General features: G+C 60.6%; 46 protein-coding genes and 4 pseudogenes (1 of these 50 running past the window's edge). 26 read left to right on the forward strand and 24 right to left on the reverse strand.

Annotated elements, in window-relative coordinates; all coding sequences use genetic code 11:
- Positions 1-93 precede the first annotated feature (93 nt).
- Positions 94-390: pseudogene (locus tag P3T43_RS13305) on the reverse strand (transposase); the annotation flags it as partial.
- A gap of 84 nt (positions 391-474) precedes the next feature.
- On the opposite strand from P3T43_RS13305, the pseudogene P3T43_RS13310 reads away from it, so the two are divergent.
- Positions 475-852 (forward strand): annotated as a pseudogene (locus P3T43_RS13310) (acetyl-CoA hydrolase/transferase C-terminal domain-containing protein); the annotation flags it as partial.
- A gap of 27 nt (positions 853-879) precedes the next feature.
- Here P3T43_RS13310 and P3T43_RS13315 read toward each other — a convergent pair.
- The 5 genes and pseudogenes from P3T43_RS13315 to P3T43_RS13335 all read right to left on the reverse strand — a co-directional run bounded on the left by P3T43_RS13315 (position 880) and on the right by P3T43_RS13335 (position 5,760).
- Positions 880-1,425 (reverse strand): hypothetical protein, encoded by a 546-nt coding sequence (locus P3T43_RS13315; protein ID WP_429281516.1) that lies wholly within the window; start codon positions 1,423-1,425, stop codon positions 880-882.
- An 816-nt stretch (positions 1,426-2,241) separates the two neighbouring features.
- Positions 2,242-2,436 (reverse strand): annotated as a pseudogene (locus P3T43_RS13320) (DDE-type integrase/transposase/recombinase); the annotation flags it as partial.
- 168 nt (positions 2,437-2,604) lie between these two features.
- On the reverse strand, positions 2,605-3,306 hold the full coding sequence (locus tag P3T43_RS13325; RefSeq protein ID WP_429281517.1) for an IS6 family transposase: 702 nt from the start codon (positions 3,304-3,306) through the stop codon (positions 2,605-2,607).
- Positions 3,307-3,368: 62 nt separating this feature from the next.
- Positions 3,369-3,734, reverse strand: a pseudogene (locus tag P3T43_RS13330) (helix-turn-helix domain-containing protein); the annotation flags it as partial.
- An 832-nt stretch (positions 3,735-4,566) separates the two neighbouring features.
- A complete protein-coding gene (locus P3T43_RS13335) occupies positions 4,567-5,760 on the reverse strand; it encodes a tyrosine-type recombinase/integrase (protein ID WP_429281518.1) in 1,194 nt (397 codons plus the stop codon).
- A gap of 143 nt (positions 5,761-5,903) precedes the next feature.
- Here P3T43_RS13335 and P3T43_RS13340 point away from each other — a divergent pair, with 143 nt between their 5' ends.
- From P3T43_RS13340 to P3T43_RS13350, 3 genes are all read left to right on the forward strand, one after another.
- A complete protein-coding gene (locus P3T43_RS13340; protein ID WP_429281519.1) occupies positions 5,904-6,926 on the forward strand; it encodes a DNA-binding protein in 1,023 nt (340 codons plus the stop codon).
- 314 nt (positions 6,927-7,240) lie between these two features.
- Positions 7,241-8,119, forward strand: a complete 879-nt coding sequence (locus P3T43_RS13345) for a tyrosine-type recombinase/integrase (RefSeq protein ID WP_429281520.1) — start codon at positions 7,241-7,243, stop codon at positions 8,117-8,119.
- 8 nt (positions 8,120-8,127) lie between these two features.
- Complete coding sequence (locus tag P3T43_RS13350; RefSeq protein ID WP_429281521.1) at positions 8,128-9,336, forward strand: IS91 family transposase; 1,209 nt, start codon at positions 8,128-8,130, stop codon at positions 9,334-9,336.
- 954 nt (positions 9,337-10,290) lie between these two features.
- Here the strand turns inward: P3T43_RS13350 and P3T43_RS13355 are convergent.
- Positions 10,291-10,890 (reverse strand): helix-turn-helix domain-containing protein, encoded by a 600-nt coding sequence (locus P3T43_RS13355; protein WP_429281522.1) that lies wholly within the window; start codon positions 10,888-10,890, stop codon positions 10,291-10,293.
- 958 nt (positions 10,891-11,848) lie between these two features.
- On the opposite strand from P3T43_RS13355, the gene P3T43_RS13360 reads away from it, so the two are divergent.
- Both P3T43_RS13360 and P3T43_RS13365 read left to right on the forward strand, forming a co-directional pair.
- On the forward strand, positions 11,849-12,481 hold the full coding sequence (locus tag P3T43_RS13360; RefSeq protein ID WP_429281523.1) for an AbiEi antitoxin N-terminal domain-containing protein: 633 nt from the start codon (positions 11,849-11,851) through the stop codon (positions 12,479-12,481).
- 215 nt (positions 12,482-12,696) lie between these two features.
- Complete coding sequence (locus P3T43_RS13365) at positions 12,697-12,996, forward strand: H-NS histone family protein (protein ID WP_429281524.1); 300 nt, start codon at positions 12,697-12,699, stop codon at positions 12,994-12,996.
- Positions 12,997-13,276: 280 nt separating this feature from the next.
- Here the strand turns inward: P3T43_RS13365 and P3T43_RS13370 are convergent, their stop codons facing one another.
- The 5 genes from P3T43_RS13370 to P3T43_RS13390 all read right to left on the reverse strand — a co-directional run bounded on the left by P3T43_RS13370 (position 13,277) and on the right by P3T43_RS13390 (position 20,397).
- Positions 13,277-14,728: a PIN domain-containing protein gene (locus P3T43_RS13370; RefSeq protein ID WP_429281525.1), complete on the reverse strand. Its 1,452-nt coding sequence runs from the start codon at positions 14,726-14,728 to the stop codon at positions 13,277-13,279.
- A 118-nt stretch (positions 14,729-14,846) separates the two neighbouring features.
- Positions 14,847-15,620: a hypothetical protein gene (locus tag P3T43_RS13375; RefSeq protein ID WP_429281526.1), complete on the reverse strand. Its 774-nt coding sequence runs from the start codon at positions 15,618-15,620 to the stop codon at positions 14,847-14,849.
- A gap of 54 nt (positions 15,621-15,674) precedes the next feature.
- Positions 15,675-16,070: a hypothetical protein gene (locus tag P3T43_RS13380; protein ID WP_429281527.1), complete on the reverse strand. Its 396-nt coding sequence runs from the start codon at positions 16,068-16,070 to the stop codon at positions 15,675-15,677.
- Between the two features lie 528 nt (positions 16,071-16,598).
- Entirely contained in the window at positions 16,599-19,145 is a 2,547-nt protein-coding gene (locus P3T43_RS13385) for an adenosylcobalamin-dependent ribonucleoside-diphosphate reductase (protein WP_429281528.1), read from the reverse strand.
- A 232-nt stretch (positions 19,146-19,377) separates the two neighbouring features.
- Positions 19,378-20,397: a GlxA family transcriptional regulator gene (locus P3T43_RS13390; protein WP_429281529.1), complete on the reverse strand. Its 1,020-nt coding sequence runs from the start codon at positions 20,395-20,397 to the stop codon at positions 19,378-19,380.
- A 414-nt stretch (positions 20,398-20,811) separates the two neighbouring features.
- Here P3T43_RS13390 and P3T43_RS13395 point away from each other — a divergent pair, with 414 nt between their 5' ends.
- From P3T43_RS13395 to P3T43_RS13440, 10 genes are all read left to right on the forward strand, one after another.
- Complete coding sequence (locus tag P3T43_RS13395; protein ID WP_429281530.1) at positions 20,812-22,086, forward strand: serine hydroxymethyltransferase; 1,275 nt, start codon at positions 20,812-20,814, stop codon at positions 22,084-22,086.
- Positions 22,087-22,156: 70 nt separating this feature from the next.
- Entirely contained in the window at positions 22,157-23,128 is a 972-nt protein-coding gene (locus P3T43_RS13400; protein ID WP_429281531.1) for a dipeptidase, read from the forward strand.
- 115 nt (positions 23,129-23,243) lie between these two features.
- Positions 23,244-23,777, forward strand: a complete 534-nt coding sequence (locus P3T43_RS13405) for a DUF5943 domain-containing protein (protein WP_429281532.1) — start codon at positions 23,244-23,246, stop codon at positions 23,775-23,777.
- A gap of 40 nt (positions 23,778-23,817) precedes the next feature.
- Positions 23,818-25,881: an FAD-dependent oxidoreductase gene (locus P3T43_RS13410; protein ID WP_429281533.1), complete on the forward strand. Its 2,064-nt coding sequence runs from the start codon at positions 23,818-23,820 to the stop codon at positions 25,879-25,881.
- Between the two features lie 2 nt (positions 25,882-25,883).
- Complete coding sequence (locus tag P3T43_RS13415; RefSeq protein ID WP_429281534.1) at positions 25,884-27,803, forward strand: (Fe-S)-binding protein; 1,920 nt, start codon at positions 25,884-25,886, stop codon at positions 27,801-27,803.
- 4 nt (positions 27,804-27,807) lie between these two features.
- Positions 27,808-29,004 carry an electron transfer flavoprotein subunit alpha/FixB family protein gene (locus P3T43_RS13420; RefSeq protein ID WP_429281535.1) on the forward strand — a complete coding sequence of 399 codons (1,197 nt, stop codon included), beginning with the start codon at positions 27,808-27,810 and terminating at the stop codon, positions 29,002-29,004.
- The gene (locus tag P3T43_RS13425) at positions 29,001-29,780 is read left to right on the forward strand and encodes an electron transfer flavoprotein subunit beta/FixA family protein (RefSeq protein WP_429281536.1); all 780 of its coding nucleotides are present in this window, start codon (positions 29,001-29,003) and stop codon (positions 29,778-29,780) included. The genes P3T43_RS13420 and P3T43_RS13425 overlap by 4 nt, the downstream gene beginning before the upstream one ends.
- A 41-nt stretch (positions 29,781-29,821) precedes the next feature.
- Entirely contained in the window at positions 29,822-31,063 is a 1,242-nt protein-coding gene (locus P3T43_RS13430) for an aromatic ring-hydroxylating oxygenase subunit alpha (RefSeq protein WP_429281537.1), read from the forward strand.
- 46 nt (positions 31,064-31,109) lie between these two features.
- Positions 31,110-32,249: an FAD-binding oxidoreductase gene (locus P3T43_RS13435; protein WP_429281538.1), complete on the forward strand. Its 1,140-nt coding sequence runs from the start codon at positions 31,110-31,112 to the stop codon at positions 32,247-32,249.
- Between the two features lie 184 nt (positions 32,250-32,433).
- The gene (locus P3T43_RS13440; protein ID WP_429281710.1) at positions 32,434-33,252 is read left to right on the forward strand and encodes a glycine betaine ABC transporter substrate-binding protein; all 819 of its coding nucleotides are present in this window, start codon (positions 32,434-32,436) and stop codon (positions 33,250-33,252) included.
- A 76-nt stretch (positions 33,253-33,328) separates the two neighbouring features.
- On the opposite strand, the gene P3T43_RS13445 is transcribed toward P3T43_RS13440, so the two are convergent.
- The 6 genes from P3T43_RS13445 to P3T43_RS13470 all read right to left on the reverse strand — a co-directional run bounded on the left by P3T43_RS13445 (position 33,329) and on the right by P3T43_RS13470 (position 39,246).
- Complete coding sequence (locus P3T43_RS13445) at positions 33,329-33,991, reverse strand: hypothetical protein (protein WP_429281539.1); 663 nt, start codon at positions 33,989-33,991, stop codon at positions 33,329-33,331.
- A gap of 236 nt (positions 33,992-34,227) precedes the next feature.
- Positions 34,228-35,337 (reverse strand): DUF1254 domain-containing protein, encoded by a 1,110-nt coding sequence (locus P3T43_RS13450; RefSeq protein WP_429281540.1) that lies wholly within the window; start codon positions 35,335-35,337, stop codon positions 34,228-34,230.
- Positions 35,338-35,421: 84 nt separating this feature from the next.
- Positions 35,422-35,787: a BON domain-containing protein gene (locus P3T43_RS13455; RefSeq protein WP_429281541.1), complete on the reverse strand. Its 366-nt coding sequence runs from the start codon at positions 35,785-35,787 to the stop codon at positions 35,422-35,424.
- A gap of 89 nt (positions 35,788-35,876) precedes the next feature.
- Positions 35,877-36,977: a porin gene (locus tag P3T43_RS13460; protein WP_429281542.1), complete on the reverse strand. Its 1,101-nt coding sequence runs from the start codon at positions 36,975-36,977 to the stop codon at positions 35,877-35,879.
- 68 nt (positions 36,978-37,045) lie between these two features.
- A complete protein-coding gene (locus P3T43_RS13465) occupies positions 37,046-37,807 on the reverse strand; it encodes an alpha/beta hydrolase (RefSeq protein WP_429281543.1) in 762 nt (253 codons plus the stop codon).
- A gap of 410 nt (positions 37,808-38,217) precedes the next feature.
- The gene (locus P3T43_RS13470; protein WP_429281544.1) at positions 38,218-39,246 is read right to left on the reverse strand and encodes an AraC family transcriptional regulator ligand-binding domain-containing protein; all 1,029 of its coding nucleotides are present in this window, start codon (positions 39,244-39,246) and stop codon (positions 38,218-38,220) included.
- A 97-nt stretch (positions 39,247-39,343) separates the two neighbouring features.
- Here P3T43_RS13470 and P3T43_RS13475 point away from each other — a divergent pair, with 97 nt between their 5' ends.
- Positions 39,344-40,831 (forward strand): flavin-containing monooxygenase, encoded by a 1,488-nt coding sequence (locus P3T43_RS13475; RefSeq protein WP_429281711.1) that lies wholly within the window; start codon positions 39,344-39,346, stop codon positions 40,829-40,831.
- Positions 40,832-40,853: 22 nt separating this feature from the next.
- On the opposite strand, the gene P3T43_RS13480 is transcribed toward P3T43_RS13475, so the two are convergent.
- Together P3T43_RS13480 and purU are read right to left on the reverse strand one after the other, a co-directional pair.
- Positions 40,854-41,477, reverse strand: a complete 624-nt coding sequence (locus P3T43_RS13480) for a TetR/AcrR family transcriptional regulator (RefSeq protein WP_429281545.1) — start codon at positions 41,475-41,477, stop codon at positions 40,854-40,856.
- Between the two features lie 176 nt (positions 41,478-41,653).
- Positions 41,654-42,526, reverse strand: coding sequence for a formyltetrahydrofolate deformylase (purU, locus tag P3T43_RS13485; protein ID WP_429281546.1), 873 nt, complete (start codon positions 42,524-42,526; stop codon positions 41,654-41,656).
- A 273-nt stretch (positions 42,527-42,799) separates the two neighbouring features.
- Here purU and P3T43_RS13490 point away from each other — a divergent pair, with 273 nt between their 5' ends.
- A complete protein-coding gene (locus P3T43_RS13490; protein ID WP_429281547.1) occupies positions 42,800-43,291 on the forward strand; it encodes a thioesterase family protein in 492 nt (163 codons plus the stop codon).
- Positions 43,292-43,316: 25 nt separating this feature from the next.
- On the opposite strand, the gene P3T43_RS13495 is transcribed toward P3T43_RS13490, so the two are convergent.
- Positions 43,317-43,619 (reverse strand): DUF3331 domain-containing protein, encoded by a 303-nt coding sequence (locus P3T43_RS13495; protein ID WP_429281548.1) that lies wholly within the window; start codon positions 43,617-43,619, stop codon positions 43,317-43,319.
- 348 nt (positions 43,620-43,967) lie between these two features.
- Between P3T43_RS13495 and P3T43_RS13500 the strand changes: the two genes are divergently transcribed.
- Complete coding sequence (locus tag P3T43_RS13500; protein ID WP_429281549.1) at positions 43,968-45,047, forward strand: AI-2E family transporter; 1,080 nt, start codon at positions 43,968-43,970, stop codon at positions 45,045-45,047.
- A 37-nt stretch (positions 45,048-45,084) separates the two neighbouring features.
- Here the strand turns inward: P3T43_RS13500 and P3T43_RS13505 are convergent, their stop codons facing one another.
- Positions 45,085-45,930 carry an alpha/beta hydrolase gene (locus P3T43_RS13505; RefSeq protein WP_429281712.1) on the reverse strand — a complete coding sequence of 282 codons (846 nt, stop codon included), beginning with the start codon at positions 45,928-45,930 and terminating at the stop codon, positions 45,085-45,087.
- 95 nt (positions 45,931-46,025) lie between these two features.
- Positions 46,026-47,120 carry an OpgC domain-containing protein gene (locus P3T43_RS13510; RefSeq protein ID WP_429281550.1) on the reverse strand — a complete coding sequence of 365 codons (1,095 nt, stop codon included), beginning with the start codon at positions 47,118-47,120 and terminating at the stop codon, positions 46,026-46,028.
- 338 nt (positions 47,121-47,458) lie between these two features.
- Here P3T43_RS13510 and P3T43_RS13515 point away from each other — a divergent pair, with 338 nt between their 5' ends.
- The 7 genes from P3T43_RS13515 to P3T43_RS13545 all read left to right on the forward strand — a co-directional run bounded on the left by P3T43_RS13515 (position 47,459) and on the right by P3T43_RS13545 (position 57,421).
- Positions 47,459-48,613 carry a porin gene (locus P3T43_RS13515; RefSeq protein ID WP_429281551.1) on the forward strand — a complete coding sequence of 385 codons (1,155 nt, stop codon included), beginning with the start codon at positions 47,459-47,461 and terminating at the stop codon, positions 48,611-48,613.
- Positions 48,614-48,734: 121 nt separating this feature from the next.
- Positions 48,735-49,127 (forward strand): type II toxin-antitoxin system VapC family toxin, encoded by a 393-nt coding sequence (locus tag P3T43_RS13520; protein WP_429281552.1) that lies wholly within the window; start codon positions 48,735-48,737, stop codon positions 49,125-49,127.
- A 446-nt stretch (positions 49,128-49,573) separates the two neighbouring features.
- Positions 49,574-52,402, forward strand: coding sequence for a xanthine dehydrogenase family protein molybdopterin-binding subunit (locus tag P3T43_RS13525; protein WP_429281553.1), 2,829 nt, complete (start codon positions 49,574-49,576; stop codon positions 52,400-52,402).
- Entirely contained in the window at positions 52,399-53,049 is a 651-nt protein-coding gene (locus P3T43_RS13530; protein ID WP_429281554.1) for a (2Fe-2S)-binding protein, read from the forward strand. The genes P3T43_RS13525 and P3T43_RS13530 overlap by 4 nt, the downstream gene beginning before the upstream one ends.
- Positions 53,046-54,329, forward strand: a complete 1,284-nt coding sequence (locus tag P3T43_RS13535) for a c-type cytochrome (RefSeq protein ID WP_429281555.1) — start codon at positions 53,046-53,048, stop codon at positions 54,327-54,329. Before P3T43_RS13530 ends, P3T43_RS13535 begins: the two co-directional genes overlap by 4 nt.
- A 354-nt stretch (positions 54,330-54,683) precedes the next feature.
- Entirely contained in the window at positions 54,684-55,913 is a 1,230-nt protein-coding gene (locus P3T43_RS13540; protein ID WP_429281556.1) for a GNAT family N-acetyltransferase, read from the forward strand.
- A gap of 464 nt (positions 55,914-56,377) precedes the next feature.
- Positions 56,378-57,421 (forward strand): peptidoglycan DD-metalloendopeptidase family protein, encoded by a 1,044-nt coding sequence (locus tag P3T43_RS13545; RefSeq protein ID WP_429281557.1) that lies wholly within the window; start codon positions 56,378-56,380, stop codon positions 57,419-57,421.
- Between the two features lie 142 nt (positions 57,422-57,563).
- Here P3T43_RS13545 and prpF read toward each other — a convergent pair whose 3' ends face one another.
- Positions 57,564-57,671, reverse strand: partial view of a 2-methylaconitate cis-trans isomerase PrpF gene (prpF, locus tag P3T43_RS13550; RefSeq protein WP_429281558.1) — the 3' end only. The gene runs 1,083 nt beyond the window's last position; only the last 108 of its 1,191 coding nucleotides appear in the window; its start codon lies off the right edge, out of view; it ends in the stop codon at positions 57,564-57,566.

Raw genomic sequence — 57,671 nt, forward strand, 5'->3', positions numbered from 1 at the left:
TGCGGGACGGGGCAGCGCCGTGCAGCTGCGGAATCGGACGCGATCGCAGCTTAAATCGACCAGAAAAGTGTCTTGACTGATGGGTCCACTTTACTCATCAGGCAGACGCGTCATACCCTCGTCCAGCCCCGCAAACTTACGAAACAGCGGCACGTCATACAGGGCCTCTTCCATCGCCGGGTCTGACAGACCAAACCACTGCTGCATGAAGTGAATCTGCAGCATCGTCGCAATCGGAAACGGCGGCCTTCCAGTCCTACCCTTTGAATAGTGCGGTTCGATCAACGCCATCAACCTCGACCATGGCACCACGCGCCTCATCTCATCAAGATATTCCCGCTTACGCGTGCGTTTCATTGACAGATCAAGACCAAGACCAAGTTGCGTCATCGAACCTCTCCCTGATTAACTATGCTTCTTCCAAGATAGTCCACTTACACTTCAACACTAGGAGTTTTGCAGACCTTCCCTAGCAGTTCGATGATCAATGGTTTTGGCGGTTCAGGAGATTTCGCCCGGAACGGCTTTCTCTCACGTTTCGTTACACCAGGTACAGCCAAGAACGGTACGCTCTCCTGCATCGTACCGATGGTGAGTCATATTGATCACACCGAGCATGACGTAGCCGTTGTCGTCACGGAGCAGGGACTTGCAGATTTACGCGGCTTATCACCCAAGCAACGGGCGCGTGCCGTGATCAATGATTGCGCGCATCCGGACTATAGTCCGCATCTGCAGGAGCACTTTGAACGGGCGTTGCATGCGAATGCCGGCAAGCACACGCCTCACCTGCTCGGCGAGGCCCTGTCCTTGCATGATCGGGTTGTCGCATCCGGCCACATGAAACGCTGATTGCGTGGCCTCGCGCACGACATGAGGTTAGTGCTCCTTGCAGACAATGGCAGTAGCGACGAGAGGGACGACCTCTCGCACGACAGCATTGCTGCCCCCCTCACGTACGCGGGCTTCAACCTGATCTGTGGGGCCGGCGACTACCACGCCATATAACGACCCTGCCTGCGTGTCGTCGATTCCCTGTTTGAACATGGCATCGTTGAGTTCATATCCGACGACGGCGTGGACGGGAAAGCCGAATGCAGTGAGCTCGCTGCCTTGCGCCGGCCGGAACGCGTTGACGGAGTTCGCTGCAATATGCGTTGGCTCCGGGGTGATGTCGTTGTCGTTGATGAGACCGGCGATGAATGCATGCGCGTTCGAATTACATGCAAACAGCGGATCCAGCGGATGCGCGTACGACGGCATCGGATGGAGCGCCATACTCAGTCCATAGAGCGTGGCTATCATAGTGAGAAGGCGTTTGTTCATGGCAGTGTCGCGTTGACCTTTTTCGATCGATATCTGAAGAATATCGACGGATTTCGCGCATGAAAAGAGCGCGAAATCGCAAGATTTTGTCGTCAGCATTGCAACAATGCATCTGGGGCAGCGTCTGCCGCTCAACGTATGCGCCGCGGCTCGCCTAGGTTGCCGTGGCGAAGAAGGTGCTCTGGATCTAATCCAATGCGTGGCATCCAAACCCCAGAAAACAGCCCCGGCCGATACGACCGGGTACATACCGTCTGCTGAAAGGCCGCGCCGTTACGGGCAGCCCCGCCACCACGGAGTTCTGCTGAACTGTCAATTCAGGTCAGAGCGACACGATCTGTTGTAATAGTTCCAGCGCTTTCATCTCATCCAGGCGCCCGGTCCGAGCTTTTCCTGCGAGCGTCTTGATCAGCGCTTCGGCTATAGGTGCGATGCCTATCAGATCGTCCAGGCTCGTCACGGGAGCAGAACGGCGCGGCTCCACAATGACCTCTGTGACAGAGGCCGGCGCAGGCTGCGGGTGAGAGGCGGACGCCGGGACATCGTTATCAACAGTTTCCCGGATCGCCAGATCGGGGGGGCGGCGGGCGTACTGGTTCCACTTGCTTCACGACTGCCTTCGTCACGGCGGCGTCGCTGGCGTGATGCGGCTCGGACGGTTGGGCGTATCGCTCGCTCGCTCGCGGTTTTCGCCTTCTTACCCGCGGACTTTCCTGCCACCGCCGCTTGCGGCCTTATCGCAGCCGATAGCTCCTGTCGATCAGATGCAGGTCGACCCGACTGCGGATCAAGCAGAGCCGACACCGACTGCGGAATGTCCGTGACTGCACGCGGAATTTCCAGCCAGGCAGTTGGTAACGGTTGTGTCGCGATAACGGCGGCAAGGCAAGAAAATTCCGCGAAGATAAGGAGTCCTTATACCACCAACGAATAGAACTGATCGGGAGCGGTTCGGGTGACGCCGCTGTCCTTCATCTGGCCTTTCCTGATCATATGCATCGTCTCAATGCCTGACAGGATGATCCGGGCACACCGGAAATCCTTGAAGCCCATCATAGGCCTGGTTCGGCGTTTGATCGGCCGATGATCCTGCTCTACGATGTTGTTCAGATTTGTGATCGTATGTGCCGGCGCCGCCGCAGCGCCGGCCACCGAGGGTGGCAACTTCATGGCGGTATTGACCAGTCACGGCAGCGTGCTGTCCGCTATCGCGCTGATTTTCGGGCTTTGTCGCGGTAAGGTTAGAGGGGCGACCGAGATCGGTATGCGAAGTACTGCTTATATTGCGAGATCGTAGAATTGATCAGCGGCGGACGGATGGGTTCCGCGAGCGCACGTCATCTGTCCTTTGGTGATCATATGCATCAGTTCGATGCCGGCCAGAAGGATCCGGGCACAGCGAAAAGTCTTGAACCCCAGCATGGGTCGCGTGCGGCGCTTGATCGCCCGATGGTCCTGCTCGATCAGGTTATTGAGATATTTGGACTGGCGGATCCTGATGGGCGCTTCACTATCGGCATTGATCGCTTCGAGCGCGGCGAGATTGGCGCTGCTTTTGTCGATGGTCACCGTCTCGGGCACGCCATTCCGGGCGATCGATTTCTCAAGGTAACGTCGGGCTGCGGTCTTGTCCCGATGTGCGCGGAGCAGAAAGTCAATGGTGTTGCCGTCCTTGTCGACGGCCCGGTAAAGACACCGCCATTCGCCCTTGACGCGGATGTACGTCTCGTCCATCCGCCAGCTCTTGCCAACCGGCCGCTTGCGGAGGCGAAACGCTTTCTCCAGCACCGGCAACAGCTTGATGGCCCAGCGGTGCACAGTCGAATGATCGAGCGAGACGCCGCGCTCAGCCATCATGTCTTCAAGGTTCCGCAGGCTCAGCGGATAAGCCACGTACCAGCGCACGCAAGTCAGGATCACCTCGAGCGGATAATGCAGGCGTTTGAGCACTCGGGCCACCGCCGGATTCAACGTCTTCATCGAGCTTTCAGTCGTTCGTGTCGTTCCGCACATCATAGCGGACCGCCTTACTGCAACAGAACCGCCTGCTGACCCGCCGGCGTCTCGAAACGCACTTCAAAGCCGCGCTGGCGCGGCGGCCGTACCTCGCGCACCAGATCCCCCAACGCGGTGCGACTGCCCAGATATCCCATCGTCCGGATCTCCCTTAGCACGCGCTCGATACTCAGTTCAGGGAAGGCACGCACCCGCCCGGTCACATAGCTGACGAATGGGTCGACTACACACGGTCGCGCTGCTCGTGGGCCGTATCGCGGCACCTGAACGCCTTTCCTGATGTACTTGCGAACGGTCTTGCGATCCATGCCAAGCCGGGCGGCAATGGCCCAGACGCTTAGTCCCTGCCGATGCAGTTCAAAAATTGTCATCACATCTCCCAGATCGATCATCGACGTCCCCGTCAGCGTGGGCTTGAACGGGACTATCGTCGGCGATCAGACGCTGAGATGCGCGACTACGCCGCGCACCTCATCCTTCGACCAACTGGGGATTTTTACTTCGACGAATGGGATTATTCATCCGACAGCGACAGCATCGCTACGTCTTTACTGTCTTTGCAGTAGAGAAAGATGTGCTGCCGGTCGGTCCCGATACTTCTGCGGCGGTCGTTGGCTTCAATCTCAACTTCAGCACGCTCGCTAAGGCTACACGGGTGGGGCTGTTCAAGCTGTAAGGCCGTGCCCCGCGCCCTCTAGTCGGTTGATAGCAAGCCTTCCCGTTCCGGCCCATTAGGCGCAAAAAGGAAGACATGGATCGTCGATGCGATACGCCGTGCACCGTGGAGCACAACTCACTGGCCGGTGCCTCGTCGCAAGGTGCCAGTAGATTGAAGCTATGGAAGTGCGACTCGCGAAGAGCAATACGTATCTTAAGCGTCGATCGACGACATTTAGACCGGGTTGACGATATCGACTGCGCGGCGGACATGCAACGAATGCAGTCTTCAAAAACAGCAAGTAGCCGGACCAATGTCAATGTGGGAACGGTGGCAAAGTCCGAATCGCTGTGCATGAGATGCCGGCTTGGATGACCGGCCACCAGCCTTGCACGATCCTGCGATTCGCTTCATTCCTTAGTGGAGAGTGCGCTATCCGAGTACCGCCGTTTCTGGACCTCGGGTGCCGAGGAATCGGTCCTTCGGAACAAGGAGTTGTGGGAAGGTACTGAGCACAAGACGCAAAGACCTTGCCTTCAAGGAGGATGTTCTCTGCGTTGGTCCATTCACCATTTGATTTGGTGCTTTTCCTCAGTTTCGCGATGTCGTCGATCATCGTCAATGTGGAGGTACTGACTCGTCGTCGTGAGCGAGGCGTGACCCAGATTGTCGCGGATTAACCGAATGTCCACCTGCTGATCGGCCATGTGTGAACCCGCACTATGCCGGAGCCAGTGGGCTGACGCCTTTTCGAGGCGGTTCGCGCGCTTATCATTCGAAGCAGCGCCTGCCCGTAATGTATTCGCCGCACCCGCGAAAACCTCCTTCACAATCTTGTGGAGCGCAGCGCGGGTCAGGGGCTTGCGCGCCTCGCCGACTGGCAGTACCAGGGGCGTGTCCTCACCGGGTAAGGGGAGGGCGGACAGATCGTGTGCGCAGCGGTAGCGCGTGAGCTCCGTCATCATCTCGGCTGTCGCCGGCACCAGTCGCTCACGGTCACCCTTGCCGGTCACCTCGAGCCACCAGCGATCGCGCCCGGCGGCATCGCGCCGGCTGAAGAACCGTCCCATGGTGTTGGCACTGACCTCCGTGATACGCAATCCGCCCAGATAGAGAAGGGTAAAGAGCCAGCGCACACGGTCGTAGTGAAAGCGCTCACGCGCCGTCTCGCGCGGCATCGATTCGATGTAGTTCTTGACCTCCTGCCACAGTTCCGGCTCAAGGTACCGGGTGATCCGCGGCGGGGCCTTGCGCGCCCGCTGGCGCGACAGGGATAGCGGATTACCGGCGAGATAGCCGGCCTGGACGAGCCACGCGAACATCACATTGAGGATCACCATCGCCTGCCGCTGGCTGGCGGGGGAGAGGGACCCGTAGAAAGGGCGCCAGCGGCCGTCGCTTCGCGGATGTTTCCGGCCGCCCCCTGCGACCCAGACGCCTGACGGCTGTGGATCGGCGAGGAAGTGCTGGTAGGCCAGCAGGTCTTCGTGGGTGAGCGAGGAGAGCGGTTTGCGCAGCTGGACGATCGACCAGAGCAACAGGCGCTCGGCTTCCTTGCGGTAGTTTTCGAAAGTGGTTTTCGTGTCGGTGAATCGCGCGAGCCACGCGCGGAGCGCGTCAAGGTCGTTCGTCGCCGCGATCTGGGCCTGCTGCCCGGTGGCCCGGTTTCTGCCATCCCGTCCGTCCAGCCCGGCAGGGATCGCCAGCGCGTCGAGCGGCGCGGGCACGATCGAGACAGAAGGAGCGACGGATTCGGGCATGGCAAAGGTGAGGCTTAACGGGAGAGAACCTCTGGCTTTAAATTTTCAACATTATAGCCATAATGTCAAAATTTCAAGCCTTGTGAATTAGATAATTGGCGGTTTACGTTGTATTATTTATTAAATCTCAGCAAAACCGCCCCATGTCCGACGTTCAGCCCGATGAAGTCCGCCTTGCCGCTGAAATCGACCGCCTGAAGGTCGATTTCCCCAAGACCCGTGAGCTGTACCGCGAGGTCTGCGCGCTGCTGTTCTTCCGCTTTGGTATCACGCCGACCGCCAACCGGCTGTACCAGCTGGTGAAGCGCGGCAGCATGAGCACACCAACTCAGGTCCTCGGCGAGTTCTGGGTTGAATTGCGCGAGAAGAGCCGGGTGCGGATCGAGCGCCCGGACCTGCCGGCGGACTTGCAGGCGGCCGCCGGCGAACTGGTCGCGGCGCTGTGGACGAAGTCCACCACATCAGCCCAGGCGGCGCTCGACACACTGCGGGTCGAGGTGGAAGCGGAGAGGGCCGCTGCGCAGGACGCGGTTTCATCGCTAAAGGCCGAACTCGCGCGGACCGAAACCGCGCTCGAGCAGCGCACCGCCGCCCTGCTCGCCGCGCAGGTGCGCATTCAGGAACTGGAACAGGTGCAGGCCTCGGCTGAGGCCACACGTCACGCGCTGGAAGCGGAGCGCGTCCGGATACAGGATGAAATCGGCGTCCGCGACCGCGCACTGGTGCAGGCGAGGGCGGATTTCTCGGGTGAACTCGGCAAACTGCGGAGTGGCACTGAACTCGCGGAAGAGCGGTTGCGGGCGGCCGAGAAGCGGGCGCTGCTTGAAATCGAGCGTGAACGGGTCAGCAGCGCCCGAACCCAGAAGGAGCTCGACACGGCGACGCGCCGCGCGGAGCAGGGGGAGGCGCGTCACCGCAGCGAGTTGCTAGCCATGCAGGCGCAGCTCGCCGATGCGCGGCACCAGACCGGTCTCCTCGAGGGCAACCTCGTGGCCGTGCGTGAGCAGAGTGCCGGCTACGCGCGTGAGCTCGGGCTGCTGCGACAGCGGATGACCGCGACGACTGCACCGCGCAGTCCAGGTCGCAAGGGTACACCGGTCACGGTGCCTGCCCGGAAAGCGCCGCGCGCGGCCCGCAAGGCGGCGTCGGCGAAGAAGGCGGGATAAGCGGATGCCCGCTCGCGAGCGGGCATGGACTGCGGACCTCGCATCTGCCCAAACTTTTATGTACAGCCGCCTGCGGCCCCAAGCCTTTGCTATCGCGAGCGAGATTGGAGACTGCGCATAACAACTTTCGGCCGATAATAAATCTTGTACTAAACCGCTGAAGCGGTAGTGGGAGGGTAGCGAAGGCGAGTGGCTGACGTTGCATGAGGACGGTTGTCTGGAGCTGGAACGTACCGAGCCGGCGAGCGGGCCACGAGGAGCAGCATGGAGGTGCCCGACCGGGCATGCCATCCACTGTTTCCTGGAGGTCCGCCATGACACCGCTCCGCCAACGCATGCTGCACGACATGCAGATCCGCAACCTCGCAGACAACACCCAAACCTCGTATCTGCTGCAGGTTTCGAGTTTCGCCCGGCACTTCCGCCGTTCGCCTGAGCTACTCGGCCCCGAAGAGATCAGGGCCTGGCTCGTCCATCTTCGTGAGGAACGCAAGCTGGCCCCCGGCAGCCTTGGTCCAACGATCGGCGCACTGCGCTTCCTCTACCGCGTGACGCTCAAGCGACCCTGGAGCGACGAGGATTTTCCGTTGCCGAAGAAGCCGTTCAGACTACCGGTCGTCCTGAGCCTGGAGGAAATCACCATCTTCTTCGAGTCGATCACCAGTCTCAAGCAGCGCACCATCCTGATGACCGCGTACGCGGCCGGGCTGCGCGTGTCGGAAGCCGTGCACCTTAAGGTCACCGATATCGATAGCCAGCGCATGGTGATCCGCGTGAACCAGGGTAAGAATCGTAAGGATCGCTACGTGATGCTGTCGCCGCGGCTGCTCGAGATCCTGCGACTCTACTGGCACGACGCTCATCCCAGGGAGTGGCTATTTCCGGGCGACATCCCCGGGCACCCCATCACCCGGTCCGCAGTAGCGCTGGCTTGCCGCATCGCGCGCCAGCGCAGCGGCATCCAGAAACCCATCACGCCGCATTCGCTGCGGCACGCCTTCGCCACGCATCTGCTTGAGACCGGCACCGATGTACGCAGGATCCAGCTGCTGATGGGGCATCGCAGCCTTTCGACCACGGCCAAGCACTTAAAAGTGGCAACCAGCATCATCTGTGCAACCTCCAGCCCCTTTGATCTGCTGCCGCACCTCGAGCCGGTGCAGCCTCCGCCCAGTCCGCCCGACTATTTCTGAACACGGTCATGCGTGGGGCACTCGAGGTGGCGGACATCTTCCACCGCTGCGGCTCGCAGTACCGGCTAACGCATGCCGGTGTGCTCAGTCGCGCCCAACGGCGCGTGATGAGCGCGATCGAACTGTGCCGCACCGCTGCACTCGGCGGCCATGTCGAACAGTGCGATGCCTGCGGCCATCAGCGCATCGCCTTCAACTCGTGTCGCAATCGCCATTGTCCCAGGTGCCAGTCGCTTGCCCGCGCCCAATGGCTTGAACACCGCCAGGCCGAACTGCTTCCCGAGGTCGAGTACTTCCATGTGGTCTTTACTCTCCCCGAGCCAATCGCGACGATCGCCTACCAGAACAAGAAAGTGCTTTACGATATCCTGTTTCGCACCAGTGCCGACACCCTGCGCACGATCGCCGCCGATCCGAAACACCTCGGTGCCGAGATCGGCTTCATCACGGTTCTGCACACCTGGGGGCAGAACCTGCTGCATCATCCTCATGTGCACTGCGTGGTGCCCGGTGGCGGCATCGCCCCGGACGGCGAGCACTGGATCGCCTGTCGCCCCGGCTTCTTCCTGCCCGTGCGGGTGCTCTCACGGCTGTTCCGGCGTTTGTTTCTCCAACAGCTGCGCCGTGCCTTCGACACCGGTGCACTGCATTTTTACGGCAAGCTTGAACCGCTTGCCCAACCACAGGCGTTCTCCGCCTTTCTCGCGCCGGCCGCACAGACGGAGTGGGTGGTCTATGCGAAGCCTCCCTTCGGCGACGCCCGGCACGTACTCGACTATCTGGGCCGCTACACCCATCGCGTCGCTATCTCCAACAACCGGCTGATGCGCTTCGACGGCAACGATGTCACGTTTCGATGGAAAGACTATAAACACGGCGCCGCGTACAAGACCATGACGCTCAGAGCCGATGAATTCATCCGTCGTTTCCTGCTGCATGTGCTGCCTGACGGGTTCAAGCACATTCGCAGTTACGGCCTGCTCGCCAATCGCCACCGCGCAGCCAGGCTTGCCACCTGCCGCCGGCTACTCGGTGGCGTCGCCCCCGCGCAAGAAACATCCAGCTTAACGGAAGACTACCGTGACCGTTACCAGCGACTCACCGGCCGGTCATTACGCGATTGCCCCGCGTGCGGCAAGGGCCACATGGTGTGCATCGAAACCTTTCTGCCCGGCGCACTGCCGCGCGCACCGCCACACATTCACCATGCTCACTGATCCGCTTTGGCACGACTACCGATCACGTTTCCATTCATTCCCGGTGGCGACGCGCCCGGGCTTGCGTCATCGAGTCTTCGCCGTATACCAACGACCCGGAATTTGCGTCATTCATCTCGCCAGGACCACGTCTGCACCACCGTCGCGCGACCGTCGACTTCGCCTCATCGTAGCCCGGTGCCCCGTCAACGCGTGTGGAGCGTGCTGGATGACCGCATCGACGATTCAATGCCCATAGCACGACCGCCTGCGGAGCGGTTCAGCACAAACGGTTTTTTGGTTACCGATTGCGGTCCAACCTGTACGGACTCGCTTATACGTCTGTAGCCGCAATCGCTAACCAAAAAACCCTCTGCCAAATGTGTTGCAGCACATTTCACCTATCTGCATAGCGACGAAGTGCAGAGAGCCCGGCAGTTCGATCAGGCGTTTGGTACGGGTGATTTCAAGCGGTAGCCTCCCGGCATCTCCCGATGTTGGTCCGCAGGAAGGGTATCGTCGAATCTTCGGTCAAACTATGAACCGGACAGGCGGGTCGTAGAGTCCGTGCACTCGGCTAGTTCTGGATTCGCGTTGTCCTGTAAGTCCCTGCACGCGAGGCCGTATATCTCAACGGGAAAGGCCACAGGAAAGTCTGCCCCTATGGGGGAGCGCGCTTTTCGCGTAGCTTCTTGAAAATGTTGGTGAGCACATCCGGTTTAGCCAGAACTTCGAGGCGATGACTACCCTTTTCGGCGCCTTGGCAGACGTCGGCGCGGGCCGTTGCAAGGGGCAGCGGCCTATACCCGGATTCGCCCTCGGTGGAACTGAAAATACCCGTGCGCATAGCAGTCGAGGCTGCTGCGGATCGGCATTTCCGCAGTCGATACGATGCTCTGGCAACCACACGTCGAGAACTATGCGGGACAGCGCGGCGAGGGTCCGGGACTGAGTGTGGCGGTACGCGAGAAGCCGCTACTGCGCATTCAGGTCGTAACGTACGATTTCTTCGATCTCACGTTGAATCCGAGACTGGATGCGTTGTATCTCCACATCCGTTGAGCCTGCAGTGTAGGCGTAGATGAACAAAGTCAACGGATGTATGCCGATGTCGTTGGCGATACTTTCCAGCTTGTCGAGCGTCGGACTTTGCAATCCTCTTTCCAGCGCACTCAAATAAGTTCGGCTGGTTGCGCCCATCGATTCCTGAGATACGTTCTTGTATCGCCGGGCAGCCCTGAGTGCTCGCCCCAAACCGGCTCGAAGTGATTGATTGCTCACGAGGTTCAAATATGAGCAATGTCTTAGTATGCACTCGATAAGGCTACAATCTATAATGTGCAAAATGTAACGTGAGCTTGGTCTTGCTTGGAGCGTTTGTCGGAGATACCGACGCGTGCTCTCCCATCTGATTGCTGTGCGTGGTTCCAGCCAAGGTTTGGCGACGACTGTGCGGGTAGTCGGTGGGCGATGACTCGCGGAGGTGAGGAAGTGCGAACCTGCCAAAGCGACCCTGCAGTGGCGCCCGTTTGGAAGCTCCCTCTCGTAGGGTCCCTCGAAGAGGGACATACGCATGGCGAGCAGTTCCCTAGTTTTAAAAGCGTTGAGGTGGCTGTCGGTATGTTTTTGGCAAGTGAAAGTAACCGTGTGCCTGGGTGGTTAGTGCCGTTTGGCGCTCCGCCGGGCGCAAACGTGTGTTCGGCGATCGAGCAACTGCTTCCGCGGGACGTGCTGATTCTCCGGGTGTCGCGGGCGCGCTCCCGGGCGATCCCGACGATTGTGATGCTGGACCTGACCGCAACCGCTCCGTCACTTGAGCAGTTTGTCGGGGGCGATGTCGTTTTGCGCGACGCCGCTGTGTTGAGTACGCAGCAGGCACGGGAGATCGACCAGTGGACGCTTGATCCACTCAGCGAGATCCGGGTGGGCGCGACCGAGTACGAAGACAGCAGGCAGGGCGAGAGGCTCGTTATGGTTACCCGGTTTACGACAGCTGCGGGGCGTACGTTCTCAGTGCCGTACGCTCTGGCGATGCGTCCAGCGCGTGGTAGGCGGCTCTGGGCTGCGAAAACGCGGGTCGAGCCTGGCGCTTGCTGAGCGACGCTTGGATGGAAATGCAATTACGGCTCCTGCACGTGCCGTTAGCCGCACAGGCAACGGGCGGCGGCCAGTATGCAGCGCGGCTCAGCCGGACCGCGTCTCGAATTCGAGAGGCTCCTCCAAAGGCTTGGCGAGGTACATCAATCGCTTCCGGAAGAGCGGCTGCGAAGCCGTATCAGATTCGAGCAATCAGCCTCGCAAGAGCGTGCGACCTGGCTGACCAGGAGGGCGGATGGCCATGTCTGGTCAGCTAAGCGATGCCGCGCAGCGCTAGAGTACGGGTACAGGACGTGCACGTTCTTGCCACCAATCGTATTTGCCGAACGTCGCACTGATCAAGCTTGCGTTCGTACCGGGTGTGTGGGAGGGGGCTGTAGTGATGTCTGTTCGCAGGAACCGTTCGCGAAACTCGATCCAACTTGTCCAACTTCTCATGGACTTTGCGCCCCGCGGCGAGCCGATGGACCTAACATTACTCGCGCAGTTCGGGGTGGGAGCGGACGATGCGTCGTCTCTGGTCGCAGCAGGCTGGCTACGACAACTTGCTGGGGGCGCATTCCTTCTTCGAGGTGACACCCCGACTACGGACGGCACGGTCGCCTTTCTGGCCCGGAAAGTTCCTGGGCTACACGTGGGCGGGAAAGCCGCGTTGGACATGCAGGGCGTGCGATATCACCTGTATGCCCGGCCGCGGGTGAATCTGTGGGGCGATGTGCCCCAGGATTTTCCGGGATGGGTGAGGGAACTGCTCCTGCCGACTTACGAGCATGAGCGTCTCTTCAATGAAGGACTAAAGCCGGGCTACGCGGTTTCCCCGTTACCGACGCGCAATCCCGGAATGCCCGTATCAGCTCCCGAGCGCACCATCCTCGAGCATTTGGCCGTTTCGGTGCGGTCCGAAATGCTGCGTGATGGCAATGCCAGTCTCGTCGCAATGTTGCGCAATTTCCGCCTGAACGTTCTACAGGAACTCGCTGGCCATTGCGTGCGCAGGGACGTCGTTTGGGCACTCAAGTTCCTTGGCGAGGACGAGAACTTTGCGTGGGCGAAGGAGTTGGAGTGCTGAGCCACTTTTCACGGTGAAAACACGCGAAAGCCTTCACGCAAGGCGCGCATGCAGACACGCAGTCAACAAAGGGACTACAGCACCTATCTCCGGTTCACCTCGCAATCGGTCACTATTGCGTTTTGTCTCGCTTTACCACGGCTGGCAGCCAGCAGTCACTCCGAATCGAAGAAGACTATGATTGCTGTGAGTGCATGCGGGGAAGGAGGCGAATCTTGGCGACGTACAAGGAACTCAAGGCACAGATGGCCGTACTCGAGGAGCAGGCCGCAATGGCACGTGCGGCAGAATTTGATGAGGTCCTCGCGGACATTAGGCTCAAGATTGCAGAATACGGATTTACTGCGCGTGACATTTTTGGACGCGCTCGGGGCGCGCGCACCACTTCAGTCGGGGGTGTCGTGCCCGCCAAATATCGCGACCCCAAATCGGGCGCGACATGGTCCGGCAGGGGGCGTGCGCCCAGTTGGATCAAGGACGTGAAAAACCGCAACAGGTATCTGACCAGCGACTAAGCTTAAGCGTCGAATTGCGAACCGTAAGCGGGCCTCGAAGCATACTTCTCGCTGCCTAGCACACTACCGTCCGGGTATTACCACGCTGAATAAAAATCACCATCAATTGCGTGCCTCGGCTACAGGGAGGAGTCGTCAGGATCTTGTCGGCACGCTGGTCTGTTTTTCCACTGGTCGACTCCCGCCCAGATCCATGAGCCGGCTGGCAACGATCTATCGATACTAGCTTTCGTGCGCGGTCGATCCAGACCTTCGCGCGATGATAGCGCTGCCGTACCTGTCAGCGCATGCTGTACAACTCGTTGCGGGCTACGTTGAGTGTATCACCGTGCTCGACGACTATCCGAACCGGGATCACCAGTTCGACGACGTTCGGCAGATTGGATGCATGGACCTTGAGGCGAATGACGCCAGATGCCTCCCCCACGGATGCAGGGTCCGGCCGAAATGCTATTTCCAGCTGATAGGGTTCATGCTGGTGCCGGAACTCTTCGCATTCCAGCGTCCATTCCTTTGCCTCGGTAGTCGGGCGATTCGGCTTCCAGTAGAAACTGCCGGGGTCGTAGCGCCGCTCGCCGAGGATGGCGGAGATGTCAGCAGCAATACCGCGCCCTTCACGCGGAGCAAAAAAGTCGGGAACGGCCGTCATCCGCATGAAGCGATCTGCGACGTTCACGTACGCGCCAGACGGTGGCGCGGGTGGTGCGGTGAGCAGTGGCATTGCATTTTCGTTGTCGTCATCGCGCTCTTTCGCGAGTGCACCGAAGATTAGTGAGCCTTGCGCCTCAACGGCTAGCAGCAAGTTCTTCGCCGGCTGTTGTCCCCTGTTTTCAAGCATAACCTTAATTCTTGAATTCAGACCAACGTTTAGTCGGTGATGGATGTTTGCCAGCTCGGATCTAATCTGTTGTAGCCACTCTGGGTAGGCCTTCTTCTGGTAATGATCAACTGCCTGTGCGCTGGCAGGCTCCCATTGATCGAATTGGCGACCCAGTGTGGCAGCTAGCGCGAATATTCCGGCATCCTCTCGAGCGGGAGGCTCCTTGGGAAAGCTTGTTTCCATCGGAACTTGCGTCCGGATCACGTCCATAAGAGCGTCAATCTCGATGTCGCTTAGTTCCGGAAACAGCAGAACCGTTGCGGAAACCCGATTGTCTGGTGTGTCGGGAAGGACGAAGACGGGCTCTGGTTGCTGACTCCGCAAAGCTTGAACCTGGTTGCGCAATTCGTCGATCGTCTTGTCCCGATCGTCCTTTTCAGGGGGGAGCATCCATTCTTGTGGCGGTCGCCGGAAAGGCAGGCGCTGCGATTTTGCTGTTGTAAGCGCAGCTGTGTCGTTCGACAAAAACGTTACCGTCGTGCCGGTGTGCTGTCGCTGCACCTTCAGCGCTTCCGCGACGATCCGGTCATCGGAATTCTCAAGAGCGAGATCTGGAAAGTCTTCCGCCCTGATTTGCGGCATGAGGAGTTCAAGGCTGAGTGTGATGCCCTTGACCTGCGATGTAATTCGATCGTCTGGGGAATCGATGACCTTCGCAAAAAGCCCCCACGCTTTGCGTGCTCTGGACGCTCGGCGGCCATTGCCACCGTCCTTGTGGTGGTCAATTTCCCTCTGGACCGCTCGCGGCACTGCAATCGTTATGGTCTTTTCATCCGAGACCAGCGACCAGTCGAGCATTGTGTAGTCGAAACACTGCAAAAAGAAGTTAGTGTCTGGAACGAAAATTTGCATGACGCGAGCAATTTATGGTGGCTTGGGCTTTGGCGCAACAGCGTAGTCTTTGGGCCGCTTCGCACGACGGCGACGGTCAGTGCAACAGTATCGGTCGGTGCGCGTTGCCGCCGTCGCTCTAGAGCGTATCGGATGCGAGTGTAGGCGATACGGTGGCCGAAGCTACTGAGTCAACCACGTGAGCTGGCTCTACACCTGTTGCTCCTTCGCTTGCGGATGCCTTCGTTCGCCGCTTTCGCGGTTTGGGGCTCGCCTCCGATTGACTGGCGGACTGTTGATCGGTTTCTGAAAGTGGGAGCGGATACACCGTGTCGGTATTGAGTAATCGGCTAGCTGCACCTGCTCGTAATGCTGCTTTTAACAGCACCGGCATGGCGATCAGATCGAGCGTAAGTAGTGTCGCCACCATGATCGGCTCGATGAATCTGAAAACGACGCCGATGAATACCAGTACGACATAGGGGGCGATGACAAGCAGCATCAAGAAATGAAAGAGTTGTTGAAGAGACAGCCAGGGCTTGGTTCTAGCGTCTTTAAAGCATCTCTCTTGAGGATGGAGTTTGACGTGCGCACCTGCCTGCTGAATGTTGCGAAGCAGTGTCAGTGGACTGTCACGCTCAAGCGCGAATCGAATGGCGTCGCCGGGTAGCTCGATGCCAAGCATGTCCTTGACAGCGATTTGCAACGCTCCGGAGGAAGCGCTGCGCCAACCGTTCTTCCGGTTCATGATGTCATACATGCGCTTCGTGCGCCCCTGCGACAGTCTCAGATTCCCATTGCGAAATTTCGTCAAGGTGACTCCGAAGACAATCGGAGCAGTAACGACCGACAACACGCCTACTGCAAAATGGCTTCGCGAAATCATGTCGAAGACAGCGGTTATTGTGCTCATACTCGGCTTCTAAAATATACAGGTTTCGTTACTCGACCCGAGGCCGCAATCGAATCATTTAAGGGTATTGGTCCCGGCGAATACCAGGCAGTCACCGCGCATCGGATGCAAGCGCATCGGTGAGGAGTCCAGTGGCAGTGGCGACGAGCGGCAGACCACCAGTACCTCTGAAATCCCGGGCGCCGAACGGAGCGCACGAATTGTTGCGTCGTGTAGTTGCACGCCGCTTGACTCATCGTAGATGAAGACGATGACTTCGCGGTAGCGCTCGGGCGTTTTGAAGTAGGGTACCAGATCTTCCGGCACTTCCTTTTCCATTGCCTTGAAATCACCGGAGGACCGGGCGTACTTCGCTTCGATGAGCAGACACAGACCGGGAATTCCGAAATCCGCGCGGTATGTGGAATGTTCGAATTTTGGCAAGGTGCGTGTGGAGCCAGACAGGTCCATGAAAGCCAGTGAATAGCGCCGACTTTTAGCTATGAATCAGTGGATGCTAGTCGGGCAAATGGGAAGCGGCCTGTTCCGACCCAAAATCAGCCCAGGATGGAAGCTATTTGGGTAACTTCCAGGAAGCCAATTAAGTTCCTCTACAGAGACGCTGACTGTCAGGTTCAGGATTGCATCTTACAAAACGGAACAATGCGTACCGCGATTGTGGAATCGAGCCTGAAAAATTTGACGGAGCAACGAACAGAAGAACTGAAATAACGTTGGTTACCGTAGTTGAACGGCCGTTAGCGCTAAATCTGAAGGACCGCGGTACCAGGCTATGCCTTTTGCATAATGTGCATGCCCTTGACGCTCAATTGAAAAGCACCCGCCTGCATACCAGTCGGGTGCGAGACAGACATTCATGCGAACATCGCACGAGATGCAATATTTCAACTTATACAGTCGGATATTTCATCTTATGCGGTCCATATTTCACTTTATGGTGTAACTCACATCGGTGTGATGGGAGTGAATAAACCGCGCTCATCCGCACGCGCCCACTTCCCCACACACCGTGCAAAAGTCACAACCGTCCTTGCGGATCACCGCATTGGCCCCGCACGTTCCGCATTTGCGGCCTAGCATCGTGCGCAACTGGTTGATGCCGTCAATTTCGGACGATGCGCCCTCGTCGCTGTCCGCCAGCGCGACAGGAGCGGACGCAGGCGTTGCGGCGACCTGCTCGCGCCCGAGCCGTGCCAGCACACGAGACGGCATCTGATTGCCTTCGGCATCGAGAAAACCGCGCCGGTGCAGGATCTGCTGGATCGCGTAGGCGAGCGCCGCGACTTCCGAATCGTGCCAGAGCGGCGAGCGGTGACCGTCGAGCCGTTGCACCTCGCCCAGCCGCACCTGACCGCGATCCCACGACACCTTGCGCAGGTCCTGAAGATTGCGCGCCACGAAACCGCCGCGCGCGGCTAGAGACAGCGAGCGCATCTGCGCCGTGATCCACTGCTGCGATTCGTCGCGCTGACCCGCCGGAATAAAAAATTCGATAGGCCGCTCGATCGTCACATCGTCTCCGGAGAGGCGCCCAGTGACTTCCATGAACGACACGGCAACATATAAAGACTTCTTGCCCGCCTGAGTCAGATATTCGACCTTTTCGATAATCGCCGGGAGTTCGCCTTTCGGGCGATGGTCGATGGCGATACGCAAGGGGTCGAGATCTGCTTCGGTCAGCGAATCATCCGGCTGCTGAGGTGTCACGCTCAGCACCGCGCCCAAAGTTTCGTTAGGGCGGTAGGTGGCGAGCCCTTTGAGGCCGCCTTTCCAGGCATCGAAATAGAGGCTCTCGAAAGCCTCGAACGGATAATCCGCGGGGACATTGACCGTCTTCGAGATCGACGTGTCCACGTAAGGCTGCACGGCGGCCATCATGTCGAGATGGTCGCGCGCCGACATTTCCAGTGCGCTCACGAAGTAGTCGGGCAAGGCCGCGACGTCGCCACCCAGCTCGCGATACAGACGATACGCATGGTCCTCGACCGCGAACGACTCGCGGCTGCCATCGGCCATCACCTTCATGCGCGTGTAGGTCCACGAGAAGGCGGGCTCGATGCCATTCGAGGCGTTGTCGGCAAAAGCAAGGCTCACGGTGCCGGTCGGCGCGATCGACAAAAGGTGGCTGTTGCGGATGCCGTCGCGGCGGATTGCATCCTTGATGTCCTCGGGCAGGCGCGAAGCGAACGTACCGTCTTCCAGATAGCGCTGTGCGTCGAAGAGTGGGAACGCACCGCGTTCGCGGGCCAGTTCGACGGACGCACGGTAGGCCTCGTCACGCATCGAGCGCGCGATGCGCACCGCGAGGTCGCGGCCCTCGGGCGAGTTGTAACGCAGCCCGAGCATCACGAGCGTATCGCCCAGACCGGTGAAGCCCACGCCGATGCGACGCTTGGCGCGCGATTCGTCGTACTGCTCGGTCAATGGCCACAGCGTGGTATCGAGCACATCGTCGAGAAATCGCACCTGGGTGCGCGTGCTTTGTGCAAGCGCATCCCAGTCGAACGAGGGCGTCCCACCTTTGCTTTGCGCAAATGGCTCGCGCACGAAGCGCGTCAGATTGAGCGGCCCGAGATTGCAGCAGCCATAGGGCGGCAGCGGTTGTTCACCGCACGGGTTGGTGGCGCGAATGGTTTCGATCGCACGCAGGTTGTTGTCCTCGTTCATGCGCGAGATGAACACCACACCCGGTTCGGCGACATCGTAAGTAGAACGCATGATGCGGTCCCAGATCGCGCGCGCCGGCTTCTCGCTGTAGATCCACAGACCGTCGTCGCGCCGCTGCATGTCGTTGGCGGCGCGCAATGCGGGCGAAGGCTCGGCGCGATGCACGAGTTGCCACGGGAGATTGTGTTCGACCGCGCGCATGAACGCGTCGGTCACCGCGACCGACACGTTGAAGTTGTTCCAGCGGCCCTTCGAATGCTTGGCCTCGATGAATTCGAGCAGGTCAGGATGATCGCAGTCGAGCACGGCCATTTGCGCGCCGCGCCGCGAGCCCGCGCTCTCCACCGTACGGCACGAGGCGTCGAACACATCCATGTAACTGCACGGCCCGGAGGCTGACGAACTGGTGGTGTGAACGCGGGCGCCTTTCGGTCGGATCGCCGAAAAGTTATAACCGACCCCGCCGCCGCGGCGCATCGTTTCGGCGGCTTGCAGCAGCGCCACGTAGATGCCGGGCAAGCCTTGCTCGTCGGTGCCCTGGATAGCGTCGCCTACCGGCTGCACGAAACAGTTGATGAGCGTCGCCGCGATGCCGGTGCCGGCTGCGCTCATGATGCGGCCGGCGCCGAGCGCGCCATGGCGCAGATTCTCGACAAAACGGGCCTCGATGGTGTCGCGCAGTGCAGCGGGTTCGGCCATTGCAACGCCGCGTGCGACGCGCCGGTAGACATCGTCGGCGGTTTGCTCATCGCCTTTGGCGTACTTTTCTTGCAGGACGTCGAGGGAGAATTGTTGCGGCGCAACCGGAAGCGGGGTTGCGGAAGGCGTGCGGCGGGTCTCGATGCTGTCGTCTGCCATGGTCAGACCCTTAATGGCGCCGCGGATCGCGCAGCGCAATGGTGGAAAGCGGTCACTCTGACGGGGCTTCGGCGCTCCACGTGTGACGTGCCGCAACGAACTCACCATAGCTTACGTGACGCCTCGCCGCAATCCAAGGCATGGCTGGCAGAAGGGAGATACGACGTGAGAAAGCCGCGCTGGACCGACACGCGGCTCGACTGCAATGGAGTTCGGTGAGTTGGCGCGGCGTTCAGACTTGCAGCGCAATGCCGAGGGGGGCTCCAGCGGGCATGGTGTGTGCCAATGGCGCGACCTGTTTGCGCCGTTCACGCGTGGGCGCCGTGCCAAACGCGTCACGATAGCTCTTGCTGAAGTGGCAAGCGGACTGAAAACCGCAGGCCATCGTGATGTGCATGATGGACATGTCGGTCTGCAACAGCAGTTCGCGGGCGCGCCGCAAACGCAAGGTCAGATAGTAATGCGTGGGTGTCATGCCGAGGTGTTCGCGGAACAGGCGCTGCAATTGCCGCTGCGACATGTTCGCGAGGCGCGCGAGTTCTTCGCGCGACAAGGGCTCCTCGATGTTGTTCTCCATCAGCGCGATCACTTCGAATAGCGACTTGTTCGCCGAGCCAAGCCTCGCGACCAGCGGCATGCGTTGCTGCGCATTGATGTCGCGCACGTGTTCGACGATGAACTGCTCCGCGATCTGGGTGACGCGTGCGGTGCCGACGCGGGCCGCAATCAGGTTCAGCATCATGTCCAGCGGCGCGACGCCGCCGGTGCAGGTCACGCGATCGCGATCGATTACGAAGAGTTCTTTCAGGAAACGGATGTCCGGAAACTCTTCCTTGAGCGCCGACATGTTCTCCCAATGGATGGCACACGCGTAGCCTGCCAGCAGACCCGATTTCGCGAGCGCATAGGTGCCGGTGCACAGGCTGCCGAGCGCCACGCCGCTGCGCGCGAAACGGCGCAGTGTCGACAGATGGGCCTGGGTGGTTTCGCGTTGCACGTCGATGCCGCCGCACACGAACACGATATCCGGCTGTCCCACGCATTCGGCGGGACCGGTATCGACCGCGAGGCCGTTGCTGGCGGCAACGGGGCCGCCGTCCGGGCTGATGATCGACCAGCGGTAGAGCTGTTGTCCACTCAGGTAGTTCGCCATCCGTAATACTTCGATCGCATTGGTGAACGCGATCATCGTGAAGTTCGGCAGCGGCATGAAAGCGAAGTGGGACAGCGACGCGGTGCGGTCAGGCGACATGGTGCGGGTGTTCCTTCGGCTCTGTATTTGTGTTGCGGCCGTCGTGGGGAGACGACTCCGTCATTCTGGGTTCGAGTGCAACAAGCATGCCATACGGCTAAACCCTGGCCTTCTCAGGTCCGATGAAACGATGGCGTGCACCGCCGCACCGCACACGTGCGGCGCAGGCACTGTTCGCGGGCGCCTGGCGCTCGCAAGCTGTGCGCGCGGGCGGCGATTCGCACGACCGGTCACTTGTCCAAAACGGACCTGAATGTCGGAAAAGGCCAAGAACGCGTCTGAATTCGTAAATTGACGCTTCCGATGAGAGAGAAGAATAGAGCTGTCGGTAGCCGGTGCAGCAGGCCAGTCAAGGGATTCAAGGAATCATGCAGACGGCCGGCGCCACTGCAATCCATTACTCACGGAACGCCCATGTCGAACGCAAACCCTTTCTTTTCGCAGACTCTCGCCGAACGCGACGCGCCGGTGCGCAGCGCGGTGCTGAAGGAACTCGAGCGGCAGCAGTCGCAAGTCGAGCTGATCGCGTCGGAAAACATCGTGTCGCGCGCGGTACTCGAGGCGCAGGGCTCGGTGCTGACCAACAAGTATGCGGAAGGATATCCGGGCAAGCGTTACTACGGCGGGTGCGAATTCGCCGACCAGATCGAGGCGCTCGCAATTGAGCGCGTCAAGCCACTGTTCAATGCGGGCTATGCCAACGTGCAGCCGCACTCGGGCGCCCAGGCCAACGGCGCGGTGATGCTGGCGCTCACGAAGCCGGGCGACACCGTGCTCGGCATGTCGCTCGACGCGGGCGGTCACCTGACACATGGCGCGAAGCCCGCGCTCTCAGGCAAGTGGTTCAACGCCGTGCAATATGGCGTGGATCGCGAGACGCTGCGCATCGATTACGACCAGGTGGAAGCGCTCGCGCATGAACATAAGCCCACGCTGATCATCGCCGGTTTCTCCGCTTATCCGCGGGTGCTCGACTTTGCACGCTTTCGCGCGATTGCCGATAGCGTCGGAGCGAAGTTGATGGTGGATATGGCGCACATCGCCGGGGTGATTGCCGCGGGGCGTCATCCGAATCCGGTGGAGCACGCTCATGTCGTGACCTCGACGACCCACAAGACCTTGCGCGGCCCGCGTGGCGGCTTCGTGCTGACCAACGACGAAGAAATTGCCAAAAAGATCAACTCTGCCGTGTTTCCCGGTTTGCAGGGCGGCCCGCTGATGCATGTGATCGCCGGCAAGGCGGTGGCATTCGGCGAAGCGCTGCAGGACGGCTTCACGGCGTATATCGACAGCGTGCTGGCCAATGCCCGCGCACTCGGTGACGTGCTGAAGGCCGGCGGTGTCGATCTCGTCACGGGCGGCACGGATAACCATCTGCTGCTGGTGGATCTGCGTCCCAAGGGCTTGAAGGGCACCCAGGTCGAACAGGCGCTGGAACGGGCGGGTATCACCTGCAACAAGAACGGCATTCCGTTCGATACGGAAAAGCCCACCGTGACGTCCGGCATTCGCCTCGGTACACCCGCAGGGACGACGCGCGGTTTCGGTGTCAGCGAGTTTCGCGAGATCGGCCGCCTGATTCTCGACGTATTCGAAGCGCTGCGTGTCGCGCCTGAAGGCGATGCGGCTACCGAACAGCGGGTGCGCCGCGAGATCTTCGCGCTCTGCGAGCGCTTCCCGATCTACTGATTCGCCGTCCCGTCCACTGCATGACGCGAGACACAGCGTCCCCACACGCCAGCCACATGGAGCAAACAGAATGAGTACTCTGCATGAGAACAGCATCATCATCGACGGTCTGAATATTTCGCGGTTCGATCGTTCGGTGTTCGAAGATATGCAAAAGGGCGGCATCACCGCTACCAACTGCACGGTGTCGGTGTGGGAGAGCTTTGCCAAAACGGTCGACAACATTGCCCTGATGAAGCAGCAGATCCGCGAAAACAGCGAGTTTCTGACGCTCGTGCGTACTACCGACGATATCCTGCGCGCCAAGCAGGAAAAGCGTACCGGCGTGATTCTCGGCTTCCAGAATGCGCACGCGTTCGAGGACAATCTGGGCTACATCGAAGCCTTCGCCGATATGGGCGTGCGGGTCGTGCAGCTTTGCTACAACACGCAGAATCTGGTCGGCACCGGCTGTTATGAACGCGACGGCGGCCTGTCCGGTTTCGGCCGCGAAGTGATCAGCGAAATGAACCGCGTCGGCATCATGGTCGATCTTTCGCACGTCGGCGGTAATACGTCGTCCGAAGCGATTGCTTTCTCGAAGAAGCCCGTGTGCTATTCGCACTGTCTGCCGTCGGGTCTGAAGGAGCATCCGCGCAACAAGTCGGACGAACAACTGAAGGAAATTGCCGACGCAGGCGGTTTTGTCGGCGTGACGATGTTTGCGCCGTTCCTCAAGCGCGGCATCGACGCAACGGTGGAGGATTACGTCGAGGCCATCGACTACGTGGTGAACCTGATCGGCGAAGACGCCGTGGGGATCGGCTCCGATTTCACGCAAGGCTACACCGTCGATTTCTTCGACTGGATCACCCACGATAAAGGCCGCTATCGTCGCCTGACGAACTTCGGCAAGGTCGTGAATCCGGAAGGCATCCGGACGATTGGCGAATTCCCGAATCTGACTGCGGCGATGGAGCGGGCGGGCTGGAGCGATACGCGCATTCGTAAGATCATGGGCGAAAACTGGGTGCGCGTGTTCCGCGATGTCTGGGGCGCTTGAGACCGCATTTTAGGGCTTTCAGGCCGCAGTGACGGCAGATCCAACCTTGAACCGGCGACGGGTGCCTTGCAGAGCGCCCGCGATGAATACCGCTTACCCCACGGAGTGACACGCGATGCAACCGCAACTGCCGATCGACGTCGATTCGAATACGGGCGTCTGGACCACCGACGCGCTGCCGATGCTGTACGTGCCGCGCCATTTTTTCACCAACAACCATACGGCGGTCGAGGACGCACTGGGCCGCGAAGCGTACGCTGAGATCCTTTACAAAGCGGGCTACAAGTCCGCCTATCACTGGTGCGAGAAGGAAGCGAAGCAGCACGGCATGAGCGGCATGGCTGTCTTCGAGCACTACCTGAACCGTCTGTCGCAACGCGGCTGGGGTCTCTTCAAGATCGTCGAAGCCGACCCGCTGAGCGCCCGTGCACGGATCGAATTGCATTACTCGTCGTTCGTGCTGGCGCAACCGGGCAAGGAAGGCAAGCTCTGCTACATGTTTGCCGGCTGGTTTGCCGGGGCAATGGATTGGGTCAACGACACCACGGAAGCAGGCAAAAGCGCGCCACGTTCGCACTCGAAGGAAGTGCAGTGCGCGGCGGAACATCACGCACATTGCGTGTTCGAAGTGTCGCCGCTGGCTAACTAATTCCCTCGCTTTAATCGAACACCGCCCGAGGTCGTCCGCGATGCGTTATCCGAATCTGTTCAAACCTTTGACGCTGAACCAGTTGACGTTGCGCAACCGCATTGTCAGCACGGCGCATGCCGAGGTCTACGCCGAACCCGGCGGCTTGCCCGGCGATCGCTACATCCGCTACTACGAGGAAAAGGCCAAGGGCGGCGTGGGGCTGGCGGTGTGCGGCGGTTCCAGTCCGGTGTCGATCGATAGTCCGCAAGGTTGGTGGAAGTCAGTGAACCTCTCGACCGACAGGATCGTCGATCCGCTCGGTCGCCTCGCCGAAGCGATGCACCGCCACGGCGCGAAGATCATGATCCAGGCCACCCATATGGGCCGCCGGTCCGCCTTTCATGGCGAACACTGGCCGCATCTGATGACGCCGTCGGGCGTGCGCGAACCCGTGCACCGTGGCAACGCCAAGATTATCGAAGAAGAGGAAATCCGCCGCATCATTAGCGACTTTGCCGCTGCGGCAAAGCGTGTGCAGCAGGCGGGCATGGACGGTATCGAGATTTCGGCGGCGCACCAGCATCTGATCGATCAGTTCTGGAGCCCGCGCACCAACTTTCGTACCGATGAATGGGGCGGCAATTTGCAGAACCGCTTGCGCTTCGGCGTCGAAGTGCTGAGCGCCGTGCGCGAAGCCGTAGGCCGGGATTTTTGCGTTGGCTTGCGGATGTGCGGCGACGAATTCCATGAAGATGGGCTCGACCACGAGCAGTTGAAGGAGATCGCCCACGCGATGGCCGAGACGGGACTGATCGACTATATCGGCGTGATCGGCTCGGGTGCCGATACGCACAACACGCTGGCCAACTGCATGCCGCCCATGGCCTTGCCGCCGGAGCCGTTCGTGCATCTGGCCGCGGGCATCAAGTCGGTCGTGAAGCTGCCGGTGATGCATGCGCAGAGCATCCGCGATGCGGGGCAGGCAGAACGGCTGCTGGCCAACGGCATGGTCGACCTGGTCGGCATGACGCGCGCACAGATCGCCGATCCGCATATGGTCATCAAGATCCGCGACGGCCGCGAAGACGAGATCAAGCAGTGCGTAGGCGCGAATTACTGTATCGACCGCCAATACAACGGTCTGGATGTGCTGTGCGTGCAGAACGCCGCCACTTCGCGTGAAGCCACCATGCCGCATGTGATCGAAAAGACCCGTGGACCGCGCCGCAAGGTGGTGGTGGTGGGCGCAGGTCCCGCCGGACTCGAGGCCGCACGCGTGGCGCGTTCGCGTGGGCATGACGTTGTGCTGTTCGAAAAGAGCGATGCGGTGGGCGGCCAGATCATGCTGGCAGCCAAGGCGCCGCAACGCGAACAGATGGCGGGCATCGTCCGCTGGTTCGACATGGAAACGAAGCGCCTTGGCGTGGAGCGGCGCCTGGGTGTAGCGGCCGACCACAAGATGATCCTGGCGGAAAAGCCGGACATCGTGGTGCTCGCCACGGGCGGCTCGAGCTTTACGCAGCAAGTGCCGGCGTGGGGCGTTGAAGAGGGGCTGGCGGTCAGCTCGTGGGACATTCTCGCGGGGCGCGTCGAGCCGAAGCAGAACGTGCTTGTCTACGACGGCGTCAGCACGCATGCGGGTGCGGGCGTGGCGGACTTTATCTCCAGCCGGGGATCGAAAGTGGAGATCGTCACGCCGGATGTGAAGGTGGCGGATGACGTCGGCGGCACGACCTTCCCGATTTTCTATCGGCGCCTCTATGCGCAGGGTGTGGTTCACACGCCCAATTATTGGCTCGATCGCGTCTACGAAGAGGGTGGCAAGAAAATCGCCGTGCTGCGCAACGAGTACACCGAGGAGCAGGAAGAGCGGGCCGTCGACCAGGTGGTGATCGAAAACGGCAGCACCCCTAACGACGAGCTCTACTGGAAGCTCAAGCCTGAATCCGTGAACCGCGGGCAGGTCGACGTGCACAAGCTGTTTGCTGCCGAACCGCAACCGTCACTTTCCGAAGAGCTGGGCAACGGCCGCTTCCTCCTGTTCCGGGTCGGCGACTGCATTTCGATGCACAACATCCACGGCGCGATCTACGACGCGCTGCGTCTCTGCAAGGACTTCTAACGATGAGCCCGGCGTTTCTCATCACCGCATTGCTGTGGATATCGGTCGCCGGCCTCGCGTTTGCGGTCGCGAAGCGTTCATCTTACTGGAGGCTCGGACGTGCAACGGCGGCAGGCACGTTTGGCTGGACCAATCTGCTGACGATCCCGAAGCGCTATTTCGTCGATTTGCATCATGTGGTGGCGCGCGATCCGTACATCGCGAAGACGCATGTCGCCACCGCGGGCGGCGCCATCGCGGCATTCGCGCTGGTGTTCCTCAACTACGGTCTCGCGATTTACTCGCCGTGGCTCGACAAGCTGATCTTCCTTGCTGCCTTGATCATGCTGGTGGGCGCGGTGTTCGTCTGGCGCCGGCGCAGCGGCGCGAAAGCCGTGCCGGCGCGTCTGTCGCGCGGTCCGTGGGACACCTTGCCGTGGTTGCTCGGCTCGTTCGCGCTCGGTCTGTTGCTGTTCGTGCTGCTGCCCGCGTCGACTATGTCGGGTGGCCTTGCGGTGATTTTCGCGGTGCTGATCGCGGTGGGGGCGTTTGCGATGACCCTCGGTGCGGCGCGCGGCGGCCCCATGAAACACGCGTTAGCGGGGCTGCTGCACCTCGCATTCCATCCGCGTCAGGAGCGTTTTGCCGATCACGCCGACGCGCGTGCCGCCGCCACACCGCCCACTGCGCTGAAAACGCCGGTGCTCGAAAACAATGAGTACGGTGTCGGCCAACCGGTGGAATTCCGCTGGAACCAGCTGCTGAGTTTCGATGCCTGCGTGCAGTGCGGCAAGTGCGAAGCAGCCTGTCCCGCGTTTGCCGCCGGTCAGCCGCTCAATCCGAAGAAGCTGATTCAGGATCTGGTCACGGGCATGGTAGGCGGTTCGGATGCAGCCTATGCCGGTAGCCCGACGCCGGGTCTTTCGGTTGGACAGCATTCGGGGCAGCCTGACCGGCCGATCGTGTCGAGCCTGATCGAAGCCGACACGCTCTGGTCTTGCACCACCTGCCGCGCCTGCGTGCAGGAATGCCCGATGCTGATCGAGCACGTGGATGCAATCGTGGATATGCGTCGCAATCAGACGCTCGTGCATGGTACGGTGCCCGGCAAAGGCCCCGAGGTGCTGGCGAATCTGCGCGAAACCGGTACGGCAGGCGGTTACGACAAAACCGCGCGTTACGACTGGGCGGTGGATCTGAATGCACCGGTCGCACAGGCGGGCAAAGCAGTCGACGTGCTGCTGCTGGCCGGTGAGGGCGCCTTCGATATGCGCTATCAGCGCACGCTGCGCGCACTCGTGACGGTGTTGAACAAGGCGGGTGTCGACTATGCGGTATTGGGTGGCGACGAAACCGATACCGGCGACATCGCGCGGCGGCTCGGTGACGAAGCCACGTTTCAGCGTATGGCAAAACAATTGACCGGTACGTTGGCGAACCTGACTTTTAAGCGCATCGTCACGGCCGACCCGCATGTCATGCACAGTCTGCGTAACGAATACCGCGCACTGGGGACACGTTTCGAAGTGCTGCATCACACGAGTTTCATCGCGAGCCTGGTGACATCCGGCAAGCTCTCGCCGCGCGCCGCCGAGGCGCTGGCGGATAAACGCATCACGTATCACGATCCGTGTTATCTGGGCCGCTACAACGGCGAGACAGAGGCCCCGCGTCAATTGCTCAAATCGATCGGCATCAAGGTGGTCGAGATGGAGCGTCACGGCAAACGTGGCCGTTGCTGCGGCGGCGGTGGTGGCGCGCCTTTGACGGATATTCCCGGCAAGCAACGCATTCCGGATATTCGCGTGGCGGATGCCCGTGCGATAAGTGCCGAAGTGATCGCGGTTGGGTGTCCGAACTGCACGGCGATGCTCGAAGGTGTGGTCGGTCCGCGTCCGGAAGTGCTCGACGTGGCCGAACTCGTCGCCGCGGCGCTGGAGTGAAGCGATGAACACGATCCTCAAACGTATCGATCCGCGCCGCCCATTCACCATCACGGCGGCTGGGCTGAAGCGCATTACGCTTGGCGTGGTGACGGAAGCGGGGAGTCTGCAGGATGAAGCCCTTCATTCGAACCACGTGCCTGGGCAGACCCACGGCGGCGCTGCTGCAAAGCCGCGTCGTACCACGCAAAGTGCACGGCGCACCCTGCTGGTAGTCGCCCATAGCGAGCGCGGCTCGCTGGATGACCATGCCCGTCAGACCCTCGCTGCGGCTGCCTTGATTGCCGATCCGCACACTCAGGTTGCGCTGCTGGTATTGGGCGAGCTGAAAGACGATGTCGCCGCGCTCGGCGCTGATAAGGTGATCGAAGTATCGGCGTTCGATCGTCGTACCTTCGCACCCGAAAGCGAATTGCAGGCCTTGGCAGCTTGCGTCGCGCAGCTTGCCCCCGCGCACATCCTGATGCCGGACAATGCCACGGGCGACGGCGATCTCGGCCGCCGTTACGCGGCTTACGCGCGGGCGAGCGTCGCGACGCATGTGGTCGAACTCTCGGCCACGCATGTGGGGGTGGCTGTCCACGCGAAGAAAGGCTTCGCGACGCGCGCTCTACCTGAGATTGTCTTGCTCGCCATGGGCGCCGTGGATTCGCGCCTGCCGTTTATCGGCGCAGGCGAGCGTATGGCGATGCCGTTCATGACGGCGGCCGGTGCCACGTCTGCTTACGACGTCTACCGGGACCTGGGCATGGAAGATATCGACGCGGCGCAGGTCGCGCTCGAAGAAGCGGATTTCATCGTCTCGGCGGGTAATGGCGTGACCGACGTGAGCGCCTTCGAGAAACTAGCCGGCGCATTCGGCGCCGCGATCGGCGCAAGCCGGGTGGCGGTCGACAACGGCATGTTCACGCGCGACAAGCAGATCGGTGCGACCGGCAAGACCGTCGAGGCGAGCGTGTATATCGCCTTTGGCATCTCCGGCGCGGTCCAGCATCTGCAGGGCATCAAGGACTGCCGCCACGTGATCGCCGTGAATCTCGATGGCAGCGCGCCCATCACGAAGCGCGCCAATCTGACGATCATCGGCGAAACGCAGGCCATTACCACGGCGCTGATCGAGGCGGTCGCGTTGGCCCGCTCGTCGTCCCTGGCGGTAAGCCCGCCCGTTACCGCGGCGATTGCCGAAGGAGTGGCCGCATGAGCCGCAAACTGACCCGCATCGCGGTACTCGTTTCGGTCGGACGTCACCCCATCAGCGGCGTGGCGCGCTATAGCCGCAACGATGCCGCCGCATTGGAAACAGGCCGCGCGCTGTCGCGTCAGCATGGTGCAAAGCTCGATACGCTGCATGTCGGTGACCCTGCGAATCCGGCGCTGGAAGACTACCTGGCGCTGGGCGCTGAGCGCATTGAAGTGCTGGCCTGCACTGAGGACGACGAAGCGGTCGCTACATTGGCGGTCCGCTTGCAGGACTACGACCTGGTGTTGACCGGGACCTGCGCAGAAGGCGCGTTCGACAGCGGCATGCTGCCGTACCAGCTCGCGGATGCGCTCGGCTATCCACTGATCGGCGCTGCCGTGGAAGCTTCGGTGGCCGAAGGACGCGTGACCGTACGGCAATTTCTGCCGAAAGGCGTGCGCAGGCGCGTCGAAGCCACGCTGCCCGCGGTGGTGGCGGTGCATCCGCTCGCCAGCGTCACGCCGCGCTATGCGTACGCTCGCCAGCAGGCCGGTTCTATCGTCGTTTCTCACGTCAAGCCGGCCGCCGGCATCGATGCAGGCTCGTGGACGGTGACCGCCGCACAGCGTAAGCCGGTGCGTCTCGCCGCGCAGGAAAAGCGCTCGGGCCATGCACGCATGCTTTCGGCCACGACCACGGAAAGCCGCGGCGGCAGCGTCGTAATTGAAGGGACTTCGGTCGAAAAAGCACAAGTGATCCTCGGCTATTTGCGCGAGCATCAACTCATCGATTACTGAATTTGCGCCGCACCACGGCCCGCAGCAATTCCGGAGCACACATGAAAGTATCGGCAGACATTCACGCGCTGGTCGACCGGCGCAAGAAGGGCTACAGCCTCGAAGCGCCGTTTTACCAGAGCGACGAATTTTTCGCGCTCGATATGGAAGCCATCTTCCGCAAGCACTGGATTCAGGTCGCCGTCGAACCGGATATTGCCGAACCGGGCGACTACACCACCGTTCAACTCGGCAACGACTCGATTCTGATCGTGCGCGACGACGACATGCAGGTGCGGGCGTTCCACAACGTCTGCCGGCATCGCGGCGCACGGCTGTGCAACGAGGACAAGGGCTCGGTGGGCAATATCGTCTGCCCGTATCACAGCTGGACGTACAACCTGACGGGTCAGTTGATGTTTGCCGAGCATATGGGCGAACAGTTCGACCGCTGCAAGCACAGCCTGAAAACGGTTCACGTGCAGACGCTCGCCGGGCTGATTTTCATTTGCCTCGCCGAGCAACCGCCGGTCGATTTCGAGGTGATGCGCGCCGCCATGGAGCCGTATCTGCTGCCGCACGATCTGCCGAACTGCAAGATCGCGGCGACCGTCGATATCATCGAGAAAGGCAACTGGAAGCTGACGATGGAGAACAACCGCGAGTGCTATCACTGCGTGGCGAACCATCCTGAGCTGACGATCTCGCTGTACGAATATGGTTTTGGGTACCAGCCTTCACCGGCCAATGCCGAAGGTATGGCCGCGTTCGAACGCGAATGCGTCGAGCGTTCGGCGCAATGGGAGGCGCTGAATCTGCCCTCGGTGGAAGTTGATCGTCTGTCCGACGTGACGGGCTTTCGCACCCAACGTCTGCCGCTCGATCGCAATGGGGAATCGCAGACGCTCGATGCGAAGGTGGCCTCGAAAAAGCTGCTCGGCGAATTCAAACAGGCCGATCTAGGCGGCCTGTCGTTCTGGACCCAGCCGAACTCGTGGCACCACTTCATGAGCGATCACATCGTGACGTTCTCGGTGATTCCGCTTTCGGCCGGCGAAACGCTGGTGCGCACGAAGTGGCTCGTGCACAAGGACGCGAAAGAAGGCGTTGATTACGACGTGAAAAATCTGACCGCCGTGTGGAATGCGACCAACGATCAGGATCGTGCGCTGGTCGAATTTTCGCAGCGGGGCGCCGCGAGCAGCGCGTATGAGCCGGGGCCGTATTCTCCGTACACCGAAGGACTCGTCGAGAAATTCAGCGACTGGTATATCCAGCGCCTGGCAGCACTGATCAATAAGTGAAGGTTTGATTCAACAACTGAATGCCTGGCGGCACGTGGAGCGAACAATGATACGGGATGCGGCAACCTTCGACCCCGTTGAAAGCCGGCTGACCAAGCCGCAATTCTGGGGTACGCTGCCGGCGCGCTGGACGAGCGACGTCGAAGAGACGCTGGTCTGTTGCCAGGTGCGTCAGGAAACGCACGACGTAAAGAGCTTTTTCTTCCGTTCGCCTGCCGGACATGGCTTTTCTTTCGAGCCGGGCCAGTTCGTCACGCTCGAACTGGAGATAGGGGGCGAGACGATCAACCGGTGCTACACCATCTCATCGTCGCCGACACGTCCCCATACGATCTCGATCACCGTGAAGCGGGTGCCGGGCGGAAAAGTGTCGAACTGGCTGCATGACAACCTGCAAGCCGGCGCGCGGGTTCGTGTATTGGGACCCGCGGGCGAATTCACCTGCGCGCGGCATCCGGCGCGAAAATACCTGTTTTTGTCGGCGGGGTCGGGCATCACGCCTTTGATGTCGATGAGTCGCGCGCATCACGAGTTGAGCGAAGACCGTGACATCGTATTCGTGCATAGCGCCCGCACGCCGGACGACATTATCTTCGCGCGCGAACTCGATCTGATCGCGGCGAATCAGAGTCACTTCCGTACGTCCTTTGTGTGCGAGCGGCTTGGCGCACGCACGAACTGGCCGGGCGTCACCGGCTTTCTCACACTGCCGCTACTCAAGGTGATTGCGCCGGACTATATGGAGCGCGAAATATTCACCTGCGGCCCGGCGCCGTACATGAAGGCCGTACGCGACCTGCTGGACGAGGCCGGCTTCGATCGACAGCACTATCACGAAGAGAGTTTTTCGTTCGAGACGCTACTTGAAGATGCGCCGGAACTGTTGGCGGAAGACCCGCCGGTCGAGCAGGATAGCGCCGCGAGCACGTTCGCCGTGAGCTTCGCGCGCAGCAATCGGGAGATTCGCTGCGGTACCGGTCAGCATGTCCTCGATGCTGCCCGGCAAGCCGGTGTGCGCTTGCCCGCCTCCTGCACACAGGGTATGTGCGGCACCTGCAAGGTCAAGCTGGTCTCGGGCCAGGTGGACATGAAGCACAACGGCGGTATCCGTCAGCGTGAGATCGACCAGGGCATGGTCCTGCTGTGTTGCAGCAAGCCGCTGTCGGATCTGGTGGTGGATAAATAAACTGTTGAATCAGGTGTGTATTCAAGTCGCATTTGGACAAGCAGACGTCGCAAAGCTTACTTCATGGCGATTTCTGGCTAGTGATTCTAAAGGCTCACCGCGTGTGGCGGGTACAAGGAGATCGACCATGAAAGGCTTGAAAAAGCAGCTGCTTTGCAGCGCCTTGGGGGCTGCGCTAATCACGATGATGAGCGTCAGTGTGACCGCAACCGCGGACACCAAGCCGACGATCAAGATCGGCTACGTCGAAGGTTGGGATGACAGCGTGGCGACATCGAACGTCGCGGCTGAAGTCATCCAGAAGCGTCTTGGCTATCCGGTGCAACTCGTTCCGGTTGCGGCTGGGATCATGTGGCAAGGTGTGGCCCGGGGCGATCTGGATGCGACGCTTTCAGCGTGGCTGCCCGTGACGCAGGGCGCGTACTGGGATCAGTTCAAGACGAAGGTGTCCGATCTCGGCACCAACTTCCCGGACGCGAAGATTGGCTTGATCGTACCGGCTGACGTGCCCGAATCGAGCATTGCGGATCTCGAAGCGCACAAGGCGGACTTTGGCGGGCGCATTGTCGGCATCGATGCGGGTGCGGGTGTGATGAAGAAAACCGACGACGCGATCAAGGCCTATAGCCTCGATTATCAGCTGATGCCCAGTTCGGGCAGCGCGATGACGGCAGAACTCGCACGTTCAATGCATGCCAACAAGCCCGTAATCGTCACGGGTTGGGCGCCGCACTGGATGTTCGCGAAGTGGAAGCTCAAGTTCCTCGACGACCCGAAGAAGGTATTCGGCGAATCGGAACATGTCGACAACGTCATCAACCCCGGGCTCGAGACCAAGGCGGCACCCGTGGTTGCGTTTCTGAAGAAATTCCAATGGAAGCCGGGCGAGATCGACAGTGTGATGCTGGCGACAGAAAATGGCGCCAAGCCTGCCGCAGCGGCCGATGCGTGGATTGCCGCGCATGGCGACCGGGTGGATAGCTGGGTGGGTGGCGCGCAGTAACGGCTGCCGCTTTCACACTGCATGAGCACGGTACAGGTGGCGATGTCAGCACCTGTACCGCGCCGAATCAGAAACCTCAGAAACGAAACTGTGCGCCAAGCAAGGGGCCTTGCTCGCTGACATCGTACAGAAAGCCGCCATTGCTACGTTTGATGTCCAGGTATCGATACCCGGCATACGCGGTCAGCCAGTCCTTGAACCGATAACCAATGCCCGCATAGAGTTCCCACGTCCGGTCCGACGATATGCCGAAGCTGCCGACGTCGCCATAGCCGGTAAAGGTAAATCCCGTGGCGAACGGCACCGTCAGGCGGGCGCCAATAACCGGGTCGGCCCAGGTGTCGCCAATGCTGCTACTGCGCGTTGGCAGCAGTGCGGCGTTCAGATCGATCTGGTTGTCGACGTGAAATATTCGCACACCGACTAGTCCGTCGACTGCAACCGTTGGCGAATCAACCACGCGGTAGGCACCTTCGATCGTACTGTTGAAGTTCCATTGTTTGGCCGTAGCGCTATCGAACAATGGACCGGGTGTCGACGCGTTCGCTTTGAGCTTCACATATTGCACGTCGCCGAGAATGCCGAAGCGGCCATTCCATGCCTCGCCGCTCAGAAAAACAGAAGGCCCGTCGAGATGGTTAAAGATGTCTGAGAAGCTGACGTCGATCGATGAGGGCGGAAGACTGCTGGACGCGCCGACATTGCCACGCAGGCCGGTCATCCAGAAGTAGGGCGACACGCTGAATGTCCATCCAGTCGCGACGGGCGCGTGCGCGGACGTGGTCGCGGGCGGTGTCTGTGCAGAAACTGTGTGTATGGACAATACGGTCGCCAGAAGCGGCGCCACCTGGCGAAAAAGGGCTTTGCGCAGCATGATCCTCCCTGGCGCATCAAGGCTAAGCTATCGCGCAACCGGCAGCGGCGTGTTGCCGTCGAGCCGGTTGCGCGTTTCTATCGTGTCATCCCACGGTCCGCTTATTCTGCGGGTTGCGCCTCGGGAAACTTCCATCTGCCGTCAAGAATTTCGGCATGGGGGCGATAGAGACGAACCATGTAGTTCCATCCCTTCGAAATGGGCAGGCAGTTAGGCACCTTGCCGTCGCAGCCGCCGAACTGAATCTCGATCTGACCGTCAGCGTCTTTCTTCGCCGTAATGTTGTTGATCGAGTAAGCGTTATACGGATTCGCCTCGAAGTAACCCTTTTCGTCGTACACCGTGACTGACCAGAAACCGTCGACCGGTACGTGCCCGACCTTCAGCTTATAGACGGTCGTGCCATCGTTGCGGGGAGGATCGACATTCAGATAAAGCGCTTCGCGAGCAGGATTGCCGCCCCAACCGAGTGCGGCGCCGATCACGAATCGCACAGGATCGACGTCAGCTCGCGTTCCGAACATCTGTTTGGTATCCGGTAGCGTCGTACTGAGGACCAGCAGCGCATCACGCACCTTTTTCTGACTGACCGGGTCCCATGCGGGTACCTCGAAACGTCCGGCGTCCTTCTGTTGCGCCTTGATCTGGTCCTGCAGGGCGTGGACTTCGTCGAGATCTTTTGGATCAAGTGGGTTGACCAGAGTCCGCACGGCCACTACCACGTAGCGCGTGCCGATTGCTTTACGCGTAAGCGTGTGGCTTCCCGCACCGTAATAGACGCCATGGGTATATTGATCTTCGTCGATGATCTGCAGTGACATGAAGCGCTTACCCGACTGCGGAAGGGTAACGGTCACCGGCCCCGCATCCAGGTCGAACACCGCCGAGGAATAGAGCGTGTCGCGGTTTAGCCGGATGACGGTTTGATTGTCTATCGGTGCAGGCTCACGCGAGTGATGGAATTTGCCGAAACCGCCGCTTTTCACGACCCCGCCGAAGTACATGTCCGACTCTGCGCGAGCAAAGTTGTCAGGCGTGACGGGCACCAGATTGTCTGCTTTAGCAGACGGAGCTGATTGCGCAGCGCTTAGCGTGGCAAGACTCAAGGCAGTGAGAAATGTAGCCGCTCTGATAGCGGGCTTGCTTGTGATCATCATTGTGAAAAACCTCCGTTCTTTTGATCGCATCGCGTCACTCCTGCTGTCCGGCATTCAGCCGTCCGGCATGTGTCACGTGCGCAGTGGCAAACCTCATGCGCTCAGCGTGACCTCAAAGGCCGAAACGACACTGACATGCTAGTAAATCCGTGCTTCGATGGAAAGTCGGTTGACCACCGACGTCACGCCGTCGACGCTTGCGGCAATCTCACTCGCCTTCGCAATCTGATTGGAGTCGGTCACCGATCCGCTTAAGGTCACCACACCGCTGCGGGCTCGCACGAAGACGTTGGCGACGTTGATACCTCCTGCTTTGCCCAAGGTTCGCCGGACGTCCTGAGCTAGTTTGCGATCCGCTTTGGAGGCGGCTTTTTTATCGTACTGCGACGCGCCAGCCTGGCTCGATGCCGCTTCACTGCCCGGCTGTGCATGAGCCGTCACCGCTGCCGCTACAGCGAGGCAGCAAACGGCGCCGACAGCCAGTAGCCTTCTGGAAGAATTCATGATCTGTTTCTCCGCATGTTAGTTGTCACGTTCCGGTGCAACGACGCTCTCTGAGCCTGTTGAGCGGCGTTGCCGTCTCGCACTGAAGTCTAGAATTGATGCCGGATACCCGTCATGACGCCGACTTGCGTACCTTTCTGTGACAGCCCAAGACTGTTGACACCTTGCAACTGCGCTCCAATCAGATCGCTTCGATAAAGAGAATAGTTACCTTCGAGATAAACGTCGGTTCGCCTCGAGAGGTTGTAGTCGGCCAGTATTTCGAATTGCGATGCGTTGCCATCCTTTGAATCGGTTTTGCCCGTTTGCAGCGTGCGCCAGTAGTTAAGCGACATGCGCAGCGGGATTGCAAACGAATGAGTCGCTCCGAGCGTGAACATCCTGCGCGAGCTGAAATCCGTAAACTTGAGGGCGGCTAGCCCCGCTGCGGTGAATGGACCGTTGGCAAAAGACTGGAAGCTTGGATCGAGCCGGTTCTCGAAGTAGCCAGCATGAAATTGCGTGCTTTGCCATGTATAGGCAGCGCCAGCTGTCCACGCCTTCGAATGGCCGCCGCCCGTCGAGTCGCGCGAATCCATATAGCCCGCCGCGAGATTGACCGAGGTCGCGGGGAGATACGCAACGCCGACACCGAGCTGCGACCCGGATGCCATCTGTCCCGCGACATTGCCAAATGCGTAGGATAACTCGCCAATCACATTGCCGACCCTGGCAGAATATTTTGCCATGTTGCTCGACCAAATTCCGCCGAGCAGCGTGACTTCAGGCTGGAAGCTCTGGTTGTACGGAACCCAGGCATTCGACGCGTACGATTGGGTGACCACGTCGACCAGCACGTTGGTCTGCCGCCCCATCGTGAGCTGCCCAACAGAGGATGACTGAAGGCCGACATAGGCGGTATTCCAGAAAGGTAAGGCTGGATCCGACTGACCGTTGTTCAGATCGAAACGGTTCTCGAGCCGAAACAGCGCCTTGAGGCCTCCGCCGAGATCTTCCGTGCCGTTTATGCCGAAGCGGCTTTCGGACAGACCCGCCGTGCCCATTCTGACCAACGAGTCACCCGCCTTATCGACGTGCGTTAAGTACTGAATGCTCACGTCAGTCAAACCATACAACGTGACACTCGATTGAGCGAAGGCGTTTCCTCCGCCCAGAATTGCGGCTGCGCCAATGAAGCAAATGCGTTTCATCCGTTCCCCTGTCAGATCTTCAGTGAGCTGATTGTCTATTCAGTTTGTGCACGTTGACCCGGAGTGCCCTAAAGGGACTCGCTTAGCCACGTGCACGCTTCTTTGGCTCGTAAATTCCAGCCCGCTTCCGACGAGAGCATCCAGTGACCGTGCGCGGCGTATTCGCGGTAGTCCATTTTTTCACCGTACCATCGGGCCATGCGCCGGCTCACGCCGGCCGGAATGATGTGGTCGCGCCCTCCCGCGAGCGCGAGCATGGGACATGTCAGTGTGGTCTGCTCCACACGGTTGCTGCCAGTCCAGTTCAGCGTGCCGTAAGCGGCTTCCCAGGCAACGCGTCCCGATTCGGCAATCAAGGTTTCGTATAGCCGCTGCCGGTCGGTAGGCGGCACAACGTTGAAAATCAGGCAGTCAGCCTCGCGCCTGGAAAGCCGAAATGCACCGCGCCATGAGCCGAACGGGTGGAAGTGGCGCGCGAGCGAGGGCAACATGCTGAGCCGTTGTGGAAAGATCGGCGCCGGAGCCGCGCTGCAGACGAGGATCGCCGCTGCCAGTCTGGCGCGTGTCGCCACCTGCTGTGCGATCAGGCCACCGAGTGAGTGGCCCACCACAACCGGCGGCTCCGACAGGTTTGTGACCCGTTGCAAGACCGCCTCGCAATAATCCGCAAGACCAAGACCATGCAACGCATGATCGGCTTCATCGCCACTGTGGCCGGGCAGCGCAAATGCTTCGGTGGAAAAGCCCGCGCGCTCGAATTGACCACGCCATTTATCCCACACGCCCGGTGTGCTCCACATGCCATGTACGAAGACGACGTGGGCGCTCATTGGACTCTCCCGCCGCAACGCTTCATCTGCAACGCCTCGAAGGGACGTAGGGCTTCGCTTTTCATGATTTGCATTCCAAATCAGTTACGTCATTCAAATGCCGGTCCCAGTCACCCTGTTTACGGCCAACTCACGTCAAAATCCAACGAATCGAACATCTGTCGGATATGCAAATCTAACTTTTGTCGGAAATTGCGCCAATTAGGGTTTTTACCGCAACGAGGAGAAGGCGGCGGGCGGTCAGGTCTCTGGAGGCACGGCGTAGCGGCGTGGCCGTACGAAGCCGCGGTTTGGCCTGTGGTTGCGTAGCCGAACGAATCGAGGTCGTGGTGCACGCGCAGACCGGCATAGGCCGCAGACGACCTCCGGGACTGGCGTGTTGTGATGGCAAGGCAACGCGCCGCGGCGCGCTAATCGGACCGCTGGCGAGCGCGCGCTTCCTTGCGCAGTTGAGACGGCGAGGTATTGAACCAGCGCTGGCAACTGCGCGTGAGTGCGGATTGTTCAGGAAAACCCAGCAGGGCGGAAAGCTGGCTGAGCGAGAGTTCTGTTCCGCAGAGATAGTGCGTCGCAAGCTCTCGCCTGAGCTCATCGCGAACCACTTCGAAGCTGGTGTTTTCGTCGGCGAGGCGCCGTTGCAGCGTCCTCGGATGCATGGCGAGCATTTCGGCGACCGCCGTCTTGCAACAATTCGCCGTGCCGAGCGTTTTGCGCACGATCTGCCGCACCCGGGGGACGACACTCTGCTGCGTGTTGCCGAAGTTGCGGAACAGATAGTCCTCGGAAATCTGCCGCAGCATGGCGTTGCTGTCCTGCAGACTGACGTGTAGCGTGCTTTTGCTGATCAGTAGCGCCGCGCGTGTCTGCTCGACCAATACCGGGGCGCCAAAAAATCGCTTATACGTGCTAAGCGGAACAACCGGTGCATGAGGCAGCATGACCGCGTGCAACTGATAGTGTTTCCCTGCCAGCAGACGGGTGAAGTTATGCAGATCGGCGAGACAAAGGTCGATCGCCTGCCGTTGCACGCTTTGTTGAGCCAGGCGAATTTCGATGGAGACTTCGACCGCCCCCTTGATAACCGGCGCCGTTTCGTTGACGCTCAGGACCAACCCCGGGCTGTGGACGAACAGGTATCGGGTGGCGTAGCTCAGCCCATCCTGGATGCTGGCCGCATTGCGCAGCACGATGCTGAGCGGACCCAGAACGTCGATGCTTTGTCTGTGCGACAGGCGCAGACCAAAATCGCCGCAGCCCGTCTGTGCAGCGCTCGCTTCGAGCAGATGAACCACTGCGCTGAGCGAGATCAGCGCGTCGTCGTCGTTCAGCGTTTCTTCATGGATGGGGTAGTGCCGCAGCAAGGGTCCGGGATCGCAATGCAGCGCCCGCATCAACGCTGCGTAGCCGCGTAGTCCGCTCGCTCTGACATAGGGATTCATGTCTCGTAGCGTAAAAGAACTGTCTCATGACGTCAAGAATGTGCACGATGCACGGGGTAAATTGCACGCTGCCCATAGACATAAGAGGAGACGAGACATGACTGACGACTATGACATCCTGATCATTGGCGCCGGCCTGTCGGGGATCGGCATGGCGAGCCATCTCGCGATGGAATGCCCGGACAAGCGGGTCGCGATCCTTGAACGCCGTCGCGCGATTGGAGGAACATGGGACCTGTTCCAGTACCCCGGAATCCGTTCAGACTCCGACATGTTCAGCTTCGGTTATCAGTTCAACCCGTGGAATGAACTGAAGGTGTTGGCGGACGGTCCGTCGATTCGCCGTTATATCGCAGACACCGCCCGGAAATACGGCGTCGACAGGAAGGTTCATTTCGGCATTAGAACGACTGACGCGGCGTGGTCGAGCACGGCTGAGCGCTGGGTCATCACAGCGTACGAGGAGGGTAACGAAGCACCGCGTATCTTCACCTGCAAGTATCTGATTCCGTGCACTGGCTACTACAACCATGATGAGGGATACCAGCCGCGTTTTCCGGGGCAGGAGACCTTCAAGGGCGCCTTCATCCATCCACAGCATTGGCCCGAGCAGCTCGACTACCGCGGCAAACGTGTAATCGTGATCGGCAGCGGCGCGACGGCTGTGACGTTGATCCCGTCCATGGCTGATGAGACCTCGCACATCACCATGTTGCAGCGCTCACCGAGCTATATCTTTTCCGTTCCCGCCTATGACAAGATTTCTTCTGCATTGCAGAGCATTCTGCCTAGGCGCTGGGTCTATTCAATGGCGCGCAGTCGCAACATCTTCTTGCAGCGCCAACTCTATAAGGCGGCAAAACGCTGGCCGCGTCTGACGCGCCGGTGGCTGCTTGCCAATGTCGAGAAAAAACTGGGTAAAGGCGCGGAGATGCAGCATTTCTCTCCGACTTACAACCCTTGGGACGAACGACTCTGCGCGGTACCCGACGGCGATCTCTTCCGGGTGATCCGAGAAGGGAAGGCTTCGATCGTCACCGACCATATCAAGACCTTCACCGAGACCGGCATCGTGCTGGAATCGGGGAAAACGCTCGAAGCCGATATCGTTGTTTCCGCAACTGGTTTGCAGCTTCAATCGCTTGGGGGAATGAAACTGCACGTGGACGGCCAATCGCTGCAGATCAATAACCTGATGACTTATAAAGGGGTATTGCTGCAAGACGTGCCGAATCTGGCCTACATGTTCGGCTACATCAACGCGCCGTGGACGCTGAAGGTGGACATGGCGGCGAGCTATGTTTGCCGTTTGTTGAAGCATATGCGTGCCCAGGAGTTCGCGGTCGTCACGGCGCATGCTCCAGAGGGCGAAATGCTGGAGGAAACCGTCATGGGCTCGTTGCAATCCGGCTATGTGCAGCGCGGCACGAACCAACTGCCGCGGCAAGGTCGTCACGTCCCATGGAGAGTGCTCCATAGCGTCGAAGCGGATCGGGTCATGCTACTGAAGGACCCGGTGTACGACTCGGCGCTCACGTTCACGCGCAGCATGGCGACCGCCAAAGCGGCGCTGAAGACGGGTTAGACCGTCATTCCGCCCGTTGCGATTACTTGAGCGTTTGCTCGCTGAATGCCTTGCCCATTTCGGGAACATTGGCCTGCACATAAGCGACCACCGCCGTGACGGCCTGTTCCCGGATGACTTCGGAAATATGGCCGTCTTCGTAATAGCCATGCTTCATGCAGGCAAACGCAATCTCGACGGCAAGCGTCGCGACGTCCGGTGAACGTGGTATGGTGATTGCCGGGATTTGCGTTTCGATTGCTTCGCGCAGAATGTCTCCGATCTTCGATACCGTGTTTTCCTGAGCGAGGTAAGCCGAACGGCTGTAGGGGCCGCCGAGCACGAGGATGTTGGCTGCAGGGGTCGCGTCGTAGTAATCCGAGACCGTGTTTATCAGCGCTCGCGTGTATGCGTGGTACGAATCATAGGCTTGCACGCGCGTACCTTGTGCAACCAGGTCGATCACCCGTCCCATGTGTATTTCCGCGAGCCGCGCGAGTAACGCGTACTTGTCTGGGAAGAATTGATAGAGACTCGCGCGCGGGATATTTGCAGCCTTGGCGATTTCCGGAATGGACACCTGTTCTGGCCCAAGCTGTCCGATCATCTGCTCGGCTGCGGCAAGAGCCGCCTCTACGCGCTGCCACGCGCGATGCTGCATGGGCATGCGCGGCCGCGTTGGAGGCGCCTCGTTTTCGCGAGCATGTTTCGGGACAACGCCAATAGGTTTTTTATCCGGCAAGCCTTGGGTTCCAAAATATCTGACATATGTTAGATACTAGGGCTTGCGGTTGTATTTGGCAATTGATTACCGTGAGGTCGAGGATAACGTTTGTGAAAAGATCATAAAACCACGGTCCGCTCGCCATTAATAAAAACCCGCCGCTCGACAAATGCCTTAACGGCGCGAGCCAGGGTAATGCACTCGACATCACGCCCAACCGCCAATAACCGCTCAGGCCCGAACGAGTGATCCACCCGCTCGACAATCTGCTCGATGATGGGCCCTTCATCCAGATCGTCAGTCACGAAATGCGCAGTGGCTCCAATCAACTTGACTCCACGGGCATGCGCCTGATGATAAGGTCGAGCCCCTTTGAACCCAGGCAGGAACGAGTGATGAATATTAATTGCTCGCCCAGCCAGCGCGCGGCTAGTCTGATCGGAAAGAATCTGCATATAGCGCGCGAGAATCATCAGCTCGGCGCCGCTAGATTCAAATAGCTCCAGCAGTTGAGCTTCCTGCGCGGCACGCGTTTCAGCGGAAACAGGCAAATGCCGAAACGGCAAGCCATGCTGCAGGGCCAGCCCTTCCAGATCAGGATGATTGGAAGCAATGCCGACAATGTCCATCTTCAGCTCGCCCATCTTCCAGCGGAACAGCAAATCCGCGAGACAGTGCTCGAGCTTGGACACCATAATCAATACTTTGGGCCGCGCGGCGATATCGTGAATCGTCCACGTCATATCGAAGTCGGACGCAATCGGCACGAACTCTCGCCGCAAGGCATCGGCCTGCAAGGAAGACGCAGTGCCAGCGCCATGAAACACACAGCGCACAAAAAAACGCGCGCTGATGTCATCGTCGAAAACGGTCAGCTCGTCGATATAGCAATGATGCCGCTCGAGAAAACCAACTACGGCGGCGACCTGGCCCGCGGCGCTCGGGCACGACAAGGTCAGGGCGAACTGATGGGAGCGATCGGTGGCGGACATGCGGTTCCTTGGCGTCGATGGGGAACCCGCGCAATCGCGATCGAAGCGGCCAACGCAGCGCGCGGGAATGTCTCAAGTAAACCAGGCCAGATTTCCCGCGCATAGAATCGATACGCCGTGATGCTGGTATCGGCGCGCCAGCGCCGCGTGCGGTGATGCATCGAGCAAGTCAAGGGAAGTGGCGACCTAATGCCGCAAAATGAACGCTGTCAGCCTGGCAAACGGTGTCCGCGAGAGCAGAGAGCAAACAAACAGTGAAGGAGACGATTGACGATGTCGCACAACGCAGCGTTACCGGCCTACAACGATACCGTGCGCGCGGAATGGGTGGACTACAACGGCCACTTGCGTGATGCGTTCTATATGCTGATCTTCAGCTTCGCGACGGATGCGCTGATCGATCAGATCGGCCTGCCCGATGCCGTTCGCCGTGAGCGTCGCCGATCCATCTATACGCTGGAGGCGCATGTCCGCTATCTGCACGAGATCAAGGAGGGGGCGCAGGTGCGTGTCGAAATGCGCTTGCTTGCTCATGACGCGAAGCGCCTGCATGTGTACCTGGAGATGTTCGCAGATGCTGGCGCCCAGCCCGTGGCGGCGAGCGAGCAGATGCTGTTGCATGTGGACACCAGCGGACCGCATGCGGTGGCGTTCGATCAGGACGTGGCGGAGCGCGTGAGCGCGCTCATGACTGCGCATGCAGCGCTGGCGCCTGCGAGCCATGCGGGCCGGGCGATCGGTTTGCCGCCCAAGGCGCGCGGCTAGTCCGCAGGTGCAAGACAGGCGTGACTCACGCCGCCGCTTTCAGTTCGCCAACGAGACTGCACAGCGTTTCCACCGAAATCATTGCCGCGGCATTCGACGGAGCGGGGCGTTCCGCCGGTTTGAACACGGCGTCACCGCGGCGGATCTTACGGCGGGATACCGCGCATGTGCCGGATGTATGCGCGGAGCGGCGGCGCCAGCGCTGCTCGCCGTAGTGACAACGCCCAGGCTCGACCCAGCGGATCACCAGCGTGGTGTCGGAGCGTTCCAGAATCTCGATACGTACGCCGTTGGCACCGTCAAGGGGGAAGGACTCTATGGTCTTCATCGTCGGCTCCGTGTATGTGGTGTGCCGAATGTAGTCCTGCGCGAGCCTGAGAGCCATTGTGCGGCGGTTGAAACACTGTTCTTGAAATAGCAACAATGCCGCTTGACTTCAACGAAGATAGGAAAAGACGTGGGTTTGCGGGGGAGTTGCTGCGTTTTTTCGCTATAGAGCAGATTTTTGCAACGCAGTGTTGTTTGCAGCGCGACGCACGATGGCGTGCAATAGGCAGACTGGAGAGGGCGCGGCGCTTCCTCCTTTAAGATGTCGATACCGACAAGCCGAGCCGGGCCTAGTGTAGCGGTTTTGCAATTTTCCGGTCGGCTCGTACGCACATTTCAAAGAGGTTACATGGTCACACCCCCGCCCACAGTGTCGCCCCCGCCCGAGCCGCCGAACCGTCAGAAAATGCAGCAGGCGGCGTCCGCGGTTCTGACTGCCGGTCTGGTGCTGTTGGCCTTGTGGATCATTCGTGACTTTTTGCCGGCCGTTGGCTGGGCCTGCGTGATCGCCATCGCGCTATGGCCGGTGCTGCGAAAAATCGAAAATCACGGCTGTTTCACCGGACGTAACACGCTGGTTGCCGCCATCCTGACGCTGGCCGTTGCATTGCTGGTGGTGTTGCCGGTGGCAATCGGCATCGGTCAGGCGAGCCACGAAGCCCACGATTTGCTGGTGTGGTTCAAGAGCGTGCAGGAAAACGGCATCGCTCTGCCGGATTTCGTCCAGCATTTGCCGGTCGGTTCACAGCAGGTGACGACGTGGTGGCAGGCGAATCTGACCCAGCCACTACGCGAGTCGCCCGCCATGAAGGGGCTGCACGGCGGCGCCGTGGTCACGTTTGGCCGCCATTTCGGCGCGCGCGCCGCCCGTGCTCTGGTGGTGTTCGGTTTTATGCTGGTCACGCTGTTCGTGATTTTTCAGGCGGGCCCGCGCCTCTCGGGTGCGTTGCTCAAAGGGGCGAAGCGCGCCTTCGGCTGCAGCGGCGCGCAGCTTTTCGAGCGGATGGCGAACGCGGTGCGCGGCACGGTCGCCGGGTTGGTGGTGGTGGGGATCGGCGAGGGCGCGCTGCTGGGGATCGTCTATGGCGTGGCCGGCGTGCCGCACGTCACGCTGCTCGGCTTCGTGACCGCGGTCGCGGCCATGCTGCCGTTCTGCGCGCCCGTCGTGTTCTGCGGCGCCGCCTTGTGGCTGCTCGTACACGGCATGACGGCCTGGGCCATTGGCCTCGTCGTGGTCGGGTTCGTGATCGTGTTCATTGCCGAGCACTTCGTGCGGCCGGTGATCATTGGCAACTCGACCCGCCTGCCGTTCCTGCTGGTGCTGTTCGGGATTCTGGGCGGCGCCGAGACCTTCGGGCTGCTCGGCCTGTTCATCGGTCCCGCGTTGATGACCGTGCTGATGGTGCTGTGGAAAGAGTGGGTGCAATGACGCCAGCACGCGCGCCAGGGCGGCGGCCGTCGCGGGACTAATGATCCGGCTGTTGCGGCGGCGCCGGTCTCGCGCAGGCGAGGGTGTATTTCAAGGCGGCGGGTAGCAACGCGCTCCAGACGTCCCAGGTGTGAGCGCCATCGATGATGCGCAGGGCCGCCGGATTGCCCGCCAGCCGCAGATGGGTATAAAGCACGGAGGCGTCCGCCTGAATTGTCAGGTCGTCGTCGCTCGCGCCGATGAACATCGGCAGCCGGTACGGACTGCTCATATAACGCTCCCATTGCGCCGGATAGTTGAGCGCGCGCCACACCTGCAGGTCGAACTGCCGCTCACCGAACACCCCGACCCGGCGCGCGGCTGAGTTCGGCGGCGGTTCGTCCGGATAGATCGCAGGGCTCAGCAGCATGGCGCCGCAGAACTGCTCGGGCTGTGTCATGGCGTATCGCAGCGCGCCGAAGCCGCCCATCGAGACGCCGCCGATCATCCGGCCATTGCGCTGATTTGCCACTGCGTACTGCGTTTCGATTTCCGGCAGCAGGTCGCTAAAAAACGCGGTCTCCATCTTTTCCTTGCGATCCACATACCAGTTCGTGCCGCCTTGCGGCATCACGATGACGACGGGTGGAATCTCCCGGCGTTCGATCAGCGCGTCTGCGGTGGTCTTCAGATGACCCTGCGAGATCCAGTCGTTGGCGTTGCCGTTGTTGCCGTGCAGAAGGTACAGCACGGGATAGCGCGGGCCGTTGATTCGATAGCCGGTGGGCAGGTAGATGGTGTAGGCCCAGTCGCGCTCGAGCGCGGCTGAACGGAAACTGCGGCTGACGACTGTGCTGGCAAACGCGGTACGGCTGCAGGCCGCGCTGGCGAAGATGACGACCATGGCGGCAACGGCCGTCAGGAGGCACGAACGCAGCGTGGCACGAGCTAGTCTGAACATGGCGATGAAGGCGGGGCTGTTGCGGCAGTACGCCGCGTTCAGGCAACTCGCGCGCGCCACGTCAGCATGCGCGTCAATGGTTCGGATACCCAGGCGACTGCGAATAGCGCGCCGAGCGCGGCGGCGTCCGCGAGAAGCCCGAGTGGTACGTCGAGATAGCCGTCGGTGGCGGTGTACAGCAGCGAGTCGATCACGAGCGAAATGACTGCGCCCGCGACGAAACCCAGCAGCCCCTTGCGGCCGATCATTCCGACCCACGGCAGCCATTGCGCGAGTTTCTTCGCCCAGCCGAGGCGGATCAGATTGGCGACGAGCCATGCAATCGCCAGAAAATTACCTGCGCGCAACCACGAGAGATTCTGCTTGAAGCTGCCGTCGAGCGGAGTGCGCTCGATAAACAGTTTGTAGTACGCAGCCGCCACGACGATGCTGAACGCCAGCACGCTAACGAGCCATCCCAGCCGATGCGCGCTGATCTTCTGATAAACCGGCTGGCGACGCGCGAGGACGCCAAGCACAAACAGCAGTTGCCAGGCGAGCGGATTGAAGTCCCATTGCGTGTCTTCGACGGCGGGCAGATACACGCCTAGTGGGCGAGCCACTGCCCACAACGTGAGGCTGGCGGCCAGCAACCAGACCGGCCGGCGACTTGCGAGCGGCAGGACGAACGGCACGCTCAGGGCGAACAACGCATACATAGGCAGCACCGACGCCAGATAGGGCTGACGCCGGAATAGCAGGACATCGCGCAGCGCGGCCAGCGGCGCGTCCATGAAGTCGTCGAGATCGGTGAGGGTCAGGTTGGGTGCGTCGACGCTAAAGGCGATCAGGACCGCGCTGACCAGCAACATGAGGCCGGCCGTGACGAGGAACGCGCGATAAATCTCGAGCGAGCGCCGCAGGAAGCGATGCCGGGCGGCCGTCTCGGTGCGCCGTGCGGCGAGCGAGGCATACGCCGTGGCAGTGGCGAAGCCGCCAAGGAACACGAAGACCTCGGCGGCATCGCAGAGCGCATAGGCGTGCAGCGTGGCGCGCGAGAGGATGCTGCCGCCAATATGGTCGACCACGATGGACAGCAGGACCAGTCCGCGAAAGAAGTCGAGTTCGAGCAGACGGGAGGAGGACTTTTGCATGACGTAATACCGAAGGAGATTCCGCCGGCCAAGGCCGTTTATTACATAATTATTTCATAAGCTTACGGATGGGTGTCCCAAAACCCACCTGGCCGGAAAGCCGACCCCACTCCCTGGCCGCAAAAATGCGCAATCGAGATTTCACGCGCGTGGGCATTTCGCAACGATTTGCGTAGGCCCCACTAGTCCCAATGGACGACCTACTATCAGTGTGCAAGCATCGTTTTTAATACTCGTGAACGTGAAAGCCCTCAAATGGTGTTGCTGCTGAAAAACAAGAAGAGCTGTCTCAAAGTTGGCTAGCGGTTGGCTAATGATTAGAGATTCGGGAGATCTTCATGAAAAAGAAAATAATTGCGCTGGCGGTGACAGCCGCCGTCGCTTTGCCTGCGCACGCACAGAGCAGCATTACGCTGTACGGGGTATTGGACGAGGGCATCAACTACACGAGTAACGCGGGCGACAAGTCCGCCTACCAGTTGCAGAGCGGCTACGCACAAGGCAGTCGCTGGGGCCTCAAGGGCTCGGAAGATCTGGGCAGCGGTCTGAAGGCGATCTTCGATCTTGAAAACGGTTTCGATGTCAACAGCGGTGCGCTGGGCCAGGGTGGCCGGATGTTTGGGCGCCAGGCGTTCGTCGGGCTGACGGCGGCCAATTACGGCACGGTCACGCTGGGCCGGCAATACGACTCAGTGGTCGACTATCTCGCGCAGTCCACGGCAAATGGCAGTTGGGGCGGTTATCTGCTCTCGCATCCGTACGACAACGACAACACGGACAACTCGTTTCGTGTGAACAATACGGTCAAGTATACGAGTCCGGATTTTTCGGGCCTGCAGTTCGGCGGTACCTACAGTTTCAGCAACAACACCAACTTCGCCAACAATCGCCAGTACAGTCTTGGCGGCCAGTACACGAACGGCGGCTTGCTGGTGACCGGGGCCTATCTCGACGCGAACGGCCCAGGCTTGACTGCGGACGGCGCGATTGCGACCGACGACGCGAATTTCATTTCAGAACATTTGCGCATCTTCGGCGGCGGCATCAATTACACCATCGGCGCTGCGACCTTTGGCTTTGCTTATACGAATACGAATGTCGGCGAGCCCGCGGCGAGCGATACCTCGGTCTATGTGGGGACGATCACGCCGCCGAACGGCGGGACGCTCACCGCGCTCAAGTTCCAGAATTTCGAAATCAACGGCAAGTATCAGTTCACGCCGGCGTTCTTCGTGGGGGTGCAGTACGTCTATACGGCTGCGACGATGGATGCGACCTCGGGCAACGAGAATCCGAAATATCACACGTTTGGCTTGATGGCCGACTACAACCTGTCCAAGCGCACGGATTTTTATTTCCAGGCGGCCTATCAGAAAGTCGCCGGCGACAAGACCGATACCGTGCTGGACGACGCCTATATTCCCGGCGCGGCAGGCGTGTCGTCGAGCTCGAACCAGTTTGCGGTGCGGGCGGCGATTCGGCATAAGTTTTGAGACGCGAGCGTCTGTGCGCGCAGGATCTCGCCAGTCAATTTATGGCTGGCCAGTTCACAGTTCCGGACGATTTCGATCAGATGGGAGCCGATCAGATTGCGCAACTGTCTGGTGTCAATCCATGAAGTTGTTGCTCGATACACGCCTTCTACTGTGGGCTGCCGGCGAGCCGGACCGTTTATCGTCCGAGGCGAGGCAATTTATCGAAAACCTCGAATGCGAGCTATTTTTCAGTGCCGCGAGTTTATGGGAAGTTGCGATCAAGCGCGGCTTGGGCAGGGATGATTTTCGGCTCGATCCGCGGCTATTGCGTCGGGGTCTAATGGACAACGGATACAGCGAACTGGTGATCGACAGTGCGCACGCGGTAGCGATCGACGGTCTACCGCCCATTCATAAAGACCCGTTCGATCGAATCCTTGTGGCCCAAGCCTGGACAGAAGGGATCACCCTGCTGACCGCGGATCCGCTCGTCGCGCAGTATCCGGGACCGATACAAAGTGAGCCGGCCTGACTGATGCGGGACTCCTAAGCGCTTCGAACGTCGCGCGCAATGCATCGCGCGAGGCTTGACGAACCATGTTCCGCGAACGTCCGAACAAAAAATAAGTATGACGAACTAAAATAAATTCTGGCAAAACTGCTGCTCGTGATGCCATGGACAAAATATTACTTTCCCCCTTTTCGACTGCATGATAATGCCGCGCCTTGCCCTGTTAAGCGGCAGGGAACCTGGCAGCCCCATCACGTTCAAGAGCAGTTCAAGGTCAATCAGATCGACCGCGTCGGCACCGATGTCCGAGCCACCGCGCGTCGCCGGTATGCCCGAACGTAGGCGTTCGGACTTCGCTTGATTCTCCAATGCGGTGTGTCGTCACAAGATGGCGCGGCCTGTGGCGCCCGTGCGCTTGCCGCTCGGTCCGCCGGGGCTGCCGTCGTCGTTCACTAAAGGAGAAATCCATGGGGAAACTCGACCTTTCGCGTCGCGGTTTTCTGAAGGCTAGTGTGCTTGCGGGCGTATCGGTGTATATCGCGCCGATCGGCAGTCGTGCGTTCGCTGCGTTGTTCGAAGAAAAGATTCTCACGCCGCTTCAATGGGACGCCGCCAACGGGCAGGCAAAGTTCCGCATCGACGGCATCGCCAAGGTCACGGGGGCGAAGGTATTCGCGCGTGACGTCCGTGCTGGCGACATGCCGCATTGGCCGCGGCAGCAGTCGCACGCCTTCATCCTGCGCACGACCCAGGCCGACCGGATCTACGAAGGCTTCGACCTGACGCGGCTCGGCGACGAACTGCAGCCGGAGCGCATCGTCACAGCTGATGACCTGATACGTGACCGTCTGATGTTCCCGGCATTTTACGGCGACGATATGTTGCTGCCGCGAGGCAAGACGCCTGCCTATCTTGGTCAGGCGGTGGCGATCCTGATCTATCACGACTTCGCGCGCTACCGCTTCGCCAAAGACAAGCTCAAGTTCCGCGACGAGATCATCCGGTACGGCGCACAGACCGGCCCGCTCGAGCGCGATCCGTGGGGCACGTTCCGGTTCGTGCGCGTGGGTGGCAAAACGCCCTATGACGACGACACCTTTTCGAGCCTGAAGGACGCGCCGGTGTTTCCGGGCTCGATGCGCAAACACCAGCCGGTCTGGCCCGATGGCAAGGAGCACGGCAAGCTCGACGAGCAGGGTATGTTCCACGCCGGGCGGATCCAGCAGGAACTCGAGCATCCACCGGTTGACTGGCTGGTGCTCGCGCGCGAGTACAACACGCAGTCCATCGACACGGCTGCGCTCGAACCCGACAACGCGAACTGCTGGTACGACGCCGCGGCGCAATCGCTGCATATGGTCGTGCCAACCCAGGCGCCGCAGGAAGTGACGGACAATGCCGCGGGCATGGTGGCGAAGTGCGCATTTCCGGTGAAAAACCTGTTCGTGTATCCGTGCTACACGGTGGGTTATGGTTCGAAGGATCACTTCAACATGCCGTTCTACGGCCTCGTCACCGCCATGTATGCGGATGGCCGGCCAGTGCGTCTTGCCAACGATCGCTACGAGCAGTTCCAGACCTCGCTCAAGCGCCACGCGTTCAGGATGAATTACCGCATTGCCGTGGACCGGAAAAGCGGGCTGCTGCAATCGTTCAAGGCCGAGATGGAAGCGAACGGCGGCGGGCGCTGCAATTTCTCGCCGTCAGTGGCGATGGTCGGTGCAACCGCGGCGCAATCCATCTACTACTTCCCGAAGAACGACCTTGCGGCCGTCGCGATTGCTTCACGCGCAGTCGACGCGGGCTCCGCGCGCGGTTACGGCACGCTGCAGAGCATGGCCGCGACGGAAATGATGGTCGATGAGATTGCCGCACAACTTGGTGTCGATCCGATCGACTTCCGCCTGAAGAACGCGTTGCGCTCGGGCATGAAAAACACGCAAGGTGCGGTGCCGGCCGGCGCCATCCGGGTCGACGAGGTTTTGCAGAAAGCGCAGGCTCATCCGCTGTGGGTGAATCGCACGCAGAAGAAGCGTGAGTTCGAACGGCTGAATCCGGACAAGTGCTATGGCGTGGGCTTCGCATGCACGCAAAAGGACTTCGGGACGGGCGCCGAAGCCTCGCTGGCGAAAGTCGAATTCAGCGTCGACGGCCAGATCAGCCTGTCTCACAGCGGCGCTGAGATCGGCACCGGCATGTCCACGTCACAGGCGCTCGCGGTGGCGAAATGGCTCGGCAAGCCCGCCACTGAAGTACACGTGGCCGTCACCGACTGGTCCGATCTGCCGATCGTCACGAGCGGTGATCCCTACCTCATGTCGCAGTCCGAACAGGACGCGCTGTCGGCCAATCCGCGCTGGTCGCCGAATTATGCTTCACCGGCGAGCGCGACCAATTCCGCGTTCTATTTCACGCACAGCACGCGCGAGGCAGCGCGTGTCGTCTTTACGCACGGACTCTGGCCGGCGGCCATGGCGATCTGGAGACAGGGTCCGGGCGGCGGTCAGGCGGCGCCGCTGGTGGTGCACATCGAAGACGCACGCTGGGTCGACGGCAAGCTGTCGGCGGACGGACTCGAAGCCCTGCCGTTCGAGCAACTCGCGAAGAAAGCCCACGAACTCGGCCTCGTGACCGGGGCCGCCGTGCACGTGTTCAATCGCTGGCAGTGGACGGAAGCGGAATTCACGATCGACGGCCGCCTCGTGCGACTGCCGGTCGACGGTCTCTCGTTACGCTACGGCGAGAACCGCGGCGCGGGCAGGAAGCCGCAGCCGGCCACATCGAACCAATACCGCGTGCTCGATCGTCAGCGTGTGTTTTTTCCGGCCGTGCAACGTAACAATGCGGCGGTCACGTATTACAGCGCGGTCGGTACGTTGGTCGAGCTTGTCGTGCATGAAGCAAGCGGCAAGGTCGAACTGCTGAGGCATCACTCGATCATGGAGTGCGGCAACCAGATCGCGCCGCAACTCGTATCCGGCCAATTGCAGGGCGGTCTGGCAATGGGCATCGGACATGCCTTGCATGAATATTTACCGCTCTATGAGGACGGTCCCGGCAACGGTACGTGGAACTTCAATCGCTATCGCTTACCGCGTGCAAAGGACGTCGCCGTCTGGACCCAGACTGGCGAAGTGCTGCCGCCCTTGACGGAAAGCGATCCGCCCAAGGGTATCGCTGAAGTGGTGATGATCCCCGTCGTCGCCGCAATCGTAAACGGCATCGCACATGCCATAGGACATCGATTTACCGATTTACCGGTCACCCCGCAAAAAATCCAGGAGGTGCTCGCGTGACGACTCCGAATCAAACTTCTGCCGGTGTCGCCAGCAACGCGCCGGCTTCCGCTGCAGCTTCAAAGACGACGGGCGCCCCGGTCGTGGAACGGCCGCTGACGCAATACCGCGCCCAGGCGCTATCGCTGAAAGTGAACGGCCGCGAGGTGGCGATGCAGGTGCCAGCCGGTCTGATGATGATCGACCTGTTGCACGAATACCTTGACCTCACCGGTTCGCGGCTGGGCTGCGGGCAGGGCATCTGTCACGCCTGTGTGGTGATTCTCGACAAGCCGGATGGCGCCAGCGAGGAAATCCGCACCTGTATCACGGGCGCGCATTTCTTCGACGGCAAAGCGATTCGCACAGTCGAAGCTCATGCGCAGCGCAACCAGCAGGGCGAGGTGGTGGCGCTGTCGCCGATCCAGCAGAAGTTTCTCGAGTACTTCAGTTTCCAGTGCGGCTACTGTACGCCGGGTTTCGTCAATGCGGCGACGGTGTTGATCGAGCGCCTCGAACGTCACCCGGTGGCCAAAGAGCAGGTGCAGGAAACCATCACCGAGGCGCTGAACGATCATCTCTGCCGCTGCACGGGGTACGTACGCTACTACGAGGCGGTGAAGGACGTGGTTCTGAACACACCGGGCCTGGTGAGGGGCGCTGCATGAGCACGCGTTATCCGACCTTGCGGCGTATCGCGTTGGTATTGAGCACGGCACTGCTGGCGGCGTGCGGCGCGCAGCACGACGACACTTCTGCCGCGACGACGACCGTGCGCGCTGCTGCGGCTTCTGGCGCGTCGTCTGCCGCCCCGGGCGCTGCTGCGGAGCAACTGGCACGCGGCCGCTATCTGGTGAAAGCCGCCGACTGCGCGGCCTGTCACACCACGGCAGACGGTGCGCCGTTCGCCGGTGGCGTGAAGCTCGCGTCGCCGTTCGGCACGTTCTACGGCACGAATATCACGTCGGACAAAGCGCATGGTATCGGCACATGGAGCGCCGGCGATTTCTACAAGGCGTTGCACGACGGCGTGTCGCCACACGGGCCGTTGTACCCGGCGATGCCTTATACGTCCTACCGCCAGCTTTCACGTGCCGACAGCGACGCGATGTACGCTTGGCTGATGGCACAGAAGCCCGCGGCCGTGGCGAACCACGCGCCAGAACTGTCATTCCCGTTCAACCTGCGTTTTGCCGTGCGCTTCTGGAACATGGTGTTTCTGAAGGATGCGTTGCCCGATGCGTCGCAGGGTGGCTCGATCGACTGGAATCGTGGCCGCTACCTGATCAGCGCGCTCGGCCACTGCGCCGAATGCCACACGCCGCGTGGCAAGTTCGGCCAGCTCGATCAGGCCTTGCCGCTCGGCGGCGGCGCTCTGGGGCGCGTAATTGCGCCGGACATCACGCCGCAGGGACTGGCCGCGCGAGGCTGGAGCGCGGCCGATCTGCAGACCTTCTTCGCGAACGGAATTGCGCCGCAAGGCTCCGCATTCGGCGAGATGTATCCGGTCGTGCATCTGAGCAGCCAGTATCTGAGTCGCGACGATCTGCGCGCGATGTCCACCTACCTGCTCGGCGATCGGCCGCCGGTCCCGCAACCGCAGCCATCAGCTTCCGCGGATGCCGCGCAACGGGTTGCAGGGCGCCCTCTCTACCTCGCGTTATGCGCAGGCTGTCATGGCAACGAAGGCGAAGGCAAACCGCATGTGGCCGTGCCGATGCGCGGCAATTCCACGGTACGGCAAAGTGATCCGCACAACCTGATCGTCGCCATGCTGGATGGCATCGACGCGCAGGATTTTCCCCGCCTCGAACGCATGCAGGAGATGCCTGGTTTTGCCGGCCAATTCAGCGACACGGAATTCGCGCAACTTGCGAACTATTTGCGCGCCACGTGGGGCGGTCAAGCGGCCGACGTAACTGCGAATGCGGTAAAGATCTTGCGCTAAACAAGGGGAATACGACCTGGCGCTCGGAAATTATTTCTAATCGCTGTCTAAAACATTACATGTTGAAAAGTATTGTGCGGCTCCGTACACACGGTGGTTGTGGCGCAGGTATTCTCGGCGCACAGGAAGCTCGCGCCTGTCCTCCCGGCATGATCCGGATGGCGGGCAGCATAGCCAATCAGCCAACCGCGCCAAGGGAGTCACGCGAATGCGTCAATGTTCCGGGAATAAACAATGCTGGCCACCGTTTACGAAGGGTTCGATTGAAGCACGACCCGTTGCTGTCGTGCGAAGCGGCCCTGAATGGCGAGCTAGCAACTGCTGCGAGCCACGCGTCAAATCCCGGGAGGCAAGATGAACGACGCAAGTGCGGCGTACGAGGTCATCACTGACGAAGCGGACTTTCGCGCGCTTCAGCCCGAATGGGATGAACTCTGGAGGCGTGCGCGTGGCTGGTATTTCCAGGCATTCGGCAATTGCTGGACCGCGTGGGAGCAGGTCGGCAAACCCATGGGCAGAAAGCTGCACATCATCGTGCGGCGCGAAGCGCGGAAAGTCGTCCTGATTTTTCCGCTCGTCACCTATCGACGCGCGCTCTGGACGTACCTGATTCCGCTGTGCTCCGAATCGGCGGATTTCACGCGCGTTCTGGTTGAAGACGATGCGCGCACGTCGGAACGTGTCGAAGGCGCCTGGGCCGTCGCGCGCAAGCGTTGTGGCGCGGACTTCATTCACATGCCCTATCTTCCCGACTCGACCGATCTCTACCGGCTCGCGCTGAGCGAGCGTCATTCCGTGATACGCGAACATACGCCGTGCTACTTCGGGAAGTTTAAAGAAGAAGGCGAGCGCTACGACTGGCTGAGCTTCTGCAAGTCGCTAGGCACCTTGCACAGAAAGAAACCCGGCGAGGTCGAACGGCGTCTTGCGGCGGCGGGCAAGGTGCGTGTCGATGTGATCGACTGGACCGACCCGGTACGGGTCGCCGCGTCGGTCGATGCGTTGCTCTCGTGGAAGCGCGTCTGGGGCGAGCGCGTCGGCAAACAGGGGCACTGGCTTTACTCGGAGCAATACCGCAATTTTCTGGTGGCCTGGCTGTGCACGAAGGACGCCGAGGTCACGGGCTACGCGATCGTCGTCACCGTCGACGACGCACCCATTGCCGTCGCGGTGTTCTGCACGGATGCGTGTGCGGCGACGGGCATCATTGCGAGCTTCGATTCCGCCTTTGCGAAGTGGTCGCCGGGCGCGCTCGCGGTCGAAACCTTCGTTAAATGGGCGTTCGATCGCAAAATGGACGTCGACTTCGGCGCGGGCTCCGAGCAATTCAAGACTTACTGGTCGCGCGGCAACCGGAGCTTTTGCTGCTCGGCGCAAAGCGTCAATTCGTGGTGGGGCAGGGTGGCGCTTTCCGCGCGCCGTTGGCCGCGCGCTGCGGCGAAGCGTTTGCGCGCGTTCGCAGGAAGCGTTGAAGCAGAAGTGAGCGACGGCGCCGCCCACCGGGACGGCAATCCAGCGGGCGGCAATTTCGCGCAGGACAAGAGTGCCTCCCCCTGCACTCCGTGCAACCCTCGGCCAGATTGACCTCGGCCTGATTGACATCCAGCGCTGGCGCAGGCGAAAAGCGCACTCGCCGGGCCAGCGCGATCTCCCTCTCGTGTCGTGATACAGACGGCATCAATTCAAGTTTTTACGGCGTCGGCCGTTAAAGCAAACGTTATCGTGGACGCGATGCTGCGATTCCGTGGCCCACGATACCGTTCGTAAGGATTTGTATCTGTATATTCAGACGGCTCGTTTTTTGTCTGATGCATTTTACAATTCCGCTTGAAGTTTAATCATCTATCTGGCCCCGTTTGCGACAGAACGCCCCATGTTCGCGGGTATTTGACGCACACATGCCAGATGGAAGGCGGGGCACGAGTGAGGGTCGCGCGAGGCGGCTTTCGGCGCCGTGAGATCGCAGCGCTTCCGATGAAGATGAACGCGCGCATCGCACGTGTCGCGGAAACGCTCGGGCCTGCCTATCATCGAGGCAGGAGTCGAATTTGTTGAGAAGTCGTTTCGACAAAACCCTGATGGCCAGCGTCGCTGGCGTCTGGGTCGCAGTGGCAATGAGCGGCTGTGTGAACGTGACACAGCCAGGCACGCAGGCGGATGTGGCCGCTTCTGGAGTTCCGGCGGCATCCGCTGCCAATACGACAAGCGCAACTGCCGATACGGCGCTGTCCGCGGCGTCACAGCAGGCCGCTGCGACAGCCGCGACGTCGGCGGCTGCGGTGGCGAAGTCAAAGAAGAGTCCGCCGCTCGTGTATCGGGTGCGGCGCGGCGACACGCTGGGCCGTATCGCCGAGCACCATCACTGCAGTGTCAGCAATCTGCTGGCCTGGAACTCGCTCAAGCCATCCACGCGCCTCAAGCGCGGCCAGGTTCTGCACGTGGCTTCGCCTGAGACGGTGAAGGAAGCCAACGCGGCGGCCGCTGCAGCGACCGCTGCGCAAGCGGCAGCGGCCCAGGCGGCAGCCGCGGCGAAGGCGGCAGCGGCGGCAGTCGCGGCAACGCCGGTTGCGAACGCGGCGGCATCGCCCACCGCTGGCAATGCCGCAGGGGTCTCGGCCACGACGGTCAACCCGTCTTCATCCACAGGTCCTGACGCGGCGCCTGCACCGAGCGCGGCAACGACGCGCGAAGTCGATGCCGAAATGGCGCGGCACGCCAAACAGGTGAGCTTGGCGTGGCCGGCCAAGGGCACGGTGGTGCAGGGATTCCATGCAGGCGAAACGCGCGGCATCGAAATTGGCGGCAAACCCGGCGATCCGATACGCGCCGCCGCGGATGGCAAGGTCATGTACGCGGGTACCGGGCTCAACGAATACGGCAGCCTGATCATCGTCCAGCACAACAAGGACTTTCTGACCGCGTATTCGCACAACCGCAAGCTGCTGGTGAAAACTGGCGACATCGTGCGCCAGGGGCAGCAAATCGCGGAAATGGGCGACGAGGACAACTCGCGCGTCTCGGTGCTGTTCGAGCTACGCCACGACGGCAAGCCGGTCGATCCGATGCCTTATCTGCCCGGCAAGCAAAGCTGAGTTTGCGCTCACCGGAGCGCGGGAAAAGCCGGTCTTTCTACGGAACGGAAAGCCGGCAGTTCCGCTCGACTTCCGATGCGCATGAAGCACACGCCCCGGCGTTTGAATGGCCGGGGCGTGTGCTTCGCCATACGCGTGCGGCTTAGAACGTATCGCCGGGGACGCGCACCCAGCCTTCCATCAGCACGCGGGCGCTGCGGCTCATGATGGCCTTCTTGACGACCCATTCGCCGTCCACCCGGCTCGCCTG

The organism is Paraburkholderia sp. GAS41 (genome assembly GCF_050436545.1).
Classification (GTDB): Bacteria; Pseudomonadota; Gammaproteobacteria; order Burkholderiales; family Burkholderiaceae; genus Paraburkholderia.

Coding starts and splice junctions, on each gene's coding strand:
- P3T43_RS13315 (WP_429281516.1), bottom strand. CDS start 1,425: ATGCTGACGACAAAATCTTGCGATTTCGCGCTCTTTTCATGCGCGAAA.
- P3T43_RS13325 (WP_429281517.1), bottom strand. CDS start 3,306: ATGAAGACGTTGAATCCGGCGGTGGCCCGAGTGCTCAAACGCCTGCAT.
- P3T43_RS13335 (WP_429281518.1), bottom strand. CDS start 5,760: ATGCCCGAATCCGTCGCTCCTTCTGTCTCGATCGTGCCCGCGCCGCTC.
- P3T43_RS13340 (WP_429281519.1), top strand. CDS start 5,904: ATGTCCGACGTTCAGCCCGATGAAGTCCGCCTTGCCGCTGAAATCGAC.
- P3T43_RS13345 (WP_429281520.1), top strand. CDS start 7,241: ATGACACCGCTCCGCCAACGCATGCTGCACGACATGCAGATCCGCAAC.
- P3T43_RS13350 (WP_429281521.1), top strand. CDS start 8,128: ATGCGTGGGGCACTCGAGGTGGCGGACATCTTCCACCGCTGCGGCTCG.
- P3T43_RS13355 (WP_429281522.1), bottom strand. CDS start 10,890: ATGCGTATGTCCCTCTTCGAGGGACCCTACGAGAGGGAGCTTCCAAAC.
- P3T43_RS13360 (WP_429281523.1), top strand. CDS start 11,849: ATGGACTTTGCGCCCCGCGGCGAGCCGATGGACCTAACATTACTCGCG.
- P3T43_RS13370 (WP_429281525.1), bottom strand. CDS start 14,728: ATGCAAATTTTCGTTCCAGACACTAACTTCTTTTTGCAGTGTTTCGAC.
- P3T43_RS13375 (WP_429281526.1), bottom strand. CDS start 15,620: ATGAGCACAATAACCGCTGTCTTCGACATGATTTCGCGAAGCCATTTT.
- P3T43_RS13380 (WP_429281527.1), bottom strand. CDS start 16,070: ATGGACCTGTCTGGCTCCACACGCACCTTGCCAAAATTCGAACATTCC.
- P3T43_RS13385 (WP_429281528.1), bottom strand. CDS start 19,145: ATGGCAGACGACAGCATCGAGACCCGCCGCACGCCTTCCGCAACCCCG.
- P3T43_RS13390 (WP_429281529.1), bottom strand. CDS start 20,397: ATGTCGCCTGACCGCACCGCGTCGCTGTCCCACTTCGCTTTCATGCCG.
- P3T43_RS13395 (WP_429281530.1), top strand. CDS start 20,812: ATGTCGAACGCAAACCCTTTCTTTTCGCAGACTCTCGCCGAACGCGAC.
- P3T43_RS13400 (WP_429281531.1), top strand. CDS start 22,157: ATGAGTACTCTGCATGAGAACAGCATCATCATCGACGGTCTGAATATT.
- P3T43_RS13405 (WP_429281532.1), top strand. CDS start 23,244: ATGCAACCGCAACTGCCGATCGACGTCGATTCGAATACGGGCGTCTGG.
- P3T43_RS13410 (WP_429281533.1), top strand. CDS start 23,818: ATGCGTTATCCGAATCTGTTCAAACCTTTGACGCTGAACCAGTTGACG.
- P3T43_RS13415 (WP_429281534.1), top strand. CDS start 25,884: ATGAGCCCGGCGTTTCTCATCACCGCATTGCTGTGGATATCGGTCGCC.
- P3T43_RS13420 (WP_429281535.1), top strand. CDS start 27,808: ATGAACACGATCCTCAAACGTATCGATCCGCGCCGCCCATTCACCATC.
- P3T43_RS13425 (WP_429281536.1), top strand. CDS start 29,001: ATGAGCCGCAAACTGACCCGCATCGCGGTACTCGTTTCGGTCGGACGT.
- P3T43_RS13430 (WP_429281537.1), top strand. CDS start 29,822: ATGAAAGTATCGGCAGACATTCACGCGCTGGTCGACCGGCGCAAGAAG.
- P3T43_RS13435 (WP_429281538.1), top strand. CDS start 31,110: ATGATACGGGATGCGGCAACCTTCGACCCCGTTGAAAGCCGGCTGACC.
- P3T43_RS13440 (WP_429281710.1), top strand. CDS start 32,434: ATGATGAGCGTCAGTGTGACCGCAACCGCGGACACCAAGCCGACGATC.
- P3T43_RS13450 (WP_429281540.1), bottom strand. CDS start 35,337: ATGCCGGACAGCAGGAGTGACGCGATGCGATCAAAAGAACGGAGGTTT.
- P3T43_RS13455 (WP_429281541.1), bottom strand. CDS start 35,787: ATGAATTCTTCCAGAAGGCTACTGGCTGTCGGCGCCGTTTGCTGCCTC.
- P3T43_RS13460 (WP_429281542.1), bottom strand. CDS start 36,977: ATGAAACGCATTTGCTTCATTGGCGCAGCCGCAATTCTGGGCGGAGGA.
- P3T43_RS13465 (WP_429281543.1), bottom strand. CDS start 37,807: ATGAGCGCCCACGTCGTCTTCGTACATGGCATGTGGAGCACACCGGGC.
- P3T43_RS13470 (WP_429281544.1), bottom strand. CDS start 39,246: ATGAATCCCTATGTCAGAGCGAGCGGACTACGCGGCTACGCAGCGTTG.
- P3T43_RS13475 (WP_429281711.1), top strand. CDS start 39,344: ATGACTGACGACTATGACATCCTGATCATTGGCGCCGGCCTGTCGGGG.
- P3T43_RS13480 (WP_429281545.1), bottom strand. CDS start 41,477: ATGCCCATGCAGCATCGCGCGTGGCAGCGCGTAGAGGCGGCTCTTGCC.
- purU (WP_429281546.1), bottom strand. CDS start 42,526: ATGTCCGCCACCGATCGCTCCCATCAGTTCGCCCTGACCTTGTCGTGC.
- P3T43_RS13490 (WP_429281547.1), top strand. CDS start 42,800: ATGTCGCACAACGCAGCGTTACCGGCCTACAACGATACCGTGCGCGCG.
- P3T43_RS13495 (WP_429281548.1), bottom strand. CDS start 43,619: ATGAAGACCATAGAGTCCTTCCCCCTTGACGGTGCCAACGGCGTACGT.
- P3T43_RS13500 (WP_429281549.1), top strand. CDS start 43,968: ATGGTCACACCCCCGCCCACAGTGTCGCCCCCGCCCGAGCCGCCGAAC.
- P3T43_RS13505 (WP_429281712.1), bottom strand. CDS start 45,930: ATGGTCGTCATCTTCGCCAGCGCGGCCTGCAGCCGTACCGCGTTTGCC.
- P3T43_RS13510 (WP_429281550.1), bottom strand. CDS start 47,120: ATGCAAAAGTCCTCCTCCCGTCTGCTCGAACTCGACTTCTTTCGCGGA.
- P3T43_RS13515 (WP_429281551.1), top strand. CDS start 47,459: ATGAAAAAGAAAATAATTGCGCTGGCGGTGACAGCCGCCGTCGCTTTG.
- P3T43_RS13520 (WP_429281552.1), top strand. CDS start 48,735: ATGAAGTTGTTGCTCGATACACGCCTTCTACTGTGGGCTGCCGGCGAG.
- P3T43_RS13525 (WP_429281553.1), top strand. CDS start 49,574: ATGGGGAAACTCGACCTTTCGCGTCGCGGTTTTCTGAAGGCTAGTGTG.
- P3T43_RS13535 (WP_429281555.1), top strand. CDS start 53,046: ATGAGCACGCGTTATCCGACCTTGCGGCGTATCGCGTTGGTATTGAGC.
- P3T43_RS13540 (WP_429281556.1), top strand. CDS start 54,684: ATGAACGACGCAAGTGCGGCGTACGAGGTCATCACTGACGAAGCGGAC.